Raw genomic sequence first — 57,671 nt, forward strand, 5'->3', positions numbered from 1 at the left:
TGCGGTCATGACTTCGGGACTTGTCAAGCTCGGTGAGGATATACTCGGCAACGAGACATGGCAATACAATGCAGTCTTGCAATCAAGAGAATACACCGCGGATGACCTGAGCAGGCTTAACGCTTCGGCATTCACCGAGACGTTCACCTTTTGGATAAGCCGACAGAACAGTTCGGGCAGCTTTCCCGAGCTGCCGGACGGTATGTATCCCGAAAGCATATCCGCCGACAACGGAATGCTCCTTGCACTCGATGAGGACGGCGACAGGGGCGTATATCAGATACAGATACATCTTACATTCAGACTGGAGGAATGATAAATGGGAACACAGAACACATACACCTCGGGTCCGCTCCGGAGAAGCCATCTGAGGCATCTTCTTGACAACACATTCGGACTGACGCTTGCAACAGCTTCATGGAGCACACTTGGCAAATACATAGACGATATGTCCATGAACCTGAATCCGACGATCTCAACGGTCAAGAACATACTTGATGAGACAGAGGTAATTGATGAGGGATATGAGCCTTCGATGGAAGCCGGCACGATCTATCTCGACCCGGGTGACAGTCTTTATCCTAAGATAAAGTCGATCATGATGGATCGCCAGATGGGTGATGAGTGCCGCACCTATCTTATGGAGATCCTCGTTGACAAAACTACGAGTCCTTATGATGCGTGGGTCGAGGAATGTATCGTCAAGGTGCAGAGCTACGGCGGCGGTCAGGGCGGCGTAAACGCACCGATAACCATTACTCCCTGCGGCAACAGGATCAAGGGTACGGCTGCTTATGCCGACGGCGTATGGACGTTCACAGCGGCTGCAAATGGTTGATAATTACACGAACAAGGGGGGCAGAAATGCCCCTTTTATTCTAATACATAGGAGTGAGTTTTATGGAAACTGTTAAGCTGCAATTCGCAGACGGATATAAAAGCATTGAGATCAACGGCGATCCGAGCCGCGTGATAAGAATAAATCCGACAGACGCTGCATTCATCAAGCGCATTTCCGGGCTCGGAGACAAAGCGCAGGAGATCATGCAGAAATACGGTGACATTGATTTTTCGAGCATTGAGAAACTCAAGGACATCGACCCAGAAGAACCGAACTTTATTCGTATGAATCGTTCCTGACGGCGAAGTTCTCGGCGGCGTTCAGAAGCAGATACGATATCTGGTGCGCGAACATAAGCCGTACACCGACGATCGCATACGGCATCCACCAGTACAGCTTCACGGGGCGCGTGAACGGCATCTCCGGCAACGTTGACCTCAACCGCACCGGCAAGAACTACCCGGTCATCATCAAGAACGCCGGGAAGAACGGCTTTAAGCCCACCGGGAACGTCCTCGATACAGACGGCTTCCACAAAGGCGACAAGGGGCTCGGGGTCTATTTTCTGAAACGCGGGCTGATAGCATCGGGGTACAAGCTCGACGACAACGACGTGTTCGGTGACGGAACCGAGAAGGCTGTGAATGATATTCTCGGCAAGTCAGGGTATGCCCGGAACGGTATCGCTGGTAAGGGCTTTGCGAGGAAGTTTATAAAGTAGGTGGTCAAATGAAAACGCTGCTTTCTTACAAGTGGATGCGCGTGAAGTCGCGGCTTAACTATCGCACAAGTTGCGAAATAACTCCTGCGACACTTGCGGGAGTGCTTGAAATAGGTGAAAAGGTTCGGATTGTTGACGATTTTGACTGCGTTGCCTGTGGGCACAAATGGGCTAAGGTCAAGATCGGACGGAAGCATTATTATGTGTGTGCGATGTGGTTAGAGCCCATTACTGACACAGATTAATAAAATCACATTTGAGCAAAGAGCGAAACGCTATTTTGACTGTATTTAAACACAAGCAAAAGTCTGTTTGAATACCTATAAAATAATAAAAGCGGCGAGATGTATCATTGTTTTGAAACATTTCGCCGCTTTTTTTGCGTTTTGCGTGTCAATTTTTTGGGTTTTGCGCGTCAGGCAACATTTATCCTTGTTGTACAGCACTCCGTTATATGATGAATAATTCTTATTGTTTTCCCCGACTGTAAATTTTTTCAGCGCACTGCAATTAATAAAAGCACCTGAGCCTATACTTTCAACGCTGTCGGGAATGGTTATACTTGTGAGGTTAAAGCAGCAGCCGGAAAACGCTCCGTCACCTATGCTTACAACGCTGTCTGGAATGGTAAAATCTTTGAGCCATGAGCAGTAAGCAAACGCTGAGTCACCAATACTTGTAACAGTGTCGGGAATAGTTATATCGGTAAGACTACATGAAAGAAATGCATCATCACCAATGCTTGTGACCTTCATCCCGTTAATATCCGAAGGGATAACTATGACCTTGTCACTTCCGGTATAATCAGTAATGCTAACGGTGTTATCTTCTTTGATTTCGTAAGTGAGATCCTCAAAGGTATCAGCACTTGCGGAAATAGCTGTCAGGTTCGTGACCGCCTGCGTTACCGGCTGAAAGGGAACGATCCCCGTCACCAGTGAAAGCGCCAGCACACCCGCCGCTAAGTGTTTCCATGTGTTCTTGGTTTTCATCATAATTCCTCCAAGCTAAAAGCATTAGCATTCCCAAAAGAATAGACATATCCCCCGAGACACGCTTGATTTTCAAAATCCCAAAAAATCCATCTTGTAAAAATATTATATCATATTTAAACATGGCTTGTCAATAATTTGCCGATATATTATTCTATATGAAAAGCGACATCGCCGATATTTGTGGCACTGTCGGGAAGTTCAATGCTTTTGAGTCCGGAGCAGCCGCTGAAAGCCTTACTTCCGATCTCTGTAACACCATCGGGAATAGTTACGCTTGTGATATTATCACAGTTGTAAAAAGCATTGCCGTTGATAACTGTGACCTTTCTTCCATTGACCTCAGAGGGAATGGTCACAGCTCCGCCCGAACCGTTGTATTTCATTATAATAGCAGTATTGTCTTTAAGGCTGAAACCGCACTCGAAATCACCAAAACCGACTGCGCTGCAAGTTCCGATATTATTTGATAACGACCCTGACCACCCTGTTCACAAGGTCTGTCGTATCAAGCTTTCCATTCACGTAAGCACCGACCACAAGGTAATAAGTCCCCTTAGGGGCGTTCTTATAGGTGAACAAGGTGGTTCCGGCACCTACAGTCTTTGCGGGCTTCCAGCTCTTGCCGTTGGTCGTGTAGCCGATCACATACTTCTGTGCGTTCGGGACAGCCGTCCAGCTGAGTCTGAACGCATTGCCCTGAACCTCGACGTTTGCTTCGGGATAAGTCAGCGCATTCGGGGTGACGATTATCGCGTTGGAAATGTCTTTGTTCCACTCGCCGTCTATTTTCGCGAGGACCGCCACCTTATACTGCTTACCGGGGCTCAATCCTTTCAGCACATAAGAGGTTTCGACGACCTCGGTGACTTTAGTCCACGAACCGCTGACAAAAGCCACGACCGCGTACTTTTCAGCGCCTTCGACCTCAGTCCAGTTGAGCCTGACTGCACCGTTGCCTTTTTCAAATGTAACAGTCGGGTTCTGTTTTTTGCCGTCAATAAGCTCATACTCAAAGCCGTTGTCAATCGCGTACTCTTCGCCGGATGTGCCGGGATAGCAGTATATCTTGAAGCCGTTAAGCCTGACAAGTTCTTCTATCGTTTCGTCATAAATCATGCCAAACGCATATTTGCCAATTTTAGTTACATTGCCTGGAATGGTAACTGATGTAAGTGCGGTGCAGTCACAGAATGAATGACTGCCTATCGAAGTCATACTATCCGGTATGGTTACAGATTTAAGTGAAGAGCAGTAAGTGAATGCGCCGCTGCCTATAGAAGTCACACTGTCTGAAATAGTAATAGAGGTAAGTGAGGTGCAGTTATAGAATGTATCTTCTTTTATAGAATCTATACTATCTGGTATGGTTACAGATGTAAGTGAGGAGCAGTAAGTGAATGCCCCCTTCTCTATCGAGGTCACACTCTCCGGTATGGTTACTGATGAAAGTAAAAAACAAGATGCAAATGCTTTTTGCCCTATCGTAGTCACACTGTCCGGAATGCTTACAGATTCAAGTGAGGTGCAGAAAGCAAATGCCCTTTGCCCTATCGAAGTCAATACATATCCACCGATCTCTGACGGAATCTCTACCACTTTATCACTGCCAGTATATTTGGTGATCTCAGCAGTGCCGTCATCAAGAACCTTATATTCATAATCACCGAATATTTTATCCGCACTCACCGTGACAGCCGTATCAGCCGCCACTCCGCCTACATAAGGCTGTGCCATCATCACACCTGCGGCACAGAGGACTGCGAGTACCCCTGAAACTGTGCGTTTTGTTATGTTTTTAGTCATAAGTTTTTCCTCCTCACAACAGATCGTTAATTGTTGAGTAATAATATTGTACACTTTCTTTTTCGTTTTTTCAATACCCGATTCTTATTTGGTAGGTTTCAGTTCTTATTTTGCATATCTGTTGTATGTTTACAACCGCCGCCGAATGTGATATAATGGAACATAGCAATATATCCCCATCCGAGGTGAGAAAATGATAAACATTGCTGTAACAGACGACGAGCCCGGGATGCTCGAACTGGTCTGCCGCAGAGTAAGCGAGGAATTTTCAAAGGTCGGTATGGAGTTCTCGGTCAGCCGATTTGATACGGGCAGAGGTTTTCTCGGTGCATTTGAAAACGGAGCAACATTTGATATACTGTTCCTCGACATAAAGCTGTCCGACTGCACGGGTATGGAACTTGCCCGAAAGCTCAGAGAGGCTGGTAGCCGCATACTCATCGTGTTCGTGACTTCGTTTGACAACTACGTTTTCGAGGCTTTTGATTACGAGGCTCAGGGCTATCTCAGAAAATCCGAGCTTGACGAACGGCTCGGCAGGACTGTCGAAAGACTCGTCAGAAAATACAATGAAGATCACAGAGAGATCGTGCTGCACAATCTGGATGGTCAGATAAAGGTCGCAGTCAATGATATCGCGTATTTCGAGTCTCACGCCCACACGATCACTATGTTCGGCTTTGACGGAGGGGAGTTTTTGTTCACCGGCTCGCTTTCAAAGCTCGAAAAGGAATACCGTGCCTTTGGATTTTTCAGGGTGCATTCGGGGTATCTCGTGAATATGTATCATGTGTATTCGATCGAGAAAAACGATGCTGTTATCAGGCTTGCGAACAAAGAAATTCGTATCCCCATAAGCCGGAGCAAGCTCAGAGGGTTCAGGGACGCTTATCAGCGAAATATCAGGGGTGTGTGAATGAGTACGCTTTATTTTCTGTCAGAAGCCGCCGCAACATATTTCGAGAGCGTGATCATCCTGCTGACGCTTTTCAGGATACTTGACTCGGGCTTTAGCAAAACGGTCAGAAGTATCACGATAGCCGTCGGCGGTCTGTTATTTTCGGCTGCGACAATGGGCGTCGAGATGATAAGCCCGATCTACGGTGATCTGCCCGACCTTATCATAATTGTGCTGTATATTTCGTTCAGCATGATAGTCTTCAAAAGCAGAAATATCATGAAGCTGCTTGTTCCCGTTGCACTTATGATAATGATACTTATAATAAATATCTCGGTTATAGCTATAATGTCAAGGATATGGGATATTTCGATCGAGAACTTCACTTCCGTGCAAAACGGTTTTCGCATCCTGTCCCTTTTTGTGACGAAAATACTGTTTATGGTCTCAGCCGGGATCCTGTCAAGAAAACTCAGCACCAATGAACCCGAGCTCTCGGCAGATGAGTGGATATGGCTGACAGCTATTTCTGTATTCTCATCGGTAATGCTGTTTATTGTGGCACAGATGCTGTTTTTTGGTCTTGATAAGGAAAAAAGCATACTGATGCTGTCCGCCGCGATGGCTTTCATCAATATCGGGATATATGTTTTTGCGGACAGACTTACCCGCAAGAACCGTGAGCTTTACGAGCTGAAAATGATGAACGTCCGTGCCGATGAACAGCTGAAAACGCTTCATTCCATCGAGGATATCTACAGTCAGATGCGCATACTTCGTCACGACATGAAAAACCAGTGGATAGTGGTGAACGATGCCCTCAAAAGCGGCGATACCGAGCGTGCAAGGCAGACGGCTGCGAAGGTTCTCGGCAGTATCGACAGCTATTCCGATATGGTCAGGCTTAATGCTCCTGCGATAAGTGCTGTGCTCAATTACAAGCTTTCGGCAGCAAAAGCCAAGAATATCCGAATAGTCACAAGCATACACGACTGCTTCGGTGGCATTGAGGAAAATGACATTGTCATGCTGCTGGCAAATCTTGTAGACAACGCCATTGAAGCAAGTAAAAAGGTCAGCGAGCCGCAGATAGAGCTTATCACCGAAATTAAGCGAGGATATCTGAACATCGTTGTATCAAATCGTATCGAGGGTTCTGTGCTTGATACAAACCCAAAGCTTATTACCTCGAAGCCTGACAAGCTTTCTCACGGTCTGGGCTTGCGTTCGGTGAGGCAGATATGTGAGAAGTACGGAGGCTCGGCGGAATACTACGAGGACGGGGGACGGTTCGTGGCGGATATACTGCTGAAAATTAAGAGGTGAACCTATGGAGACAGCACTTTATCTTATCTCAAACGCTGTGCATTTGTATGCGGTGTTTATGCTTTTTAAAGCAACTCTCGGAGAGAGCAGACTGCCGCCCTTTGCTGAAAGGCTTACATACATTCTGTATTATGCCGTCAACTGTTCGGTGTTTCTGTTCACGGAAAGTATGCTGCTGAACCTTATCAGCAACACTCTTCCTATGTTCCTGATAATGCTACAGTACCACCGATACTTACGGACATATTTCTTCATGACATTTGCACTTACTGCTGTGGGAATGTTCATCGACTGGATAGTTCACTGTATTGTTCCCGATTCCATATTTATAAGCTGCAATACGCTCCAGAGCATCATGTTTCTGGGACTTGCGTTCATATTCCGAAGAGTGCTTATCAGGGAGGACACGGACATAAGCAGCAATTTTGAGACATTTCTGCCTATACTCTGCTCGGCAGGAACTGTTATAATTGCTGTGCTTATGGGACCTGTTGCGAATCTTACAGGCATGAGTATTGCAGCGTTGCTGCTGATGATAAATTTTCTTACCTTTTACAGCTATGACAAGCTGCTGGAGAAAATGCGGCTCAAGCTTACTCTCAGCAGCATCGAGCGGATAAACAAGACCTACCATGAACAGCTTGAAATAATGCAGGGATCACAGAAGCAGATACGTCTGCTTCGCCACGATATGAAAAATCATCTGCTGGTGATAGAAAGTTTTATTGAGAGCGGCGAGACGGAAAAGGCTTGCACCTACATAAGCCGGCTGACCGACAGCATGAAAACAGATGCTTCATACATCTCGACAGGCAGTTCCGAACTTGACGGTCTGCTCAATTACAAACGTGCCGCTGCTTCTGAAAAGGGCATAGACTTCAAATGCGGCATGATCCTGCCTGCCGATACGGACATAGACAGTATTGACCTTACGGCACTGCTGGGAAATCTTATAGACAACGCCATTGAAGCAAGTGAAAAGGTCAGCGAGCCGCAGATAGAGCTTATCACCGAAATAAAGCGCGGCTATCTGAATATCGTTGTTTCAAACCGCATCGAGGGTTCTGTGCTTGGTTCAAACCCGAAGCTCGTCACCTCGAAGCCGGACAAGCTCTCGCACGGTCTCGGACTTCGTTCGGTGGGGCAGATTTGCGAGAAGTACGGCGGCTCGGCGGAATACTACGAGGACGGGGGACGGTTCGTGGCGGATATACTGCTGAAAATGAAGAGGTGAACTAATGGAGACTGCACTTTATCTTATTTCGAACGCAGTGCATCTGTATGCGGTTTTCATGGTATCAGGAAAATATACCGTCCTGAACAGCACTGAGAGAGGGGCTTCGATAGGCTGAAAGGAGCATAGCATAAAATGTATTTTGATAATTTTATAAAAAAATGCGATGACATGGGATATAAGCTGTACGGCATGAGTCATCAGGAGATAGCCGAACTGACAGACAAATATCAGCACCTTCCAAAAGCCTATACAGAGTTGATGGGGTTACTCGGTCACGGAACAACCGCTCCGTTCTGGAACGGACAGGACTTTTTCTGTTATTCAGTTTCGTCACTGCATGAGTACGCATTTGATACTTTAAAAGAAAACGAAGAAACAATAGCATTAAGAGATTCGGATTTTGTGTTCTGGATGTCTCAGGGCGTTTTGTTTGCTTTTTTTAACCTAAACGAAGGCGATGACCCACCGGTATATTTATATACAGAGGCTGTCCAGGGGAGATTTATAAGGGTTGCCGAAGCTTTATCCGATTTTATATGGAATTACTGTTTTGACCCGGGAAATGCATTTATTGAATCAAACCATACATAGCTGAAAATGCAAAATAAGAACTGAAACCTGCCAAATTTGAATTATATATTGAAATGATGAAAAAACTCCTGTATAATGTTATCAGCATTTTACAGGAGGTTTTTTATATGAAGGAAAGGTTCAGTCCCTCAACGCTCATTATCGTAGGTATCGTGCTTATCACGCTGGCGGCGTTTCTTATGACAAGTCAGAAAAGGAACACAGAAAAGTACAGTACACGCGGAATCGAGGTTCAGTGCGAAACTGTCGAGGTATTAACAGGCAGAAAGGGCAGGCAGACTGTCACGGGCGCTTACGTCAACAAGAGCGGTGAGACGGTTCTTGCTTCTGTGACGCGAAACGCATCGACCTACGTCGGCGAGAAATACACTGGCTACACGCTCCCCGAATCACCCGATACTGTCTATTGTATCCCCAGCGATTCAATGTTGAAGATCATGAAAATGGTAAACTTATGCGTTGGCGGGGCAGGCTGTGTGCTTCTGCTTGTGGGCATTATCGCAGTCGTTGTGAAAAAAGCGCGTGACGTGTATTGAGAGGGCTGCAATATGAAGGATTATGAAGCTATGGATATATAACAAACACGGCGCACCTTTCGCGGGTGCGCCGATAGTTTTAGGCAATACCGCACAACCATTGCGCGGTATTGCCTTTATATTTCAGCATCAAAAGCTGCCAATATCCCGGAATACAGACCGAGTTTGAGCATAAGCTGCCCGTCATCAAGCAATCCGAGCTGTTCCGGCGTGATGCCCTCGCAGGCTGCCGCCATTCTTGACGCGAAACCGTCGATGACCGTCTGCTGTTCGGGAGTATATCCCGAATCGGAGATCTCGTCCGAGTGCTCTGCAATCCATTGGTCGCGTTCGCGGGCTGTCTGCGAGAGATCTTCCGCAGCCGAACGCAGCGTATCATCCGGCAGCGGATATCTGCCGGTAAAGTCGCCTGCACACCAGTAGGTGTCGTTCTGAGCGTCGTAACTGAGGAAAAACAGCCATGTATCGCCTTTTTTCATCGGCGTGAGTTCGCTGAACGTCAGAAGCTCGCCGTCGGTTGAAATGCAGTACTTCTGCGATATTTTCACCGTTTCAGCAGCCTCGCCTTTGAGGACTTTTCTGACGTTGATGACATTGCTCGAAACTGCGTCAGCAGCAAAAGTGCCGGGAGCATCGCAATTCTGACAAGTATCCTCGCAAAACTCCCCGATAACGATGAGATCGGATGCCTCAGAAAGATCATTGATATCGTAATAGATCACTCTGTCCTCATCGACTTTCTTAACGGTCTTGTATTCTGTCGGGGCTGTTTTCGGATATTCAGTGCCTTCCTCAGAAGCCGTTTCAGCCGATGACAATTCGGGAGAAGAAGTAGCTTTCTCTGGATCTGTCACACCCGATGAAGAATTGCAGCCGGTAAGCAGCACAGCTATGGCAAGAATTACTGTTTTTTTCATGATACCGCCCCCCGTGATATGGTTTGTTTTTTATCATTATATCACACAATTCGGGGAAATGCAAGGCTCAGCGGTTTGAAGTCGGCATATATAAGACAGCTGCTTGAACTTGGAGGTGAGTTCGAGCAACGCAACTGAAAAGTATTGCATTATATTATTTTTTTCGCCGAACAACTCCTCAAAACCCCGTAATATCGGCATATTTAGCTGTTCGGCAAAATAAAAAGTAAATAGATCAGAACACGCTCAGTGTGTTCTCTATCCCCACAAATCCGTCTTACAGTGCATACAAACCACAAATAGCCCGCAATTACGCCGTTTGTGCGGTAATACATTCTGAAAAGTTCGTCATACAAGGTGCTTACAAATGCCGCTATGTAATACGCATTGTAGGTCGCAGTAATGCAGTTGTATTGCGGATAAATGTGCTTGAAATGCCCGAAAATACTTGCTTTTCAGCGTTTTGTAATGCGGTAATACGAAAATAAAAATATAGAGAGCTTATATTGCAATAATAATTTCAAGCTGTAATGACACAGACCATTAAGCGGTCTGCCGAACGCTTGCCGGCTCGGGGAGTACCCCGGATCCCTCACTAAGGTAAATTTAAGATAGATAAAGCAGCAGCACTCGCAGCAATGCGGGTGCTTTTTGTTGTGAAATCAACCAAATCAAATAAGACAAATCTATGCAAAACAGAGAATAATATTACAATTTCAAAAAAAGCGTTGAAAAATCAAGGACTTCTTCCCGTATACAAGTAGGAAAAATTATTTCTCACTTGGCAAAAGAGCATAAGCTTTGTCGTTGTGCAATACAGAGAACAGTTGTAAATATTCTGTAAAACAGGTTGTAAAAACCTCGACTTCTTCCCCTATACATATGAGAAAACTTACAAAACGACACTGCTATATATCAACCAAAAGGAGAGAATCATTGAAAGAACTCATCACAAAATCCTGCGAGGAGATCATGACAACGCTGTACAAGCCAACGGTGTTCACGGTCGAGGACTTGCTGGCACAGGGATTGTTCATTCTCGCCGGCTCGCCGAAGGTCGGGAAGTCGTGGCTCGCTCTTGAACTGTGCCTTGCAGTCGCAAAGGGAGAAAAGTTCCTCGACTGCACCACACAGCAAGGCTCGGCGTTGTACTTCTGCTTGGAGGACAGCTACCAACGAATCCAGTCAAGGCTGTACGAACTGACTGACGAACCCTCAGACAAGTTGTTCTTTGCACTGAAAGCAGACACCATCGGCAACGGCCTTGAAGAACAAATCACCAAGTTCAAATCGGAACATGACGACCTTCTGCTGGTTGTCATCGACACGCTACAGATGGTGCATAACGAATTGGATTCGAGCTACGGCAGTGATTATGCGGAACTGTTGCCGCTGAAATCTCTCGCTGAACAACTCAGCATCAGCATCGTCCTTGTCCACCACCTTCGCAAAGCAACGGACAGCGACCCGTTCAATATGATCTCCGGCAGCACAGGGCTGAACGGCTGTGTGGACGGGCTGTTCGTGCTGTTGAAGTCTAAGAGAGCTTCGGGGCAGGCGGTGCTTCACTGCACCGGTCGTGACATCGAGGACAGGGAACTGTCTCTCGTGCGTCAGGGTGCTCGGTGGTTGCTTGCTGACGATCATGAGGACAAGCCGCCGGACATTTTTGTGTTCGCCGTTCATGACCTCATGGTCGAGCAGCGGACGTTCAAAGGCTCGGCGACGGAGCTGTGCGGACTGTTGCAAAACAAGTTCGGCGGTGATTTTTCGCCAACAGACTGACCCGTGACCTCGTCCGTCATGCCTATGAACTTACGGCGCTTGGTGTGAAATTCGAGCACGCCCGAAGCAACGGCAAGCGACTGATTCGGCTCTCATACGACGCGTCGGGTGACGGCAGTGACGGTAAAAAATCTGATGCCCCGGGACACCAATTCTACTGACCCTGCTGTCACCGCAGGCGTGTCTTGCCGCTCGGAAACCGTTGAAAATGCGGCGTCAGCGTATGACGGTGACGGTAGAATCTGTACCAAATCTACTGACCCTGTGATTAGTTCTACCGACCCTATTGATGACTCTGCTGACCCTGAAAATCTTATCATCGACGGCAAGCAAATACCTGTCGCGAGAACGTCTCTCAAAGATATTCTGCACCGAAGCGACGCAAGGCTCCGGCAGATGCTTAACCAAAACGGCACTCTCCTGCCGGAGCACAAACTCGCAACGTGAGCCGATTTGTGCCCTCCGAACGATGAGGTCGGGTAGTTTAACAGCAGACCCAACAGAACGCCACAGAAGCGATGTGTCGGAATTTGTGGGCGAGGTACGGCGGAGTTACGAAGCATGAGATATGGTTATCTTCGGCGTGCCAACGAGCACGCCGAATTTTTCTTGACTGACCTATAAACTCATGGTATAATATTTCCCGAAAAATGTGACCAGACCGCTCTGTTTCCTGTCTGTATAAGTGAAAGGAGGTCATGCAATGCAGGACGAAGATATTATAAAGCTATACTTTGCGCGTTCGGAGCGTGCCATCACTGAGACGAGCGGCAAGTACGGCGGCTACTGCAATTCCATAGCGTTGAACATTCTTCACGACCGTGAAGATTCGGAGGAGGTCGTCAACGACAGCTATCTGAAGGTCTGGAACACTGTGCCGCCGACCCGACCGCAGAGTCTGAAAGCATATCTCGGCAGGATAGTGCGTAACCTTGCGCTCAACGCTTATGAAAAACTGAACTCGGCAAAGCGCGGCAGAAGCGAGGTTCGGCTGGTGCTTGACGAACTTGCGGAGGTGATACCGTCGGGAGACAGCACGGAACAGTATCTGGAGCGGAAGATCTTAGAGCAGCTGCTCGACTATTTTCTCGGGACACTGGACGACAGCACACGCAGGATTTTCGTGCGGCGGTACTGGTACATGAGCAGCATCAAAGAGATCGCACACAGCTATAAGCTCAGCGAAAGCGCTGTCAAAATGAAGCTCAAACGCACCCGGGGAAAGCTGCGGGAATATCTTATCAGGGAGGGATTTGGCGATGAATGAGATGGAATTATTGCGGTCGTTCGGGGGGATAAAAGACAAATATATCCTCGAAGCTGACGAGGTCAAAAGAAAGAAGATGAACAAACGGATAGTCGGGATACTTATTGCGGCGGCTCTGATTCTAATGTGTGCGATAGGTGCAGGAGCATATTTCGCGGACAGAACCGGGCTGCTGAACGGCTTGAAATGGTATTTTTCCGACACGGATGACCTGACCGACGGCGAGATAAGGGCTCTTGACGAGGTGACTTCCTACAAGGGCAAATTTAATGAGAACACGTTCACGGACGTTGACGTGACATTCGCGGGGGCTATGTATGCCGATAACGCCTACACGGCGGTGTTCACGCTGCGCAGGACTGACGGCACGCCCTTCACAGCGCCCAAAGGTTATGTTTGGCGAACCGGTTTTACCGACGTGGGGCTTGATCTGTTTTTTATTGACCGCACGCAGAAAAGCTATACGGTCACGCCGCAGTGCTTTATAAACGACGACGGCAGTCTTTCGGTGAGCGTGCATTCAAACGGCTTTTACCAGCCGCAGTTTAAGAAGTATATCGTGGGATTCACCGGTCTTTACTGCGTCCCGGAGGACTATGCCTGCGAGGAAAGCACAAAACGTCAGGAGCTTGCGGAGGCAGCGGTCAGCGCATATCAGTCGGCAGACAAAGAGCATAACAAGCTGTACGAGCAGAAGTGTGACGAGTATTTTGCATATTCAGAGGAAATTTCTTCCGACTATGTGACCGGAGAAATAAGATTCCTCATTGACCTGTCAGATCTTCCCGACAGCACTCTGCACCTTGAGACAGAGCTCAACGGGCAGACTGTGAGCGTCCGGCTGACACCGATAAGCATAGACCTTGAAACCGTCGGCACGGACGGCACACGCTATAAGGAGAATGATTCCCTGCCCGTAACGATCGTCTATAATGACGGCAGCAGCTTCGGTGCAAAGCGTACATATTTCATGTCGGATCCCGGCAGGTGGAGCATGGGCTTCTACCCCGACAGACCGATAGATATGGCACAGGTAGATCATATTATGCTCGGAGATACGGAAATGTACATAGAATAAATTTTCACCGGCGTGCCTACGGTTGCACCGATTTTTTGTTCATGAAATATTTACAACAAAAATGCTATAATTATCTCTGAAAGCGTCAGATTTTCCAGGAAAAATACGACTAACGTAAATGAATGCTTTCAACAATCGGAGGTAGAGGTGCGTAACGAAACAGTACCTTAGCCGCATCACTCTTACCTTTAACAAGCGTTAAGAGCATAAAATATAGGGTATTCCGACAGTCCATATTCAAGGCGATTTTCGAGAGATTTATGTAAAAGCCAGCATCGCATTCGGCTGTCCGCTTGGACGGTCTGCCGAACGCTTGCTGGCTCGGGGAGAACCCCGGACCCCCTTTCAATTTTGCAACGTAAGTAAGGAATATCACAAAGAATAATCAGAAGCACTCGCAGTAATGTGAGTGCTTTTGTTGTGAAATCAACCAATTCATACAAATCATGCTCAACCCAAACGGCACCCTACTGCCGGAGCACAAACTCGCAACGTGAGCCGATTTGTGCCCTCTAAGCACAGAGGTCGGGTAGTTCAACCACCAAGCCAACAGAACGCCACAGAAGCGATGTGTCGGCGTTTGTGAGCGAATATATGGCGAACAAAAAAGAATGGAGATGAACAAACATGAATCATTAAACGGCAGATAATTCACTGATTATTCAGTTTGCAGGTTAAATTGCGGCGTCATTTCGCCGCAAAAATCACAGCGGACGGCAAAGCCGACCGCATTTTACGGGGCTTTTGGGCTATCCGGAATTGGTGTCATTTTCTGAAAATGTTATTTTTGACGGTGTCAAAATTACAGAAACGTGCCTAAAACGGCGATATTTCAAGATTTTTTCATAGAGTCAGTGCTGAATTATCTCACAAAATCAATGAACAGAATAATAGCAACAATTGAAAGAAACAGGAGAGTGATTATAGAATGGCAGAAACAAAAATAACAATGCTGACGATCAAAGAAGCCGCAGCACTCGTGGACGGTCTAACCGAATACCGCATCCGTGAGCTGTGCAAGTCGGGTCAGCTTCCATGCTTCCGAGCAGGCAAGAAGTACCTCATCAACAAGGATATTTTATACAAATTCCTTAGCAACAATTTATCGGTTCAGTAGAAAAATGTGTTGCAAAACTTAACAATCCGCCTGCCGACTGGAATGCCCATACGTCTTGTGGTATTGTTGGGTTGCCGGCAGGTGAAAAAAAGGAGGAAACTAAATGGCTTACATTGAAAAACGCAAGAATAAGAAAGGCGAGGTCACAGCCTACAGAATTCGTGTTTACAGCGGCTACGATGTTCACGGCAAGCAAATAGTGCAGTTCAAAACGTGGGTGCCGCCGGAGGGGATGACTGCCAACCAGATCAAGAAAGAAGTCCAGCGACAGGCAGTCCTGTTCGAGGAAGAATGTGCGAACGGTCAGGTGACTGCGAACATAAAGTTTCAGAAGCTCGCCGAGCAGTGGTTTGAAGAATACGCAGAATTCAACCACCGCAGCACCACACTCGAACGTGAGAAGAAAATCACCGACCGTGTGTATCCGGCACTTGGACATCTCCGAATCGACAAAATATCGGCGAGGGATATTCAGAAATTCATCAACTCTCTTGCGAAACCCGGTGCTAATATGAGAAACGGCAAACCGTTGTCGCAAAAGACGATTCGTCACCACTTGTCATTCATATCGTCAATATTTGAATATGCGATACGGCTTGATATGCTGAGCACAAACCCTTGCAGCAAGGTGACAATACCAAAGCTCGATGCTGAGGGCAAAGTTTATACAAAACCCGAAAAGCAGATTTACACCAAAGAGCAGGCTCGTGACTTCATGAAAATGATCTCAGACGCACCCATGAAATATAAGGTGTTCTTCACGCTGGCGATATACACGGGTTGCAGGCGAGGAGAGCTGCTCGGCATCGAGTGGAAGAACGTTGACCTTGAAAATTCCACGCTCATGATAGACCACACCTCAAACTACACTGCTGAAAAGGGAATATACGCAGACGTGACAAAGACCGAGAAATCCACAAGACTTGTTGACCTGCCCCCTGCGGTATGCGAACTACTCAAAGCATACAAACACGATCAAGACTGCTATAAAATGAATCTCGGCAACAAGTGGCAGGAGCATGACCGCCTGTTCACGAAATGGGACGGTCAGCCCATGCACCCGAACACGCCTTACACCTGGCTCATGCGAGAGTGCAAACGGCGAGACTTCCCATTCTACGGAATACACACGTTCAGGCATTTCGTAGCATCTGCGGAAATCGAAGCCGGAGTTGACCCGACGACAGTTGCAGCGATGTTAGGGCACTCGACACCCGTAACGACTTTATCAACGTACTCGCATATCTTCGCAGAGAGCCGCCGCAAGGCAAGCACCGCAGTCGCCGACCTGCTCGAAAGCAAGGAAGATAAATCAACAGGATAAATAATACAGCCGACAGGAACAAACGCTGTCGGCTGTATATTTGCTTTTAGTTAGTAGTAATTTGATAAAGTCCACAATAAAGTCCAAAGGCGATTTTTAGGCACAAAAAAAGCTCGCAAACAACGTGTTTACGAGCTTTTTGATTGGTGCGGCAAATGGGACTTGAAATGAGATTTTTAATTATCACATCTTACCTCAATTTGCTAAAAAGCACGGTATTACGCGGTTTTATGTGATCTATCTTTGCGGAACATTTATTCTTTCCGCTAATTTTTCACATCAATAATGGACAGATAATGGACAGAAATGGACAAGACCTTTGGCATCTCTACAATAAGATTAGAATGATCATAATAGGAGCCGTTCTCGCAGGAGGGCGACTCTTGTTCTTTTAGGCATAAATATGTCTTGTGCATTTTTAGCATAGAAAAGTGGCTTATTTAACACATTGCAATTTTTTGAGCAATATTGAATATTATCTCATTAGGGAGAAGACTTTCACTTTTTCCTACATATTCCTCTAATAGTCCGTAGAGTATTGAATTATCTTTGCATAATTCTTGTCCCTTTTCAGGAGGTCCAAAAAATCCATCTGGGTCGTATTCTTTGTATCCATAATTTATGTTTAACCATTTTTTTAAGCTATCTTTTGATTCACTCCGTACCGCTGAAAAATTTTCACAGTAATATAACTTATTGGATGGGTTAATATGAATTGCAAGGTAAATAATATTGAAAACCAAATCACGATATCTGCAATACCTTATAAAAGTCAAATGATACATCTGCTTGATTATTTTTTCTTTATCTTTATCAGATGAGTTTTTAATTTGATCAATCAAGAAATTACAATTAGTAAAATACTCCTCTGTTTGTTTGACTATGTCTTCCAACATAGTTTTATAATCACCGTATTCCGGATTATCATTTTTTAGATTCAGTTTGTTCTTAAAATATTTCTTTTTAATTGCCTTTTCGGCTGTTTGTCCGTATACTTCTACGTTGTTATGAGAATAATAAGATCTCAAATCGTTTATAAGATAATAGTATTCGTTCATTTCCTTATATTTTGAAAATGGTATATTTTCTTTTTCTGCATAATCTATATAGCTTTTTATAAGCCAGCCGCAATCTACCAACATTCTGTATAGATTTGCAATAAAAAGCCAAAAACAGAAATCATCATTATCTGACGGAAGATAAAGAGGATTATAATTACAAAAAAGAAAAAGTTTGGGATCGAGATCTTTTTCAACTTGGTCGTTCAATTTCTTAACTTCGTCTTTAAGAAACGAAGTTAACTTTTCTGATTCTGAACTCATGATTTTACATCCTTTCTTTGGTTATCACGCCTCCTTTTAATACCCTCCTCTGTATAAACTCGACATCTGGTATTAGAGAGTCCGATTATCAGACCATTCATTTCTTGCCCTTCAATAATACTTTCTCCCTTGTTAGCAATATCATTAGCACTAAATGCAAAATAATTGTCAAAGTATGTAGCATTTGAAGCGCAACGATCAATAATACAATAACCAATTTTTCTCTCCGAATCGTAATAGCTGACTTTTCCGGAGAATTTCATATAATCAGATTCATCATCATTATTATTGATCTCACAAAGCAGATAAGGCACATACATTCTTTCATACAGTCTTGAACTGTCAAAATCATTCTCATGTATATATTTTTGCTGTATTTCTTTGCATTTAACGAAATTAAAGTCTGAGCAATACAGCGTTGAAAGTGCATACATATACGACATATAAGGTTTAGGACGTAATTTACCATCTGAATCAATAAACTCAATGTATTTTTTGCATACTTTATTAAGTTTAGACCATCCGTCTAAATCAATACATAGTTTCTTTCTCTCTGATGGAATTTCAAAAATATCCTTTCCGGTATACAAATTCATCAATACTCTATACAGCAATACCATTGCGCTTTTGCATTTGCTGCTTACAAGCATTTTAAATCTGTCTTTATCCATCATATATGAAACTATGCGTTTCATAGACTCCTTTTTTGACAGTTCATCAAGATTAAAGCTTTTCATTAATTCGCGGCTGCATATAGTTACTATCAATGTATCCTTATCATTTTTAAAATGCTTTTCGATGTCACGATAAATCTCTGTTTCATCTAATGCATCATCAAGAGTTAACTCACTGTCATCCGTCAGCGCCTCATAGAATTTCTGCTTTCTCTCGCCAAGTTCGTCCTTTTCTCCGTAGCCTCTGTTATTGATCCTGAGATCTTCCGATTCGGTCAATACCGAATAGATTACACCCAACAGTCGAAGGTACATATATTTTTTTGTAATCTTAAAGTTTATCGACCACTTTTCAAATACTTTTAGCAATGAAATATAATAATATCCATTACTGTTTTCATTACCAATGGCTTCCATTATCCATTTGACCAACGTTTCAAAATCGACCGGCATAAATTCATTCATGCATTTTTTTAATTCAGGATCATTTTTACAGGTCAAATTTTTAAGAATATCTTTTTTCTCACAATATGAATAGCAGCAGTTTGCCAACTCATTAATAAGTCTATACTTTACTCTATTGTCTTTATGTGAAATATCATTCTCACAAGCAACAATATTCGCCTGTGTTATTTCAGCAGTTTTACGCAAACCTTTAATAGCTTCGATCAGATTCTTCCCATATTCTTCATTATCGGTTGACAATGAGGAATCATTTTTGGCTTTATGATTGTAGTACTCCCTTTTGAAAATAATGGAAGTAATTAAGAAACTATCTCCAACATCAAGTTCAGATTTGATCAAGTCGTCTAATTTATTGAATATCTCATTAAGATTACTATATATATATTGATAATGAGGAAGATCAAATCCTTCTTTTTCCTTATATTGCGAATTTGGACCGATGCACTGTAACAGTCTGCACAAGCAATCTACGATATTTGTATCAGGTGATTCGTATTTACTGTAAAGATCCAGTAAATCAATCACAAAATCCAAGTACTCTTCTTTACCTTCATCACTGTCTTCGAACTTATTTTTTATATACAGTTGTGCCTCGCTGATATTACGAAAAACAAATTCAAAACCATCATCGTTGTCTTTTCTTAATATCCATGGTATAGAGCGCGAAGCAAAATCATATAGTTCGGAATCATTTCGTCCTGTACTATATACTATCGAATTATTGATCAAATCGTTATCTAGAATACCCATTGCAAGTACTGAAGGAACCTGAATATCATAAAATGAAAAAACTGCAATACATAACTGAAATTTTTTCAAAGCCTCCACAGCCCACGTATATTTGTCATTCTGCGCTATATTATCATAATTGTTGTCATCGAATCGTTCTTCTGTTTCAGAAAAGCCAAAAGCCGACTTAATATTGTCAAAGTCTCCTTTGTTTGTGTTCTTTAATAAAGTTGGGGAGCTATTTATTCTGTCCTCAAATATGCGCTCAAGTTCATCTTCCAAAGTTGTCTTGATTATTTCCTGTTCTTGGTTCAATCCCTGCTCCAGCTCTTTCTGAAGAGCATGAATCATATAGTAAAAATACTGGAATACGTCCCAACCTTGACTTTCAATATTTTCCCAATTAAGATCACTCCAATATTCACTAAATACTTTTCTAATTCTATCATTAAATAAAGCATCTCTCCTTGATGCACGAATATACCAGTTTTCTTCTTTTTCATTATAACAGATCAAAGATTCATAATTGTTATTCAATTTATTCCTTACGATCTTTACTGAATCGGAACCAATTTTTTTAAAGTCATAATACTTGATGTCTCTTGAAGATTTTTTCCAAGAATCATAAGAGCAACAAACCAACACAAATTTTCTGCCTCTGTGATTTAACATTTCTGCAAGTTTCTTGCACTCTTCAGTATCATGATTATCCCAAATGAGCAACACTTTTGTGTCAGAGATTTTGTTGATTTCCTCGATCATTTTATCTATTTGTGTGGCTCTTTGATCGTCAATTTCAGTATCAGCATTAACGACCATGACTGGATATTTCTTTTGATTAAATATCGTGTAGGCAAGGAATCCGAGCGAAACCGATTTACTTGATGCAGGAGGACCACTAAGCACTAAAAGATTATGTGGAACAAAACGACCATATTCATCCATATTTCCGGACAGAGCTTTCAATGTAAGTTCTACAAGCGTGTCAGAAAAATCTCTTTTAATATAGAAATTTGATCTTTCGGAATATCCATACCACTGTGTACAATCCCGGGAACTCAAATTAAGAAATCTTGAATATAATGATCGACGCATACTTTTGCTTGATAAATATACTTGTCCGATCTCTGTTTTTTCTTCACTTACCAAAGTTAGCCAAGAAAGCGTCATTGATTGATCAAGTCTATCAACAGGATAGCTCTTATTATTTATATAAAAAACGTCTCCTTCTATAATTTGGTTATCGTTTTGCTTAAGCGATGCAATTTCTTCTTCGGAAATACTATCATAAGGTTCATATTTATAAAAATTAAAGTCAAAATCTTTAATACGTTCTGAATCCATAAATTCTTTACATGACTCAACTGTATCATCCACACCAAAAAATAAAATTTTAGCATTTGGAAGTTTGATACTTTGCCGCACGTTTCTAAAAATAGCTCTAATAATTTTAGACTTTAAAATTTTAAAATCGGAACCTATTACACATATTTGATTGTCATATACCTTAATAAGTCTTGCCAACTCATCTTGAAGCTCACTATCGTCATCAGGACCAACCATGTATAATATCTTGTCTTTTCCTGTTTTGGCTATAGTATCAGAAGTTATAGACAGCTTTTTATATTCTCGAAACTTTTCAGATATAATGGAGTCTTCCAAAAGAGAAATAACTAAATGCCAATTTTGTTCACAGAACCATTTTGGCAATAATTCAGTATTGACTCTTTGATCTATTATTAAAATCATCTTATTCCTATTAAACATTTCTCTAAGATCATAAACAGAGAAATCTTCTTTATTTGAAAAATAAGCACACATAAACTATACTGCCTTTCTAATAAAAATACATAATAGATCTGTACGGTACCTATGCGCCGCACGATGATTAGCGGACAGGTTCAATGAACTTTATAAATTGAAGCTATATAAACTCAATCCAGACATGGTAAAAGTAACAATTTATATTATTATATCACAAATAATAATGTGATTTATTACCGAATTTTATATAAATTATCTATTATATGTAAATACTGACCCAGTCAAGTATTTCAAAGATATTCCTCTGATGTTTGCATTTTATTTACATTGTTAATGCGGTTTATCCTATCGTTTTCATTGACGCAGTTCATTTCTCCGTTCGTGATAACGGACAGATCCGGAAACTTGCAACGTATGTGATCCTTATGTTATTTGGTTCTTTATAGGTGTCTGGCATTTTTCATTACTCCTTTTGATTATAAAACCGGAGCTGTTGCAGCAACGCAACAGCCCCTTCTGCGTGTATAGTGATTATGCAGCTAAAATAACAGCCATATCCTTCCAGAAATCTGTCCGAATAGTATTGAACGCATTCCTATCGATTTCCGAGCCCTCGATCAGTTCATGCCATATACTATAACTATCTCCCAGACGATGTTCTTCCTGAGTAAGAATGGCAAGCGTTGAATCGTTCTTTTGTCCGATATGATGAAGCTCATACTTTACTCCGGTCGGATCAAAAGGAGCTTTTCCTTCAAGCATAAGCTGATAATTAGTCTTTCCACCTGCTTCTTTCGCTATAAAATCAAGATCAATATCCCTTATCAAAGCTGTTTTACCGTTAATCATTTTTGGTTTAAGACCAGCCTTTTGGCATATCTCAAATTGTTCCATACTGCTGAACTCCTTGATGACATCAAGAGGATACTTCGATTCTTTTTGGATAGCTGCCGCTTCGTTCATAGTAAGACCATTAAGTGTAGCACCTTTTAATGCGATCGCTTCACCAGCACCGCCTGCAACTGCACCTGCACAAGCACCCCACATAAAGCCTTCACTGCCTTTAAGAGCAGCCGCTTTAACAGCTTCGTCAAAATCATGTGTTTTAATTCCCTCGACCACTCCTGCTGAAACACCGCTTATTACTCCGGATGAAAGTGCAAATGTTGTGGCAGATTTTGCGGATGCGGCAAATATCATACTTACTGCCGGGGCTCCTACTCCGGCTGATACAACAGAAACAGTAACGCATATAAGTATAACTCCTGTTCCGACAGCAACATTACGAGCTACTTTTTCAAATGAATCATCGTATTCCTCATACGGCACTACAGCTGTCTGACCGGTTTCGTCGAGCGTGAAAATATATTTTTCTCCCTGAAACGCTTCATCAAGATCAGCAAGTGCATATCCGAAATATACATTCTTTTTAGAATTATATTCCACTTCTTCAAGATATTCCTTTGAAATATATACCGCTTCAACATTCTCGACAAAGTATTCATCGCTGTCAAGCTGATCCACAAGCTGAGAATAAACACTATCCTCAAAATATCTTTTCAGATCCTCGTCATCAAGCGAAGTAAATGCAAGATTCTCTACATATTCCTCAGAATAACAGTCTGCTGATAAACCAGGTATGCTCTCTTGTTTTTGCTCATTCATTTCTATCTGAGTGCTTTCTTTTGATGATTCTTCCGTTTTATTACCGGAAATTGAGCAGCCGGTAAGCAGCATAGCACTTGAAGTCAGTAATGCGATCAGCTTTTTCATAAGAATCACTCCTTATTATTCTTCCTTTTCTTTGAGGAGATAACAATTATCATAATAACAATAATCATTCCTCCGCCTGCTGCATAAGGAATATATCTCATTAAAGAAATCTGTTCAGAACCATCTTTATTCGGTTCACTCTTTACCGCTGGTTCAGCAGCAGATACTGCTTTTTCAGAAACAGATCTGCTCTCTGAACTTGAATCTTCAATGCTCTCCTCATGTACTGCCGGAATAACTATATCTCCATTGCTTTGTATCTCAGCGTGTTCCTCGTTGACAAGTCTGTTGAGTTCTTCAATCGAATATTCATATTCCTTTGTATTTTCATTATAGTGCTTTATATAGGCAGTCATTATAGAATTTGAACCTACATAGATCATTTTTTCTGTTTTAAGCTGATCGTTGAATCTGTTTACCGCTGTTACAGTATATATACCTTCATCAGAAAATTCCTCACCGTCAGTTGCTGATCTGTTAAAACGTGTGTCAGCAGTCATTCCCGTTGCACTGTCATTCAGCACTTCTTTCTTAATGGTGATCTTAGGATAGCTTGACATTGCCGTATCTATTCTGAAACCATTTTCGGTTATGTCCTTATTTTGCAGTTCATTACCTGAAACTGTATCAAATAAATAAACCATACAGTTACTATTTCTTATCCTGAAACTAAAAGCTGTTCTGTAATATGTGGTTGAATCAACAATCCCATCTTCGGTTATAGCGTAATCAAGATGTACCTCATAATCGCCCTCTTCAAAAAGCTGTATCGTGGTATCGGCAGACGGTGATGCCAGAGCTGCCAGATAATCCGAATACTGCATTATTGTAGATTTGTTTTCAGAATCTGTATGTTTGATAATAAGCTCTCCTCGCCCCATATTATGTGAAGTTATTTGAAAACCTTCATCAGAACCCTTTTCATCATTCTCAATTTTCAGATCTTTGTTTTTGTTCAGCTTCTCAATGTCATAATTTAGATAAAATGTCAGCTTGATCTTATCTCCAACAGATTTTAAGAATACATCATCACTGTCACCTATATCGGTATATCCACTCAGACAAAATTCACCAAGATCCCAGCCGTAATGAGGATCTTTGGCATCGACCTTTTCCGAACCGGAATAGTTATTCTTTTTGGTTTTACTTGTGTATTTCCCTTTTGGTCCGACTGCAAAATAATACTTTTCTCCCGTGACCTCATTATCGGTATCCTTGTAGCTTGCATAAAAACTATACACTTCTGCATATTTTTTATACTCGGTATCAGGCATCTTAGTACTTGTAATATCCGTTATATCAAATGACCCTTTATTTGCTTTTGCTGTCTTATATGCAACGATCACACGATAATAACAACCGTTTACAAGCTGAATATTGTTTATTGCCTTATTCTTTTTAAATGAATGATCTCCTGAAAGATCTGTTTTTACAAAAGCAGGATTCGTCACCCAACTTTTACCATCGAGAGATGTTTGAAGAAGAATAACGCCCTTACCTATTTTCTTATCGAGATCAATTTCCTTGTCATCAACAATTATTTTTTTACTGCTGTCTGATTCTAAATGCCATTTTGTATCAGCAGCATTAGCCAAATAATTATCGTACTTATAAGATAGCGAAAACAGACCTTCATCCTCTATCTCATAAGCTGTATATTTGTCTTTAGTATAAGTCTTGGAAATATCTCCGCTGATCGACAAAGATCCAAGCTCTGTAGCACCTTCAATTTTATTTGCTGGGATCTTAGTATCGATAGAATAGTCGCTCTTTTCACCGAATTCATAAAGATTTCCGTTAAGGTCATATATTATTTTCCCATCATCAGCCGCCAAAGGCATCGAAGGCACTATCATTGTAGCTATAATCGCAGCAACAAGAGTCATGCAAATGTGTTTTATTATTTTTTTCATAACATAGCTCCTTTTATAAAAAATTAGTAATTAATTATATTGTACCATGAATTTCACTTCTTGTCAACAATTTACAAAATAATATTGCCGATCGTTTTATTTTTATTATTATAGCACAAGAGATACCGCCGTTATAAAAATGGATTCCATTTCAGTATGCAAAGAAAATTACAATAATAAGTACTCTTCACATCAATTTGCATAATCAATGTGCTTAATCATCCCAAAAATAACTTTTTATTGTTTCCTGCATTTCTGTCTCACTCACCCCAATTCGCTCCATCATCATCCGAATTGCGTCATCTGGCGTTTCTATCTGCGCTGTTCCCGCCTTGACCATGTCAAGCACATCTATCATGTGTGCGGTCATATCGTTTGTATCTGAGATTATGGGCGGCACCTGCTCCTGCACCTTAGCATTATTATCAGCGTAAATATCACGCAAGATCTGATTGAAACGCTCTGTAATGCGATACCTCAAAAACTCGTCCTCATCGACCTTAGTTTCGTTGATGTAGTTCATAGCCTCACCGTAACCATCGGGTACACCTGCGCCCGTCGCATAATTCTCCACACCTCGCTGCACGACCGCGGTGAGGTTATTTATCGTATTGATCGACTTGGCTGCAAGCTGCTTGACGTAAATATCGATAGCATTTATGAGGTTGGTGAACTCGGCGTGCTCGATAAGCTGACTCAGAAGTTCGTTGTCCTGCCTTTTTGCGAGCAGGACTTCTATCGCTCTGTCGGACATCCCCAGCTCTTTCAGCTCTATGTTCTTCGTGATGCGGCTCTCAGTGAACCCAAGCAGATAGTCCGTCGGCACTTCAAAGAATTTGGCAAGGTCAACGATACGACTGTACCCGACATCACGTCCGAGATCGTTCTCCAGACCGTTCAGCACAGGCTCGGAAATGCCCGTTGCCTGCGCAAGCTGCTTTGTGGTCATGTGACGCTCAACACGCATATCCTTGATCTTCTCGCCCATAGTTAATTTCATCTGAACATCTCCTTTGTTAGCATTATTAAATCTATCTCTACTATAATTATATCACAAGTAATGTCCGCAATGTGGGACAATTAAAACTTTTCTTGATAGTATTATATCACATCAGTTATTCAGAATTTGCACAGCTGTTATTATCATCATTATTCCACATATGAAATTTCCAACTGCATTTCAAGAAAAAATTCGGATTTTGGAACATACCGCATGAGCCAATTTTATCTGCTATAATTAATAATGAAGGGTGGAGTAGCAATACTATCACACCTTATGAAGCAGTAAAACAGCCGCAGCCCTATCTTTCTTCGCTTTCCACTCAGCGTTAGGGTTCAGGGCTTGCAGCGCAAAAATGAAAGGGAGAGATGCAACATGGCAAAGGCAAACACGATCATCAGAGATGAACTGAAAGCAAGAGGTGTCCGTCACTGGGAACTGGCGCACGCGCTCAACGTATCGGAGCAGACACTCGTCCGCTGGCTGAGGTTTGAGCTTAACGAGGATAAGCAGCTCGATATGTTGGAGAAGATTGAGGAGATAGCAAAGCGAAGGGAGACCATTATTGACGATTAAACAAAAGAGAGAAATAATAGCGGCGGTGTCCGCATTGTTGGAAAAGATGATTTCAGTCGAGGATGATACCCCGACCATTACTGTGAGCAAGCCTGCGCTGCCGGAGATGCTGACCGTCAAAGAGTGCGCAGCGCTCGTAACGGGGCTGACGGAACACACTGTCCGAATGCTTGTCAAGCAAGGAAAGGTGAAATACATAAGGTGCGGGCAAGGTACTCGCGGGAAGATTCTCGTCAGCAAGGACAGTCTGCTGAAATATCTCGGCGCGGTGTGCGCATAAAATAATCGGGCAACGCCCGATACCGCAAGGGAGGGCGTAGCCCGACCAAAGGGGTGCAGAGGAACCGCTGCCGCAAAGGCTTTTGTCGCTCCCAAAAGGAGTGACAAAAGTATCTTTGCGTTAGTAGTGGCAGCCGATTTTCACAGAATCTTTGTCCCCCCCACGAAAGGAGAAATGATTATAAAAAGAAGTATCAGCGGACGTATCGACAAGGGCAGCATCGGGCACAACAACCGAGTGTTCATCACCTCGAATGTCGATAAGAGCCGCACACAAGAAAATATAACGCTGGTGCACGATGACATTCAAACGGTCTATCACGAATTATTTGACGAGGCTCTAAATAAGTACAATGCAAAGCAGAAGCGTAAAGACCGACGTATCAAAAACTACTACGAGCACATAAATCACAGCAAGCAAGAGAAGCCGTTCTATGAGCTGATATTCCAAATCGGCAACACGGAGGACACCCATTGCGGAACTCCCGAAGCTGTCCTCGCGACGAAAGCCCTGCGGCAGTTTGTCGAGGAATTTCAGGCGCGTAATCCGCATATCCGAGTGTTCAATGCCGTCATTCACTTGGACGAGGAAACGCCCCACGTCCACATAAACTTCATTCCGTTTGCCACAAATCAGACGAGGGGACTATCTACTCGAAACTCACTGTCGAAGGCTCTCGAACAGCAGGGCTTCAAAGGCGAGGGCAAGATGAATACTTGCACCAAGCAGTGGGTCGAGCATGAGAAGGAGATGCTTGCCGAGACCATGAAGGGATACGGTATCGAATGGGAACAGCTCGGGACACATGAGCAGCACCTTGATGTCCTTGATTACAAAAAGAAGATGAGAGCCCGTGAGATCGCGGTGCTTGAAAACAAAGTTGAGTGTACTCAGCATCAGCTGGAATCAACCGAGAGGGTTCTTCGTGATGCTGATAATGCTATTGATAGACTTGATAAGGAATTTGCGAGGAAGTCGGAAGCCGTCGAGCATCTAGATTCGGATATCAAGGATAAATCTGCGGAATTGGAGAACACCAACCAACAGCTTGCCGTCAATCAGCAGTTGTTGCTCGTGACCACAGAAAAAATCGCGCAAATCAACGACATTGACAGCATTAACATTAAACGCTCTATGCTCGGCGATAAGGTCACGCTTTCGGAGATGGACTACAACAGCATCGTTGAACTTGCAAAGAAAGAGTTGGCTGCCGAGCATGATTCGGCTGAAAAAGATGACGAGATATACCGACTGAACAAGATACTGCAAGCGCTGAATAAAGAAAAAGCCTTATGGACGGACGAGAGGTCGGCACTCCATAAGACGATTGACAAGCTAAGGGCGCAGGTGCGGGGGCTGACAGATCAGCTTTCTGCGCTCAAGGCGAAATATGATAGGGTCATGGAGTTTGTTGAGAAGTTCGACCTCAAGGAAAAGCTTGCCAACTTCTTGTACCCCATCAAAAACAGAAAGAAAACCCGATAGAACAAAGGCAGACCCCCATCAATACACAGAAATTTAACGCAATCACTGTATTGCTTTACCACGCGAAACGTGTTATAATGGAAGTGTAGAGATGTCAAAGGTCTGATTAAAGGAGGAATCAGACAATGGCAAACATTAGAAAAAGAGGAAATACATATCAGATTCGTGTCGGCTGCGGTTATAATGCGAAAGGCGAGCAGATCTCGCAGTCGATGACCTGGAGACCGCCTGCGGGCATGACCGAGAAACAGGCGGAGAAGGAAGTTCAGAAGCAGGCGATACTGTTCGAGGAAAAGTGCCTTCACGGTCAGGTGGTCACGAACGTCAAGTTCGAGGAATTCGCAGAACAGTGGTTCAAGGAATACGCGGAGCTCAACCTTCGCAGCACCTCGCTCGAAAGAATGAAGAACCTCACCAAGCGGGTGTATCCCGCAATCGGGCACATGAGGCTCGACAAGATCACGGCACGGCAGATCCAGCAGTTCATCAACGACCTCGCTGTGAACGGGAAGAATCTCCGAAGCGACAAGCCGCTGTCGCGCAAGACGGTCGTTCACCACCTCAGCTTCATCTCGGACGTGCTGGCGTATGCGGTCAAAATGGATATGCTCTCGGAGAACCCTTGCGCGAAGGTCAGCGTGCCAAAGGGTGAGAAAAAGGAGAAGGAGATCTACACGCTTGAGGAAGTCGAGCAGCTTTTCGTTCTCCTGGAAAAGGCTCCGATCAAGTACCGCACGTTCTTCACGCTTGCAATTTACAGCGGATTCCGCCGCGGTGAGCTGCTCGGCTTGGAGTGGAAGGACGTTGACTTTGATAATAACGTCATCAGCGTAAGGCGCACCAGCAATTACACGAAGGCTCGCGGCACCTATACCGACACTACGAAAACGAAGAAGTCGCAGAGGTCGCTCAAATTTCCACAGCTTGTGATGGACTTGCTCCGTGACTACAAGTCGGTGCAGGACAAGGAGCGCATCGCGATGGGGACGGCGTGGACGTACACCGACCGCCTGTTCGTGCAGGACTGTGGGCTGCCGATGAACAATAATACACCTTATATATGGTTCAAACGGTTTTGTGAGGCGAACGACTTCCGCTTCTGCGACATACACTCCCTGCGTCATTTTTATGCCAGCTCGCTCATCAACGAGGGCGTGGACGCGGCTGCGGTGTCGAGCGCGTTAGGACACAGCGTTATCGGAACGACGACTACCATTTATTGTCATACGTTCCAGCAGGCGCAGGCAAGAGCAGGTGACGCGATAGCGAACGTTCTCGACTTCTCCAAAAAGAAGAAGCCCGAACCCGACCCGACCGAACCGCCCAAGATTACAATGAAAAAGACGCAGGCAGGCTAAAAGCTGCACGAAGTTACAACAATGGACAAGTGATGGACAAACGCGGTTTCCGGGCAAAACAAAAAGCTCTGAAACAACGCTATAACGTCATTTCAGAGCCTTAATGTTTGGTGCGGCAAATGGGACTTGAACCCATACGTCAAAGACACACGCCCCTCAAACGTGCCTGTCTGCCTATTCCAGCACTGCCGCATATTCTGTTGTTGTCGTTCAGGTTTTTGTCTTGTCCCTTGCGACTTTAATATTATATCACTTTGAAAAGCGTTTGTCAATAGGTTTTTCGGGAAAAATTTATTGTTTACAAAATGTTTATATTTTACCCCAAAAGCCCTTCCGACGCGTGCCGCACAGTGTGTAAACTGTCGCAAAATACGCAAAAATCACAAAAAATTTGTTTATAAGGTTAAACTTTGCGGAATTGCTTGCAATTTTGGTCGGAGTGTGCTATAATACAAGTGTTCATGAACATAAAATCAAAAGCAGACGGTGCCTTCGGTCGCTCGTTCGGGCGGCGGAGAAGGGTAAAAGGGAATCGGGTGAAAGTCCCGAGCGATCTCGTCACCGTGAGCGCGGAGCTGTGCGCCGTTTCGCAGGGGAGACCCCGCGGAGTCACTGAGAAATCGGGAAGGCAGACGCATGGGCGTTGAAGCGTGAGTCGGGAAACCTGCCGTTGCTGCTGGTACAGAGCCGTTCGGCTCAGGTCACGAGGCATTGATCGTACCGTTATCAGACCCCTTGCCGAAAATCCGGCAGTGCTGAGGGGTTTGTTTGCGTTGCCTTCATTCCGTGAGAATGGGGGCTTTTTTGACGACCGTGCCTATCAGAAAGGATAGGTAATAAGAAATGAAAAAAGTTATCGCTATGTTCGCTGCACTCACCGTTGCAGCTATGGCATTCACATCATGCGGAAACAGCTCCGATTCCGACTCGGATTCGTCCGAAGCGACCACTACTACTGCCGCTTCCGCTGCTGACACCTCTTCCGAAGAGGAGAGCACAGAAGACACCGCATCGAGCGAGGCTGACGCTTCTTCCGCTGAGGAAAGCGCTGCCGAGAGCACGGCTGAGTCTGAGGCTGACGATGAGGAAAATTACAACACAGGCGACGCATCCCTTGATAATGTCCGCAATCAGGACGAGATCGGCGAGTCCGAACTGCTGGTCATCAGCTTCGGTACCAGCTTCAATGACAGCCGCCGTATGACTATCGGCGCTATCGAGGACGCCCTCGAAGCTGCATTCCCCGACTACTCGGTACGCCGCGGATTCACCGCAAATATCGTTATCGACCACGTTAACAAGCGCGACGGCGTCCTCATCGACGACGTTAAGGCAGCCCTCGACAGAGCTGTTTCCAACGGCGTAAAGACCCTCGTGGTTCAGCCGACTCACCTTATGAACGGTCTTGAGTACAACGACGTTGTCAGCGAGATCGCACAGTATGCCGACGCTTTCGATAAGATCGCTATCGGTCAGCCGCTCCTGACTTCCGATGAGGACTTCAAGGCTGTCGAGAAGGCTATCACCGACTGGACTTCCGAGTATGACGACGGCAAGACCGCTATCGTGTTCATGGGTCACGGCACCGAGGCTGAGTCCAACGGCGTTTACGCTAAGATGCAGGAACTCCTGACCGCTGACGGCTTCAAGAATTACTTCGTAGGTACTGTTGAGGCTACTCCTTCGCTCGAAGATGTAGTTGCGGCTGTTAAGGCAGGCGGCTATGAGCGCGTAGTGCTCGAACCTCTGATGGTGGTTGCAGGCGACCACGCTAACAACGATATGGCCGGCGACGAGGACGACTCCTGGAAGAAGACTTTCGAGGCTGAGGGCTTCAAGGTAGAGTGCCTGCTCCGCGGTCTCGGCGAGAACGAGGATATCCGCAAGCTCTACGTGGCTCACGCTCAGGCAGCTATCGACTCGCTGAAATAATGAATATAAACTAACTTCTCTATTCTGTTTGTATGGCGGAGGATCACTCCTCCGCCTTTACAAATATCACCTCCCGATATGTATTGCTGTAAAAGATAATTTATCCTACAGAGTGCAGAACTCACTGGGGAAAACCTTTCTGAAGAAAGGTTCTTCCCCAGACCCCTTTCCAAAGACTTTTAATATTTTTTGGCAGGGTGTATCTTTCTACGAAAAACAGCACAAAACATTAAGTTTTGCAGTTCTTTCAAAAAGAGATACCCCCTGCCAAAAAAATCAGAAGTTTTAGTGAGGGGGTTTGGGGGAAGACCCTTTTTCAAAAGGGTCTCCCCCAATAAGCTCCGCACTCTGTAGAATAAATCATCTATTGCGGCAGTACACAGCGGGGCGGGTGATATTGGTGCACCATATTTGATGAAAAGGAAGGTCTGTTATGAAAAAGAGAAATGCTGTTATTGCGCTTCTGGCGCTTCTGATGCTCGCGGGATGCGGCTCGGGGAATGAGAGCTCCTCTGCTGAGACTACCACCACAACAACTACCACCACTGCCGCCGCTTCGGCTGACGAGTCAGTGGAGTCGGAGGACGCTTCATCCGAGGACGCTTCCTCGGATGACACTTCATCCGAGGAAAAAGTCCTTGCTCCTCAGGAAGAGGTCGGCTACGAGGGCATGACCCCCGTCACCGCTGACCAGCTCAAGGACGGCGTTTACCACATCGCCGTTGACTCCAGCTCCTCCATGTTCAAGATAAACGACTGCGAGCTCACCGTTGCCGACGGCAAGATGACCGCTAAGCTCTACATGAACGGCACGGGCTACGAGTACCTCTTCATGGGTACCGAGGAAGAGGCGCAGGCTTCCGCCGAGGCTGACCGCATCCCCTACGTCGAGGAAGGCGAAGTCCACACCTTCACCGTGCCCGTTGAGGCTCTCGACAAGGAGATAAACTGCGCCGCATTCAGCAAGCGCAAGGAGACATGGTACGGCAGAGTGCTTGTTTTCCGCGCTGATTCCCTCTCCGCCGATTCCTTCGCGGAAGGCGCGAGCAGCGTCATCACCCCCGAAGCCGCAGGCCTTAAAGAGGGCGAGTATGAGATCAACGTCACCCTTGAAGGCGGCTCGGGCAAGGCGACCGTCGCTTCCCCCTGCAAGGTGACCGTAGGCGCTGACGGCTCCATTACCGCTCACATCGTCTGGTCGAGCGACAAGTACGACTACATGATCGTTGACGGCGAAAAGTATCTCCCCGTCACCACCGAAGGCGGCTCGACATTCGACATCCCCGTCCTCGGCTTCAACTACAAGATGCCTGTCAAGGCTGATACCACCGCCATGAGCACCGCCCACGAGATCGACTATACCCTTTTCTTTGAACTTGATGTATGATAACTCATAAAGCCCTCTCTCTGCTGACAGCCGTCAGCATACTGCTCTTCACCGCCTGCGCACAGCCTGCGAAAAACGCAAAGACTGCCCCAAGCTCTGAGACATCCGTTCCCGAACCGCCCCCGACCCTTACGGTCACGGGCGAGATGGAGCTTTCCTACGCGAAGATGTTCTCGGTCAGGCACTGCGACGGCGGTTACGAACTCATAAACATCGGCGATGACAGCTACCTGCTCGTCCCCGAAAACGCCGACACCCCTCCCGATTCCTCCGAATATACCGTCATCCGTCAGCCGCTCGACAACATCTACCTTGCGGCGTCCTCCGCGATGGATCTGTTCATCGCCATCGACGGGCTCGGCAGTATCGGCATGACCTCCACCGAAGTGGACGACTGGTCGCTGCCGAAGGTGGTCAACGCCATCGCCGACGAGGACATCTGCTACGTCGGCAAATACAGCGCCCCCGACTACGAGTTCCTGACTTCGGAACGGTGCCCCCTCGCCATCGAATCGACGATGATATACCACACCCCCGAAGTCCGCGAACAGCTCGAAGCGCTGGGCATCCCCGTGATGGTGGAGCGTTCGAGCTACGAGACGCATCCGCTGGGGCGCATGGAGTGGATAAAGCTGTACGGTCTGCTGACGGGAAAGTACGCGGCGGCGGAGCAGTTTTTCAACGAGAAGGCTGAGATCTTCAACAGCATGGAGCTGACCGACCTGCCGCAAGAGGAACGTCAGACTGCGGCGTTTTTCTACGTCAGTCCGAACGGCTATGTGAACATCCGCAAGCCGGGGGACTACATCTCGCAGATGATCGAGCTGGCAGGGGGTAAGTATCTTTTCACCGCCGCCGATCTGGAAGTCAGCGAAAACGCGCTTTCGACGATGAATATCCAGCTTGAGGTGTTTTACGAGAAGGCGAAGGATGCGGATGTGCTGATCTACAACAGCACGACGACGGGCGAGCTGGAGACGCTTGATGAGTTAAAGGCGTTAAGTCCTGTTTTTGCCGAGATGAAGGCAGTGAAGAACGGGAATGTCTGGTGTACGAACAAGAATATGTTCCAGCAGACGACCTGTGCCGCTGAGATGACGAAAGATCTGAATCTGATATTCACAGGCAAAACGGAAGAGACCACCCCCACCTACCTGCATAAACTGAAATAAGAGCCGCGATGCGGCTCTTTTTTTGCCCAAAACCCACACAACACAAAAAACCGCACAGCCTAAACAAAAGACTGTGCGGTATTGTTCGCTATTCTATTGTACTATTATAATACAAGAGCTGCGAGATCATACTAACGAGAACGGATCGCTGACACTGTTAGCCGAGTGAGTCTCATTCTTGATAACCTCGACACTGTTGTAAACGTCCATACCTGTACCCGCAGGGATCAGCTTACCGATAATAACGTTCTCTTTAAGACCAACGAGGTGGTCGGTCTTGCCCTTGATAGCCGCGTCGGTAAGAGCCTTTGTGGTCTCCTGGAAGGATGCAGCCGACAGGAAGGAGTCGGAGTAGCTGGAAGCCTTTGTGATACCCTGGATAACAGGAACAGTGGTGATGAGACGAGCGTTGATGTCGCCTGCGTCGATCTGCTTCTGGATCTCCTCGTTGATGGTGTTGATCTCGGTCTTTTCTACGAGACTGCCCGGGAGCAGATAGCTCGAACCGCTGTCGTCGATCTTGACCTTCTTCATCATCTGACGAACGATAACTTCGATGTGCTTGTCGTTGATATCAACACCCTGCGAACGGTAAACCTTCTGAACTTCGGTGATGATGTAGTTCTGAACATCCTCAACACCGTTAACAGCAAGGATATCCGACGGGTTGATGGAACCCTCGGTAAGAGGCTGACCCTTCAGGACGAAAGCACCCTCAACAACGTTGGGCTTGAGCTTGTAGCCGTAGGGGATAGGATAGCTCTCCTGAGCAGGATTGTCGAGGTCTTCGCTGGTCACGATAACGTGGCGCATCTTCTTCTCCTCGGTGATGCGGACAGTACCGTCGATGCGGGTAATGATAGCCGCACCCTTCGGACGTCTGCTCTCGAAAAGTTCCTCGACACGGGGAAGACCCTGTGTGATATCTTCTGCCGATGCGATACCGCCCGTATGGAAGGTACGCATGGTAAGCTGTGTACCGGGCTCACCGATGGACTGCGCGGAGATAACGCCGACAGCCTCACCGACTCTTACGACCTTGCCGTTAGCAAGGTTAGCGCCGTAGCACTTAGCACAAACACCGTTCTTTGCGTTGCAGGCAAGTACCGAACGGATCTTTATCTTCTCTCTGCCCGTAGCATTCATGATGGAGACAACTCTCTCCGCCTCGTGCTCGGTCATGAGTCTGTTTCTCGAAACAGCGACCTCGCCGCTCTTGGGATCCTTCAGATCCTCAACAAGGTATCTGCCCACAAGTCTCTCGGTCAGAGGCTCGATCATTTCCTTGTCAGCCCTGATCTCGAATACGTCGATACCGTTGGTGGTGCCGCAGTCTTCCTGACGGATGATAACATCCTGCGATACGTCAACGAGTCGTCTGGTCAGGTAACCCGAGTCAGCGGTACGAAGAGCGGTATCAGCCAGACCCTTACGTGCGCCTCGCGAGGAGATGAAGTACTCCAGAATGGTAAGACCTTCACGGTAGTTAGCTCTGATAGGAAGCTCGATAGTGGAACCCGAGGTGTTCGCGATAAGTCCGCGCATACCTGCCAGCTGTCTGATCTGGTTGATAGAACCACGAGCTCCCGAGTCCGCCATCATGTTGATGGGGTTGTAGGGGTCGAGACCGCGCTTCAGGGCGTCGGTAACTTCGTTTGTAGCCTTGTTCCAGATCGCGATGAACTGCTTCGACCTCTCCTCACGGGAGATCATACCGCGCTTGAACCATACGTCCACCTTGGCGATCTCGGAATCTGCGTGAGCAAGGATATCCTTCTTCTCCTCAGGGATGGTAGCGTCGCAGACCGCAACGGTGATAGCAGCCTTGGTGGAGTACTTGTAGCCGAGAGCCTTGATGTTATCAAGAACTTCGGAGGTGTGAGTAGTACCGTGCTGCTGGATGCAGCGCTCAACGATGGTCGAGAGCTGACCCTTCTTAACAAGGAAGCTGATCTCAAGATCGAACTGCTTGTCGGAGTTGGTCCTGTCAACAAAGCCGAGATCCTGAGGGATGATGCTGTTGAAAATGAGCCTGCCGACAGTAGCGTCCACGATCTTGGATACCTGTCTGTCGCCCAGCTGCTTGGTGATGCGGACCTTGATAGCTGCGTGCAGCGAAACGTCGCCGTTGTTGTAAGCCATCAGAGCCTCGTTCACATCGCGGAACACCTTGCCCTCGCCGAGCTCGCCGTCCTTCTGGAGGGTGAGGTAGTAGGAACCCAGTACCATATCCTGAGTAGGAACAGCAACAGGGCGTCCGTCGGAAGGTTTGAGCAGGTTGTTGGCTGCGAGCATGAGGAAGCGAGCCTCAGCCTGAGCCTCGGGCGAGATAGGCAGATGCACCGCCATCTGGTCGCCGTCGAAGTCCGCGTTATAAGCCGTACATACCAGAGGATGCAGCTTGATAGCTCTGCCCTCTACGAGTATCGGCTCGAATGCCTGGATACCGAGTCTGTGAAGTGTAGGCGCACGGTTGAGCAGTACGGGGTGTCCCTGAATTACGTTTTCGAGGGCGTCCCATACGATAGGTTCAACTCTTTCGATAGCGTTCTTTGCGCCGTTGATGTTGAGCTGCTGACCGTTGCCGCCGTTCTTTGTGATATCAACGAGTCTCTTGATAACGAAGGGCTTGAACAGCTCAAGAGCCATTTCCTTCGGCAGACCGCACTGATACATTTTCAGCTCAGGGCCGACAACGATAACCGAACGTCCCGAGTAGTCAACACGCTTACCGAGAAGGTTCTGACGGAAACGTCCCTGCTTACCTTTGAGCATATCCGACAGGGACTTGAACGCTCTGTTGTTCGGGCCCGTAACAGGTCTGCCGTGTCTGCCGTTGTCGATAAGAGCGTCAACAGCTTCCTGGAGCATTCTCTTCTCGTTGCGGATGATGATCTCGGGAGCTTCAAGCTCGAGCATCCTTTTAAGTCTGTTGTTTCTGTTGATAACGCGTCTGTAGAGATCGTTCAGATCGGAAGTCGCGTATCTGCCGCCGTCCAGCATGACCATAGGTCTCAGGTCGGGCGGGATAACAGGCAGCGCTTCGAGTATCATCCACGAAGGCTCCTGATTCGATTTGATGAACGCCTCAACTACTTCAAGTCTCTTGAGCAGCTTGATGCGCTTCTGACCGGGAGCGAGTCCGTCCAGTTCTTCCTTCAGCTCTCTGGAGAGTCTGTAAAGGTTAAATTCCTTAGTCTCGTCAAGGCTTGCGTATCTTTCGAGGAGTGCCTTGATAGCCTCGGCACCCATACCTACCTCGAAGTCGCTTGCCTCGTACTTAACGAGCAGCTCCTGATACTGGGATTCGCTCAGCAGCTCCTTAGCCTCAAGGCTGGTGTTGCCGCCGTCGATAACGATATACTTGGTGAAGTACAGGACTTCTTCAAGTCTCTTCTGGCTTATGTCAAGTATCTGACCAATTCTCGAAGGTGTGCCCTTGAAGTACCAGATATGCGAAACGGGAGCAGCAAGCTCGATGTGTCCCATTCTCTCACGTCTTACGTCCTTCTTTGCGATAACAACGCCGCAGCGCTCGCAGACCTTGCCCTTCTGGTACTTCTGCTGCTTGTACTTTCCGCAGTGGCAGGTCCAGTCCTTGGTCGGTCCGAAGATACGCTCGCAGTAAAGGCCGTCTCTTTCGGGCTTCTGCGTGCGGTAGTTTATGGTCTCGGGGCGGGTGACCTCGCCGAAAGACCATTCTCTGATCTTATCAGGTGAAGCAAGCGAGATCTTTATAGATTCAAAAACGTTAGATTCCAAATTCGTACCCTCTTCCTCTGTTGTTTCTGTATTGAAGTGAGGTCAGTACGGAGCCTGTATGCTCCGCACCCAGATCTCACGGCGTCGGTCAATAGTCCTCGTTGTCAAAGTCACTCGGACCGCCTGTGTACTCATCGTTGATGAGGTTCTCGTCATCCTCGGTGCTGTAAACGACCTCGGTCTCCTCATCGGGAGAGCCTACCTCGTGCAGACCGAGGGAATCCATCTCATCCTCGTCGAACGAATTGAATACGTCGGGGTTCATATCGGGACCTCTGTATTCCTGCTCGTCGCTCATGCTGGTCTGCATCAGTTCGAGGGTCCTGCCCTCGCTGTCGGATATCTCAAGGTCGAGACCCAGCGACTGGAGCTCCTTGACAAGTACCTTGAATGCCTCGGGGATACCGGGCTTCGGGATATTCTGACCATCGCTGATAGCGTGGTAGGTCTTGTCTCTTCCGTCCTTATCATCCGACTTGACGGTGAGTATTTCCTGAAGGGTGTAAGCAGCACCGTAAGCCTCCAGTGCCCAAACCTCCATCTCACCGAAACGCTGTCCGCCGAACTGTGCCTTACCGCCGAGAGGCTGCTGAGTTACCAGTGCATACGGACCTGTCGATCTTGCGTGTATCTTATCGTCAACGAGGTGGTGGAGCTTGAGGTAGTACATATAGCCGACCGTTACCTTGTTGTCGAACTTTTCACCTGTTCTGCCGTCGTACAGAGTGAACTTGCCGTCCTCGTGCATACTGATGGCATTCGGGTTGATGACGTCGCTCATGGGGTGGATCTCGAACTTATCGGTATTGCCTCTGTTTTCGAGGTAGTTCTCCTGAGCGGCTCTGAAGCAGGCTCTGATGTCCTCTTCGTGTGCGCCGTCGAATACGGGGGTCATGATCTTCCAGCCAAGTGCCTTTGCAGCCATACCAAGATGTACTTCGAGCACCTGACCGATATTCATACGCGAAGGAACGCCGAGGGGGTTCAGCACGATGTCAAGGGGAGTACCATCCTCAAGGAACGGCATATCTTCGGGAGGAAGTATTCTCGAAACAACACCCTTGTTACCGTGACGGCCCGCCATCTTATCGCCGACCGAGATCTTTCTCTTCTGAGCGATGTAGCAGCGCACCAGCATATTGACTCCGGGCGACAGCTCTTCGCAGTTTTCCTTAGTGAACACCTTAACGTCGATGATCGTACCCGACTCACCGTGAGGAACCTTCAGGGAGTTGTCGCGGACATCTCTTTCCTTGTCGCCGAAGATAGCTCTGAGCAGTCTCTGTTCGGGGCAAACCTCGGTCTCGCCCTTAGGCGTTACCTTACCTACAAGGATATCGCCGGGTCTTACGTCCGCACCGATGCGGATGATACCGTTCTCGTCAAGGTTTGCAAGATACTCGTCCTTGACCTGGGGGATATCTCTTGTGATCTCCTCGGGTCCGAGCTTGGTGTCTCTTGCTTCTATCTCGTACTCCTCGATGTGGATAGAGGTGTACTTGTCCTGTCTTACGAGGTTTTCGTTAAGAAGTACAGCGTCCTCGTAGTTGTAGCCTTCCCAGGTCATGAAGCCGATGAGGGCGTTCTTACCCAGCGAGAGCTCGCCGTTGGAGGTCGCAGGACCGTCACCGATGATCTGGTGAGCCTCGATGCGCTCGCCCTTGTCAACGATAGGTCTCTGGTTGGTGCAGGTACCCGCATTGGAGCGCTTGAACTTGATGAGCTCATAGGTACGCAGATTGCCGTCATCCTCACGAACGACTATCTTGTCTGCGTCAACGCTCTCTACGACGCCTGCCTTTTCGGAAACGACTGCAACGCCCGAGTCGAGGCAGGTCTTGTATTCCATACCTGTACCTACGATAGGCGATTCGGTCTTGAGCAGCGGCACAGCCTGCCTCTGCATGTTCGCGCCCATGAGAGCACGGTTCGCGTCATCGTTCTCAAGGAAGGGGATGCACGCGGTAGCGACGGAAACGACCATCTTAGGCGAGATATCCATGAAGTCGATATGCTCGTTGTCTATCTCAAGGATCTGGTCTCTGTATCTGCCGTTAACTTTCTTTCTTGCAAACTTGTTGTCCTCGGTAAGGGGCTCGTTCGCCTGAGCGATCATGTAGTTATCCTCAACGTCGGCAGTCATGTAAACTACCTCGTCGGTAACTACGCCCGTCTCCTTGTCAACTCTTCTGTAGGGAGCCTCGATGAAGCCGTACTCATTTATTCTTGCGAAGGATGCGAGGTACGAGATAAGTCCGATGTTAGGACCTTCAGGAGTCTCGATAGGGCACATTCTTCCGTAGTGTGTATAGTGAACGTCGCGGACCTCGAATCCTGCGCGGTCTCTCGAAAGACCTCCGGGTCCCAGTGCGGAGAGTCTTCTCTTGTGAGTAAGCTCAGCGAGGGGGTTGTTCTGGTCCATGAACTGCGACAGAGGAGAACTTCCGAAGAACTCCTTGATAGCCGCAGAGATAGGTCTGATATTGATAAGATCTCTCGGGGTGAGTATCTCCGCATCCTGAGACTGAACGTTCATTCTCTCGCGGATAACTCTCTCCATTCTGGTGAAGCCGATGCGGAACTGGTTCTGGAGCAGCTCACCCACCGAGCGGATACGTCTGTTGCCGAGGTGGTCGATATCGTCAACGGTACCAACGCCCTCGCAGAGGTTGAGGAAGTAGGAGATAGTAGCGATGATATCGTCGAGGATGATGTGCTTGGGAACGAGTTCGTTCATGCGTGCCTGCACCTGCTCGATGACCTCATCCTCGGTCTCGCAGGAGTCGAGGATCTCCTTGAGGATCGGGAAGTACACCTTCTCGCTGACGCCGATGCTCTTGGGATCCCTGGTGATATATTCGGAGATATCCACCATACCGCTGCCGATGATCTTTACCTCGCGCTCGACCATTCTGGAGTTGGTCTCGCCCGTCTCTTCGGAAACGTAGTATTCCTTAGCCTCGGTAGTAACGAAGGCTTCCATAACGCCCGCGTTCTCGATATTGTAAGCCTGTTCGTAGCGAAGTGTCTGACCCGGTTCAGCCAGCAGCTCACCTGTTACGGGGCTGATGATCGGTCTCGAAACGGTGTGACCCGCAAGTCTCGAAGCGATACCGAGTTTCTTGTTGTACTTATAGCGTCCGAAACGGCAGAGGTCATATCTCTTGTCGTCGAAGAACAGATTATGCAGCAGGGTCTGAGCGCTCTCAACTGTAGGCGGCTCACCGGGGCGGAGCTTTCTGTACACTTCAAGAAGAGCCTCTTCCTTGTTAGCGGTGGGGTCTTTCTGGAGTATAGTCTGATTCAGTCTCTCGTCAACGCCGAATCTGTCGGTGATCTCTTCATTGGTACCGATACCGAGCGCACGGATGAAGGTAGTGATCGGTATCTTTCTGTTCTTATCGATGCGGACATAGACAACGTCATTGGAGTCCATCTCATACTCAAGCCAAGCACCTCTGTTCGGGATGATGGTAGAGTTGAACAGGTCCTTACCTGTCTTATCCTTATCGAAGTTGAAATAAACGCCGGGCGAACGAACGAGCTGTGATACTATTACACGCTCCGCGCCGTTGATAACGAAAGTACCGCTCTCGGTCATCTTCGGCAGGTCGCCCATGTATACCTCTGACTCCTTCACTTCGCCCGTCTCGTTATTTCTGAGGCGTGCCTTTACGTGAAGTCTCGAGGAATAAGTAGCGTCGCGCTCCTTGCATTCCGCGATGGTATATTTCGGGGTGGGGTCGATTCGGTAATCGACGAATGAAAGTTCAAGGTTGCCGTTGTAGTCGGTAATCGCTGCTACCTCCTCAAAGACCTCCTTCAGACCCTCCTCGATAAACCACTTGTACGAGTTTTTCTGCACCTCGATGAGGTTAGGCATTTCCTGTACCTCACGGATCTTGGCAAAGCTCTTTCGGGTATTCTTACCCAGTCTGACGTCTTTTACATTGACATTCACCATGTGCGCTGATCACTCCTTAGTAAGATGTAGATACATTATTTTTTCCTCGAAATCCGAGCCGTTTCTGCGGTACAAAAGGGCAGGGGATTCGATTATGATACATTATATAATTATATAACAGTATCGTGCTTTTGTCAACCTTCTGTACAAAAAAATTCTCATAAGAAGCTATTTTCTGTGACTTGCACAATAATTGCGCTTTTACGGGCTTGATTTTCTATCTTTGCGAATGTGTTATCAGACTGTAAATTTTTCTTAAACATCAAAAATCGCCGAAAAACTGCGGTATTGCGCGGTTTTTGCGGCTTGGGTTTTGACTGCTCTTGACTTTCGGGGCTGTTTGTGTTAATATTGAACTTGTATGACGGCTTTTTTATTTTTTTATTTTATATTGTGAGGTGCTTTCTCGCACCTTCGGTGCGACAGGGGGTTTCGCTCGAATCGCTTGCGCTCTCTCACGAAAATAAAATCGGCAAATCTGTTGTTCTTTATAATTTGATTAGGTTTTTTCATGTTGAGCCTTTATTGACGGTTTGTTGGGATTTGCCGATTTTATGTTGGTGGGGACGTTTGTCCGCTTACGGGTCGGTGCGACCTCTCGGGTACGGGGACTCTGTCCCCGTGCCCCTGCTGGGGGACCCTTTGAAAAGGGTCACCCCAGACCCCTCCTAAACTTTTTGAGACTCTGGCGAACACGGTTATTTTGTTTGATGAGTCGCGGAGCTTTCTTCCCGATTGCTCAAACATGATTTGGCGTAGCCAAATCACCGCGAATTTGGTGCAGGGGTCACTGCCCCTGCTTTCATATTTTTCTTATAAAGGAGCAGAATATGCGTATAGATAAATTTATCTCGTCTCAGCGGACCGATCTCTCTCGCTCGGATGTTAAAAAACTTATAAAAGATGGCAGGGTCTCCGCCGACGGTCTTACCGTCCGTACCCCCGACTATAAGGTCTCCGAAAACTCCTCCGTTACCGTTGACGGCTCCCCGATAACGTTTAAAAGGTTCCTATATATCATGCTCAATAAACCGCAGGGCTACGTCTGCTCTACTAAAGAAGGAAAATCCCCCACCGTCCTCGAACTCGTCCCCCCCGAACTCCGCCGCAAAGACCTTTTCCCGGCAGGCAGGCTCGATAAGGACACCGAAGGCTTCGTCCTCATCACCGATGACGGTCAGCTCGCTCACGATATGCTCGCCCCATCAAAACACGTCCCCAAGACCTATTTCGTCCGCCTCCGCGACCCCTACGACCCCTCCTACGAAATCGTTTTTACGAAAGGCGTCACCATCGACGGCGGCGAACTCTGCCTCCCCGCCGAACTTACCCCCGATGATTCCGACCCCTTCGCCTGCACTCTCATCATCCGCGAGGGCAAATTCCATCAGGTCAAAAGGATGTTTGAATCCGTTGGAAATAAGGTGGTTTATCTCAAACGAGTACGGATAGGCGGACTCGATCTCGACCCCGAATTGCCCCTCGGAAGCTGTTTGGAGATTATGCACAAAGATGTTGAAAAGATAATACCCCATTAAAGTCAATTTTTCATTTTCGCTTGATACACCGCGAAATTTTCGTCATTATTTATAAAGCAGCTGTAAAAAGTTTAGTCAAAAAAACTCTTGTAAGTATATGAAAAATTTGCTATGATATTACTATAGCAAAACGGCAATGGGATAGTGTGGCTTTTTATATCCCTTCCGCTATGTACCAAATGAAATAAATTCAGGGAGGTCCTATTTGAATGGCAAGTGTATCATTAAGAGAGATCTATAAGAAGTATCCGGGCGGCGTTATCGCTGTTTCGGACTTCAATATTGAGATCAAGGATAAGGAGTTTATAATCCTCGTTGGTCCTTCGGGCTGCGGTAAGTCCACTACCCTGCGTATGATCGCAGGTCTGGAGGAGATCTCCGAGGGTGAGCTGTATATCGGCGACCGTCTCGTTAACGACATCGCTCCTAAGGACAGAGATATCGCAATGGTTTTCCAGAACTACGCTCTATATCCTCATATGACTGTTTTCGAGAACATGGCTTTCGGTCTGAAGCTCCGCAAGGTTCCTAAGGACGAGATCGCTAAGAAGGTTGAAGAAGCTGCTAAGGCTCTTGACATCGCTCATCTGCTCGACAGAAAGCCGAAGGCTCTTTCCGGTGGTCAGAGACAGCGTGTTGCTCTCGGCCGTGCTATCGTTCGTGAGCCTAAGGTATTCCTTCTCGACGAGCCTCTTTCCAACCTCGACGCTAAGCTCCGTGCTCAGATGAGAACCGAGATCTCCAAGCTCCACAAGAGACTGGGTACCACATTTATCTACGTTACTCATGACCAGACTGAGGCTATGACGATGGGTGACCGTATCGTTGTTATGAAGGACGGTTACATCCAGCAGATCGACACTCCTCAGAACCTTTACAACTATCCTGTTAACCAGTTCGTTGCAGGCTTCATCGGATCTCCCCAGATGAACTTCATCGACGCTAAGCTCCTCAAGGATGGCGGCAAGTACCTCGTTGAGTTCGGCTCCGAGGACACCAAGACCTCCAGAGGCGTTAAGTTCACCGTTCAGGTTCCCGAGTCCAAGGCTGATCCCGAGGCTCTTGAGCCCCTGGTTAACCACGAGATCGTTCTCGGTATCCGTCCTGAGTGCATCCATGACGAAGAGATGTTCATCTCCAACGCTACCACAGGTGTTGTCAACGCTACCGTTGAAGTTACCGAGCTTATGGGTGCTGAGACCTACCTGTACCTCACTTGCGAGGGCATCCCGCTGACTGCAAGAGTATCGCCCAGATCTACTGCAAGACCTCAGGATGTTATCCAGGTTGCTTTCGATCCTAACAGGATCCACATCTTCGACAAGGAGACCGAGAAGAGCGTTGTAAACTGATCTCTGATCTCTCGTTCGGTTTCTTATAAAACTTGATTTTTCGGATCGCTTCCTTTTTGAGGGAGCGATCTTTTTTTGTCTTTGTTTGTGTGTTTGGGTGGGGTGGGGGAGAGAATCGCTGGCGCTCTCTCGCGAAAATAAAATCGGCAAATCTGATTGTTCTTGATGGGTTTGGTTCTTGGATTTCATTTTGCGCCTTTATTGGTGGTTGGCTGGGATTTGCCGATTTTATGTGGTGGGGATGGTTGGCTCTCTTTCGGGACGAAGCCATCTCTCGGGTTCGGGGACTCTGTCCCCGAGCCCCTGCTGGGAGGGACCCTTTGAAAAGGGTCTCCCCCAGACCCCCTCCTAAACTTTTTAGTTCCCTGGCGTAACCTGCTCATTTGGCGTTTGCATAAAAAAAGTCGGTTCATCTGAACCGACCTCTTTTATAGTCTCTTTACATCCTGTATCAGCTTCATCAATACCACAAAGATGATATTGTATACAAATATTACCGTCGGGTTTATTTGCGCAAATGAACCCATCAGCATCAATATCACACTTATCAGTATTCCCAGTATCACCGAACCGTACTGCACCGCAACACCTAAATTCGCGGCGTATTTTACCCTCTTCGCCGCAACTATCAGCATCGCAAACGCCCCCGCATTCTCCTCACAGAACATCGAAGCCGATACGCTCTCCGCAGGCTCGGATATGATGTCGAACTCGTCTCCGCAGCTCTCGGGAAGCATCGTGATACTGCTCGTCTTGATGTCGAACATATGCGCCAGACTTTCCTGCTTCAGAAATGCGTCACAGCTCCTGATGTTGATGCTCACACGCTCGTATTCCAGTGCCTGCATCTGCCTTCTCATCAGCCTGTCCGCGTTCAGCTCGGCAGAGAATATCATCACGGCTTCACCCGCCACCGCAAGGTATACCGCTCCTCTTCTCTTCCCGAAACGCTCTTCCGCCGCCGCCGTCAGCAGTCCCCTGACGTGATATTTTTCGAGCATCTCCCGTCCGCCGAGCATCACTCTCTTGCTGTCTATCCAGCCCGACACGCCCATCGAAGGCTCCGCCACGCAGACGTTCACCGTCCTCAGCCGCGCACCTGTCCCGAGCCTGTCGTACAGCGCGTCCGCCGTCACGCTTCCGCCTGCCTTCGCAAGACTCGCCGCGAGAAGGAGCGCCTGCTCTTCGCTGAACCGCGATGAAAGCATTTTCAGCCCCATTATCTCCACCGAACCCTCGGGGAACAGCTGATGTGCGCTTATCACCACAGTGTCCGTGTCCGCGTGCTCTTCCACCGACGAGTAGCCCAGCAGCACCGCCGAACAGCCCAGCAGTTTCTTGCAGGCGTTGGTCAGCGGTCGGTTGGCTATCATCACCAGCGAGAACGCCGAACATATCGAGATAGTCCCCGAGATCGCCGCCAGCAGAACGAACATCTTTTCCTGATTGTTGGTGCCGTGCTTGTCGAACTTCCACGACAGCGCCCCGACCAGTATCGAAGCGATCAGTATCACGGGCACGGTCTTTTCCGCGAACAGGTCTGCCAGATCGGAAGAATAGCTGTTCTTCATGAAGTCCCTGACGATGTCGGTCTTTCTCATGAAGGCGATGTCCCTGCGTTTTCTCGTCCGCAGACTGCTCAGCTCGTCGCCGTCCGCCTGCTGAACAGCCGCCAGCCCGTCGCTCTCGGTCATGAAGTCGAAGCTCCTGAGCGTTCTTCTCACGATGCTGAGTTTGCCGAGGGTGCTGACCAGCAGAAGCGTTATCGCCGCCGAGGTGTAGATGTGGAAATACCCGTATTTCAGCGATTCGGGCTCAAACAGCGTCACCAGACCCGAAATGAGAGCCGCGATAAGGTTCAGCGAGACCAGCGTATCGCTGTCGGGGGACAGTCTGAACAGGTTCTTGAAGCCGTTCACCACCACCGAGTAGGAGAACCCGACGGCGATTATCCCGAGTATAGTGTTGGTAAAAATATAAGCCGAGGGGTTGATAGTCCTGTCGAAGACCGCCGCCATAGGCTGTTCGAGGTCGTTGGCGATGCTGATGAACAGGCTGAACACCGAAGCCACGAGAAGCACGGCGCTCCTGACCATCAGATGCGACCTCATCCTGAGGATGCTTTCCCTGACGATGTCCCTGTCCGCCTCCGAGGTGTATTCGGTCTGACGGCTCCTTATCTTTTTCGGGTCGTGGTCGTCGGAAGTCCTCATAGTGAACGCCGCGCCCCTGTTGCCGTTTCTTCTGACGTACTCAACGGGTTCGGTCTCGTCGTCCGTATATTCGTCGGGCAGTTCCGCGAACTCCTCCGCCGCGTATTCCTCCGCGATAACGGGGGGAACATCCTCCCGCGCCGCGAAATCTGCGCCGTCGTTCATATCGGCGATGTCGTTGTCGTGAACATCCGCAAACAACTTTTCCTGCGGCTCACGGGATCCCGCCTGCGGTTTCTCCGCGTAAGCCCCGATAACAGCCCCCACATCCGAAAAGACCTCTTCGGGCGGCTCAGGCTCAGCCGTTCGCCTGCGGACGGGTTCACGTCTCACGTTCTCACGGTGATGCACATGATGTTCGTGATGTTCACGGTGTTCGTGATGTTCCTGCTCATGCTCACGATGTTCATGATGAACGTGATGTTCGCCCGAATGCCGATGATGTGTCTCACGCACGGGCTCGTCGTCCTCATCACCGCCGAACTCGGTGAACCATTTCTCACCTATGGCGGGGATGATATCATCCGCGGTCGGTCTGTTGTTTCCTATATTCTTGTTGTTATAGTTCTTGTTCTCGTTTTCTTCCATACACACACCACACGATCTCAGAAAGAGTGATACTCATCATTTTCTTCTCTGTCTCACGGCCTCATACATACAGATACCTGCCGCCACCGAAGCGTTGAGCGAGTTCACCTGTCCGTACATCGGCAGGCTCACAAGGAAGTCGCAGTTTTCGCGCATCAGTCTGCTCATGCCGAACCCTTCCGACCCGATAACGAACGCCGCCGCCCCTGTGAGGTCGGTCTTATAGATATCATCGCCCGACATATCGGTGCCGTAGATCCACACGCCTGCCGCCTTGAGCTCCTTGACCGCCGCCGCGAGGTTCGGCACTCTTGCGGTCTTTATCCAGCTTGCCGCGCCTGCCGAAGTCTTATGCACGGTATAATTGAGCGTCGCGCTCCTGCGTTTCGGAATGATTATCCCGTGAGCGCCTGCCGCCTCAGCCGTTCTGATGATAGCGCCGAGGTTATGGGGGTCTTCTATCTCATCGCAGATGATGATGAGCGGATCCTCGCCCTTCTGACGTGCGTCTTCGAGTATTTCCTCGATGGTGTAATACTCCGCGCACCCGAGCATTGCCGCGCATCCCTGATGTACAGCCCCTGCGCACATATGGTCGAGCTTTTTGTCATCGACCTGTTTCACTATGATGTCTCTTTCCTTCGCCAGCGCACAGATTCGGCTTATCGAACCGCCTGCGTTCCTGTTCACATAAAGAGTATCTATGTTCCGTCCCGACTTTATTGCCTCGGTCACGGCGTTTCGTCCGCAGATGAGCGTCTGCTGCTGCTCATCGGTTTTCTCGGGTGTTTTCTTCATTTCGGGTTCCTTTCATGGCTTTCTTGGATTTCTTGGGTTTCTTGGGTTGATTGTTTTTTTTTGGGGGATGTCGTTTTATTGACGCTTTGCGTCAATCGGGGGGGTTCACTCGAATCGCTTCGCTCTCTCGCGAAAATAAAATCGGCAAATCTCTTGTTCTTGGTAGGTTGGCTCTCTTTCGGGTCGAAGCTGCCTCTCGGGGGCGGGGACTCTGTCCCCGAGCCCCTGCTGGGAGGGAGCCTTTGTAGCCGTGCGAAGCTAAGGCGGGGGTCTCCCTCCCCTCCTAAACTTTTTGATTCTCTGGCGAAACCGTGTAATTTTGTTTGATGGGGCGCGGAGCTTTCTTCCCGATCGCTCTAACAAGATTTGGCGTAGCCAAATCACCGCGAATTTGGTGCAGGGGTCACTGCCCCTGCCTGGCGAATTCGGGTCATTGGTTGGATCATCTATGTTTGAGTGCCTCTATTTCGCCGTACTTGATGGCTCTTACAAAGTCCTCTATCGTCACTATCTTATTTTTAGTGTACACACCAAAATAATTCTCACTATCTTTCTCGGTCGCATGATGACAGTCGCTTCCCGCAGTCTTCACAAATCCGTACTGCTCCGCATACCAGTCCGCTCTCTCGTTCCACTTTTCCATGCGGTTCCCCGCATTGTAGACCTCGACCGCATCCGTGTATAACGGCAGAAACTTCATCTCCCTGATGTAATTCGCCTCACGGAACGGATGCGCATGGACGATGACTCCGTCCGCAATATGCACCCTGTCGCAAAACTCCTGCACATCCATGTTCAAACAGTTCGGATTGTCCAGCAGCCACTTCTTGTCCACTCCGTACACCAGCAGATCGCACCCGCTCCACGCATACTCCAGCCCGAACAGCACGTTCAGACCTATCTCGTCGCCGCGCTTCTTCGCGTTCTCATACCCGACACAGAAATTCTCCACCTGCTGCTCCCACGGCAGCGACCTGTCAACAGTCGTATTCCCGTTGAGAAAATGGTCGGTGATGATGATGGTGTCGTACCCTGCCGCCTTGTACTGCTCCGCCTGAAACGCCCCGCTCGCAGAAGCACACGCCGAAACTTCCGCCGTGTGCATATGTGTTTCCGTCAAAAACATTACAGCTCAACGCCTCTTTTCAGCATTTCAAGGCACATTCTGCCGTTGTGATAGGGGCACTTCCACGGGCCCGTTTCTTCCTTGAAGTCGTGGGGCTTGCCCTCGAAGCTGACTTCCGAATACCACTCGCCGCCCTCGCGCTTGTCCACGATGTCCGACTTGATGTACTCCCAGATGCTTCTCGCCGCTTCGAGATATTTCTTGTCGCCGCTGTGCTGATAGGCGTTCACGAAGCCGACAACGCCCTCAGCCTGCACCCACCATACGCGCTTGCGGTCGATCTTGTCGTTCTCACGCTCGTTGTTGAGTGCTCCGTTTTCTATACCAATGTTGTATATATTCTCCGCAAGCCTGAGGTCGAGAGCGTTGAACTTCCCGATAAGCTCCTTGTCCCCAAGCGTTTCGACTGCAAGGTCGGTCAGCCAGCTTGCTTCGATGTCGTGTCCGTAAGAGTGGATGTCCCCGATGAGCTCGAATTTCTCGTCGAAGAATACCCTCAGCGCGTTCCTGTCGTAGTCGAAGATCTTGTTCTCCACGATGGAAAGCTGCTTTTTCAGCGCTTCCGCTACCCTCTCAGACTTGTTAGCCTTGTAAAGCTCGGTGTAAGCCTCGATGAGGTGCAGAACGCTGTTCATCGTCTTTTCCGCGTGCAGACCGTTCTCCGAAAGCGCCTCGTTGTCCGCGAGCTTCCAGTCGCGTGTGAACGCCTCGCGGCATCCGTACTCGTCGGGAGTCTTCGTCTCGATGTCGTCGAACAGTCTCTCCGCCAGCGCCAGCGCTTCCCTGACGCCTGTGGCATTGTAGTAACAGCTCAGCGCATACACCGCGAACGCGATGTTGTAGGTGTGCTTCATGTCGTCCGAAGGCTTCCCGTCAAAGGTCGTCATCCAGTACACTCCGCCCATCTCGTAGTCTATGCAGTTCTTCTTCACATACTCGAAAGCATGGTCGGCAAGCTCCCTGCACTCCCGATCTTTCAACACCTCGTAACAAGCCGAGAAAAACCACAGTATCCTCGAATGCAGAATGACTCCCTTGTCCGCTTTCTTGTCAAGCACAAGGTCAAACCCCCTGTACCCGTAGAATCCGCCGAACTCATCGTCCCGAAGCGCCGCCCAGTAAGGCAGAATGTGCCCCACCAGCTCGCCCTTTACCTCGTCTAAAAACATAATTACCTCTCCTTGTATTGCTTTTCTTGTCCATATAAAGTGCAGATCTAACTGGGGGAAACCTTTCTGAAGAAAGGTTCTCCCCCAGACCCCCTTCCAAAGACTTTTAATATGTCGTTTGTTGGGTGTGGTCGGAAAGATAGACTATCACCGTTTCAAGAGTGACCATCTGGAATAATCCTGCAAATGAGGCGTAAACCTCCCTTGAACGTCTTTTTGGCAAAGTCCAAGCCATTAAAAAAAGAATCACAAACCTGCCGACCGATACTATCTATAATAGCATAACACCCCTTGCCAAAAAGTATTAAAAATTTTAGGAAAGGGGTCTGGGGGAGAACCCTTTTTTAAAAGGGTTTCCCCCAGTAAAACGTCCCGTCAACGCACAATCACCGATATTCGCGCACGAGTTCTACGGGGTTCCAGACCTTGTAGAGTTCGAGGTGGTCTACGGTGAGTTCGAGGGGAAAGAATTCAGATTTTTTAAGTTTTTTGTACATCCTGTGTATTCTGCCGTGGTCTTTGCTGACGGCGAGAGTTATGTGGGGATGTTCACCGACCTTGTGGCCGAGCGTATCTTTGAGCCCGTCTGTCAGCGAGTAGAAGCCGTCGGCTGGGCGGATTTTCAGGCAGAGCATAACGCTGTCCTCATGTCCGTGCAGAAGGATAGGCTTTTCGGCGAAAACAGTGCAGGCGCTGCGGAACTGATATCCGCAGAGCCGACCCAGCATCGTCCCGTCCTTTTCCTTCGCCCAGTTGAACAGTGAGATATGATAACCGAACACACTGTCAGCCTGTTCCCTGTCGCATCCGCGACCGTAAGGTATCTTATTCGCAGAATCCGAAGTAGCCTTTTTCATCAGGAATTTCAGTTCGGTCAGACTTTCCTGTGAAAACCCCGCAGCAATAACGTGCCCCATAATAAATCAATCCTCAGTTATTTTTCTTGCCTCAACGTAATATCTCTTATCTCTTGCATGACCCATGCTGAATGTCTTTCTCGGCAGAGCGCCGTCGGCGATGACCGTCGGGAAAAGCTCCTGCTTCGACATATCGGGCAGTACGAAACCTACCGCGCCATCTGCCGCCGCAAGTCTCTCCACAACATCCGTTCCGTGGATGTAGTCGATCTCCGCGCCGTTGTCCTTTACCCACTTGTCGAGGAAATTCTGCACGGTCCCCACCGTCAGTTTGCTCGACTCGTTTGCGATAGTATACCACTTTGTCTCGCCGTTATTCACGATGGCGAAGGACTGCTTTCCGTCGGTCTTGCCCTCGCTGAGACCCAGCGCTTCGGTGATGTCGGCGATGAGCTTGCCCTCGTCAACACCCGTCACGATGCGGTGGATAGCCTCGAAATTCAGCGCAGGCGAGTGCAGGTTCACGATCTCCGCCAGCGCGTATCTCGCAGGATGACGGCTCATGTCCTTGTCGGGGTTTTCAGCCTTCAACTGCTCGTAGAACGCCTTTGCAGTCGCCAGCGAATGGTTTCCGTCGCCCATCGCGTATACCAGCGGCTCGGCGTCGGTCAGACCGTACCTGCGGTTGAAAGCGTTCCTGTCCGCCAGCTTGTCAAGCTCGCCGAACACCGCTTCCTGCGCAAGACTGTCCAGCAGCCACGCGTCGATGCGGCCGCCGCCCTGCATCAGGTCGAAACCGTACAGCTTTTTCAGGCTGTCCTTCATGCCCGCTATCGGCTCGATGACCTGCTTCTTCTCGTCGTCGATGAGTATCATGATGTGCGGAAGCTCCACAGGCGCGGACTTCCTTACCTTCACTCTCGGAGGGATGCGCTCGACAACAGTCGCTTCGGTAGCCCTTACCTGCGAGGTCGAACCCTTCGTGTAGTCGTACTGCTCAAGGTCGATCGCACCTACAATGCCTGCTCTTACTATACCGTCGGTCTGCACCCTCTCGATATAGATGAGCGCGTCCTTGTACTCCTCGAAAACTTCCGTGTCAAGATACCCGAACATATTCGCGTGTATCTTCGCGATGCGCTCGTCAACATCCTTCTCGTTTAGGTACACCTCGGGCAGAATAAGGTCGAGCGCCGTGACAGCACCCTCGGTTATCTGCTTTGTCTCCGCCCAGTACTCAGGCTCGGCTGTGAACTGGTCGCAGGCAATGACCGCCCATTTTTCCATATCTACGTCCTTAGGCAGAAGAATATCCGCCGCGTGAAATGCAGTTAACATACACAATTTCCTTTCCGAAAAAAGCCGACAGCACCCGCCATCGGCTTTCATTATCTCTTGTTTGTGGTTCTACGCTTCGTTCTTTCCGGGGGGAAACCTTTCTGAAGAAAGGTTCTCCCCCCAGACCCCCTTTCCAAAGACTTTTAATACTTTTTGGCTTTTGGGTGGTTCTTCCTGATTTTGTGCAGGTCGGAAAGTTCGTAGTTCTCCTTTAATATAGCGAGCCCTTGCAAAAAAGACGTTCAAGGGTGCATAACGCATCATTCAAAACACATCCAACAAACGACAATATTAAAAGTTTTAGGAATGGGATTTCACCAAAGAAAAACCAACGTTCAGGCTCCAACCATCAGTCGTCCGAATCGTCGCCTGCGCTGTTTGCGTTGGCAGCCGAAGCGCCGCAGCACTTCTTGTACTTCTTGCCGCTTCCGCAGGGGCAGGGATCGTTGGGGCCGATCTTCTTGCGTCTGTGGCGAGCGGTGTAGCCCTTGTTGGAAGTAGTCTCGGAGCCTGCCACCTGACGCTTCGGAACCTGCTGGCGGATCTGGATAGTGAACAGCATTCTGACGGTATCTTCGCGGATGGAGTCAACCATTGCGTCGAACATCTCGAAGCCTTCCATACGGTATTCAACAACGGGGTTTTTCTGACCGTAGGAGCGCAGAGTGATACCTCTCTTGAGCTGATCCATATCGTCGATGTGATCCATCCACTTCTGGTCAACGATCTTGAGCAGAACATATCTCTCGACCTCGCGGAGTCTCTCGGTACCGAGTTCCTGCTCACGCTTTTCGTAGATCTTGTCAGCTCTCTCCTGCAACTGCTTGATGATATCCGCCTTAGATACCGCTTCAAGCTCTTCGGGAGTGTAGTTGAAGTCCGACTCGGTAGTGATGAGGTTCATCAGGTGTTCTTTAAGACCCTCAAGGTTCCAGTCGTCGTGTATCTCGTCGTCGAGCAGGTACATATTAACGCTGCCCTCAACGAACTGATTTATCATGTTCACGATGCTCTCGTGGATATCCTCACCGTCGAGAACCTGCTGTCTCTGACCGTAGATGATCTCACGCTGAGTATTCATAACATCGTCGTAGTTCAGAACGTTCTTTCTGATGTTGAAGTTTCTGCCTTCGAGCTTCTTCTGCGAGGACTCGATGATGCCCGTGAGCATTCTCGACTGTATCGGCATATCCTCGTCAACCTTGAGGGTATCCATCATGGAAGTTACCTTGTCGCCGCCGAAGAGTCTCATCAGGTCGTCTTCGAGGGAGAGGAAGAACTGGCTCTCACCGGGGTCGCCCTGACGTCCCGCACGTCCGCGGAGCTGGTTGTCGATACGTCTGGACTCGTGACGCTCGGTACCGATTATGTACAGACCGCCTGCCTCGCGCACCTTGTCCGCCTTGTCCGCAACTTCCTTATCGAACTTATCCTTGAATTCTCTGTACTTCTTTCTTGCGTCAAGGATCTCCTGATCGTCGGTCTCGGAGAAACCTGTAGCCTCAACGATGATCTCTTCGGGAATGTCGAGCTTTCTGAGCTCCTCGGTAGCGAGGTACTCGGAGTTACCGCCCAGCAGGATATCGGTACCACGGCCCGCCATGTTGGTCGCGATGGTAACAGCGCCGTACTTACCTGCCTGAGCTACGATCTTAGCTTCCTTCTCGTGGTACTTGGCGTTCAGCACCTGATGCTTAACGCCCTTGTTTTTCAGCAGTCTGGAGAGGTACTCCGACTTCTCGACCGAAACGGTACCTACGAGGACAGGCTGACCCTTCTTGTTGCACTCGATTATCTGTTCGATAACGGCGTTGTACTTAGCCTTCTCGGTCTTGTAGATAACGTCCGAGTGATCCTTTCTTGCGATAGGCTTGTTGGTAGGTATCTCGATAACGTCGAGCTTGTAGATCTCTCTGAACTCGTCCTCTTCGGTGAGCGCAGTACCTGTCATACCCGACAGCTTCTTGTAAAGTCTGAAATAGTTCTGGAATGTGATGGTAGCGATGGTCTTGCTCTCGCGTGCTACCTTAACGCCTTCCTTAGCCTCGATAGCCTGATGCAGACCGTCGTTGTAGCGTCTGCCCACCATGATACGTCCCGTGAACTCGTCAACGATGAGGACTTCGCCGTCCTTTACAACGTAGTCGGTATCTCTCTTCATGGTACCGTTAGCCTTGATAGCCTGATTTATGTGGTGGAGAAGGGTAAGGTTGTCCGCGTCCATAAGGTTGATGACACCGAACGCCTTTTCTGCCTTCTTAACGCCGCTCTTGGTAAGGGTAGCGGTCTTAGCCTTTTCGTCGATGATGTAGTCGCCGTCGAGAAGGTCGTTATCAGCCTTGTCGTCCATTTCAACAACGGTAACGGGCTTTAAGGTCTTAGCGAATCTGTCAGCCGCCTGATAAAGCTCGCTGGACTCCTCGCCCTGACCCGAGATGATAAGCGGAGTTCTCGCCTCATCTATGAGTATCGAGTCCACCTCGTCCACGATAGCGAAGGCGTGAGGTCTCTGTACCTGAGCCGACTTTTCAACTTCTCTGTTGTCACGCAGATAGTCGAAACCGAACTCATTGTTGGTACCGTAAGTGATATCCGCGTTGTAAGCGATGTGCTTTTCTTCCTTGCTCATGCCCTGAAGAACACAGCCGATGGTGAGGCCGAGGAATCTGAATACCTTACCCATCTCTTCCGACTGGAACTTTGCCAGGTAGTCGTTAACGGTAACAACGTGAACGCCCTTGCCGTTCAGCGCGTTTGAATAAGCCGCAAGACACGCAACGAGCGTCTTACCTTCACCTGTTCTCATCTCGGCGATTCTGCCCTGATGCAGAACGATAGCACCGATTATCTGTACGGGGTATGCCTTCTTTCCGAGCACTCTCCATGCGCCCTCACGGCATACAGCCAGCGCATCGGGAAGAGTATCGTCGAGAGTTGTTACTCCGTCAGCCAGCTTCTCTTTCAGGATCCTGGTCTGATCTCTCAGTTCATGATCGCTCATTTTCTGATACTTCGATTCAAGCTCCAGAACCTTGTCCTTGATAGGCTCTATTCTTTTAAGCTCCTTCTTGGAGTAGTTTCCAAACAGTGCGTCCATTAAACCCATGTCAATAATTCACCTCATCGTTTATTTGCTTTTCTTCAAAAGCGAGGATATAAAGATACATTATATATTATAACAAATATTCATCCCTCTGTCAAGTACAAAATTTCATACAGCTCTGACAAAATGCCCAAAGAGATCTCAAAACCATTGTGAATGATAACGAAAAAGATAACAAATTAGTAATTGTTATTGAAAAATTTTCTGTTTTATGTTATAATTTAGATATAGTTAACAAAAGAAACCAACAAAATTACCAAAAGGAGAGAACAAACATTGGAAAAAAACACAGTAAAAAAGATAAAAAAGACCGTGATATCGCTGTTTGCCGCCGCCGCGCTCGCCGCTTCACAGTTCGCCTGCGCAGTATCCGCGGCTGACGCCGAGTACATCTACCTGTCGGGCAAAAAGATAGCCCGCGTCAAGGAAAACGGCTCGGTCGTCCTCATAAATCAGAAAGACCCGCACCTTAACGGCAGGGCGATAAATTATCTGCTCAATAACGACAAAAGGCTGACCCTCGTCTTTCCGCCCGAACGCATCGAGACCGACCGCGGCATGACCCTTGGCAGCAACAAGACCATCCTCGCAACGGGCGCGACTATCTATCAGGTCAACCCCCAGAAACAGATAATCAACAACAACTGCACGAAACTCAACTACCGCTCCATCGAGAATATCTCCATCACGGGCGGCAGATGGGAGATCGCCGATAACGCAAGGATGCTCCGCGATACTTCGACCATCAGATTCAATCACGGTCAGAACATAAAGCTCAGCAATATGACCGTCATGACCAACTACCGCAGTCACGGTGTCGAGATAATCGCCTGCCGAAATATGACGCTCTCGGGATGCAAGGTCATCGCAGAAGGTACGCCTTCCGCTACCTGCCTCGAAGAAGCCGTTCAGATCGACCTCGCGTCAAAGGCGACCGCTCCCACCGTCGCACAGTTCGGCGAACAGTACGTTCAGGGTCAGACCTGCTACAATATCACCGTCCAGAACTGCACGATAAAAGGCGGAAGAGGTCTCTGCTGCAACAAGACCGCTACCGAAAATAAAAGGTTCTATAACTGCTATCACAAAAATATCGTGGTCACAGGCTGCGACATCACAGGCGTTACTTCCGAAGCCCTGTGTATGCACAACACCTACGGCGTGACAGTCAAGAATAATGTTATCAGATCACTCGGAACCCGTCTGGACAAGACTTACTCCATAGGTCTGAACGTGGCGTCCTTCGGAAACGTCAACTGCACATCCATGCCGAATAACATCATCGGAAACACCGTCTACGGCGGTCTGTACGGCATCTGCGTCAGGGCTCAGGAGGGAAGCACCGTCTTCGGCACCACCAACGTCAAAAACAACACCATCTACTGCAAAAAAGGCACCAAAAACTGCAAGTACGTAAAAAACTGCCGCTCCTACACCGCGTCCGGCAACAAAGTCTACAAATGGAACTAACCATGAACGAGAAGATCGCGAGATCTCCTCGTTTTTTTCTTGGGGGAGAACCCACGCCTTAGCTACGCACGTCCGCCTTAGCTTCGCACGGCTAAAAAAAGAGTTCTCCCCCAAACCCCCTTCCTAA

Annotated in this window: 44 protein-coding genes, 1 tRNA gene and 1 riboswitch (1 of these 46 only partly in view); of the genes, 25 read left to right on the forward strand and 20 right to left on the reverse strand. The window is 47.8% G+C overall.

The genetic code is table 11. The annotated features are described in order from the left end of the window. From BT142_RS08480 to BT142_RS08490, 3 genes are all read left to right on the forward strand, one after another. Positions 1 to 316, forward strand: partial view of a hypothetical protein gene (locus BT142_RS08480; RefSeq protein ID WP_072417767.1) — the 3' portion only. Its footprint begins 83 nt before the window's first position; only the last 316 of its 399 coding nucleotides appear in the window; the start codon falls outside the window, past its left edge; it ends in the stop codon at positions 314 to 316. Positions 317 to 319: 3 nt separating this feature from the next. After that, the gene (locus tag BT142_RS08485) at positions 320 to 838 is read left to right on the forward strand and encodes a hypothetical protein (RefSeq protein ID WP_072417768.1); all 519 of its coding nucleotides are present in this window, start codon (positions 320 to 322) and stop codon (positions 836 to 838) included. A 62-nt stretch (positions 839 to 900) separates the two neighbouring features. Beyond that, positions 901 to 1,140 (forward strand): hypothetical protein, encoded by a 240-nt coding sequence (locus BT142_RS08490; RefSeq protein ID WP_072417769.1) that lies wholly within the window; start codon positions 901 to 903, stop codon positions 1,138 to 1,140. Here BT142_RS08490 and BT142_RS19395 read toward each other — a convergent pair. Then, on the reverse strand, positions 1,118 to 1,261 hold the full coding sequence (locus BT142_RS19395; RefSeq protein WP_175444918.1) for a hypothetical protein: 144 nt from the start codon (positions 1,259 to 1,261) through the stop codon (positions 1,118 to 1,120). The genes BT142_RS08490 and BT142_RS19395 overlap by 23 nt on opposite strands. On the opposite strand from BT142_RS19395, the gene BT142_RS08495 reads away from it, so the two are divergent. Further along, the gene (locus BT142_RS08495) at positions 1,251 to 1,562 is read left to right on the forward strand and encodes a hypothetical protein (protein ID WP_072417770.1); all 312 of its coding nucleotides are present in this window, start codon (positions 1,251 to 1,253) and stop codon (positions 1,560 to 1,562) included. The genes BT142_RS19395 and BT142_RS08495 overlap by 11 nt on opposite strands. A 320-nt stretch (positions 1,563 to 1,882) precedes the next feature. Here the strand turns inward: BT142_RS08495 and BT142_RS08505 are convergent, their stop codons facing one another. The 3 genes from BT142_RS08505 to BT142_RS08515 form a co-directional block, all read right to left on the reverse strand. After that, on the reverse strand, positions 1,883 to 2,554 hold the full coding sequence (locus tag BT142_RS08505) for a leucine-rich repeat domain-containing protein (RefSeq protein WP_072417772.1): 672 nt from the start codon (positions 2,552 to 2,554) through the stop codon (positions 1,883 to 1,885). 149 nt (positions 2,555 to 2,703) lie between these two features. Continuing rightward, entirely contained in the window at positions 2,704 to 2,940 is a 237-nt protein-coding gene (locus BT142_RS08510; RefSeq protein ID WP_072417773.1) for a leucine-rich repeat domain-containing protein, read from the reverse strand. A 76-nt stretch (positions 2,941 to 3,016) separates the two neighbouring features. After that, positions 3,017 to 4,360: a fibronectin type III domain-containing protein gene (locus BT142_RS08515; protein WP_072417774.1), complete on the reverse strand. Its 1,344-nt coding sequence runs from the start codon at positions 4,358 to 4,360 to the stop codon at positions 3,017 to 3,019. 193 nt (positions 4,361 to 4,553) lie between these two features. On the opposite strand from BT142_RS08515, the gene BT142_RS08520 reads away from it, so the two are divergent. The 5 genes from BT142_RS08520 to BT142_RS08540 all read left to right on the forward strand — a co-directional run bounded on the left by BT142_RS08520 (position 4,554) and on the right by BT142_RS08540 (position 8,948). Beyond that, positions 4,554 to 5,276, forward strand: coding sequence for a LytR/AlgR family response regulator transcription factor (locus tag BT142_RS08520; protein ID WP_072417775.1), 723 nt, complete (start codon positions 4,554 to 4,556; stop codon positions 5,274 to 5,276). Beyond that, positions 5,277 to 6,584, forward strand: coding sequence for a sensor histidine kinase (locus BT142_RS08525; RefSeq protein WP_072417776.1), 1,308 nt, complete (start codon positions 5,277 to 5,279; stop codon positions 6,582 to 6,584). It begins immediately after the preceding gene. Between the two features lie 4 nt (positions 6,585 to 6,588). Continuing rightward, positions 6,589 to 7,818 (forward strand): sensor histidine kinase, encoded by a 1,230-nt coding sequence (locus BT142_RS08530; protein WP_072417777.1) that lies wholly within the window; start codon positions 6,589 to 6,591, stop codon positions 7,816 to 7,818. A 135-nt stretch (positions 7,819 to 7,953) separates the two neighbouring features. After that, positions 7,954 to 8,412 (forward strand): SMI1/KNR4 family protein, encoded by a 459-nt coding sequence (locus BT142_RS08535; RefSeq protein ID WP_072417778.1) that lies wholly within the window; start codon positions 7,954 to 7,956, stop codon positions 8,410 to 8,412. A gap of 107 nt (positions 8,413 to 8,519) precedes the next feature. Continuing rightward, positions 8,520 to 8,948: a hypothetical protein gene (locus tag BT142_RS08540; RefSeq protein ID WP_072417779.1), complete on the forward strand. Its 429-nt coding sequence runs from the start codon at positions 8,520 to 8,522 to the stop codon at positions 8,946 to 8,948. A 116-nt stretch (positions 8,949 to 9,064) separates the two neighbouring features. Here BT142_RS08540 and BT142_RS08545 read toward each other — a convergent pair whose 3' ends face one another. Continuing rightward, entirely contained in the window at positions 9,065 to 9,865 is an 801-nt protein-coding gene (locus tag BT142_RS08545) for a hypothetical protein (RefSeq protein WP_072417780.1), read from the reverse strand. 936 nt (positions 9,866 to 10,801) lie between these two features. On the opposite strand from BT142_RS08545, the gene BT142_RS08550 reads away from it, so the two are divergent. The 6 genes from BT142_RS08550 to BT142_RS08575 all read left to right on the forward strand — a co-directional run bounded on the left by BT142_RS08550 (position 10,802) and on the right by BT142_RS08575 (position 16,436). Further along, positions 10,802 to 11,650 carry an AAA family ATPase gene (locus BT142_RS08550; RefSeq protein WP_242871949.1) on the forward strand — a complete coding sequence of 283 codons (849 nt, stop codon included), beginning with the start codon at positions 10,802 to 10,804 and terminating at the stop codon, positions 11,648 to 11,650. A 135-nt stretch (positions 11,651 to 11,785) separates the two neighbouring features. Continuing rightward, positions 11,786 to 12,097, forward strand: coding sequence for a hypothetical protein (locus BT142_RS08555; protein ID WP_072417781.1), 312 nt, complete (start codon positions 11,786 to 11,788; stop codon positions 12,095 to 12,097). Between the two features lie 256 nt (positions 12,098 to 12,353). Next, positions 12,354 to 12,917, forward strand: a complete 564-nt coding sequence (locus BT142_RS08560) for an RNA polymerase sigma factor (protein ID WP_072417782.1) — start codon at positions 12,354 to 12,356, stop codon at positions 12,915 to 12,917. Further along, positions 12,910 to 13,995: a hypothetical protein gene (locus BT142_RS08565; protein ID WP_072417783.1), complete on the forward strand. Its 1,086-nt coding sequence runs from the start codon at positions 12,910 to 12,912 to the stop codon at positions 13,993 to 13,995. The genes BT142_RS08560 and BT142_RS08565 overlap by 8 nt, the downstream gene beginning before the upstream one ends. Positions 13,996 to 14,923: 928 nt before the next feature. Continuing rightward, positions 14,924 to 15,112, forward strand: a complete 189-nt coding sequence (locus BT142_RS08570) for a helix-turn-helix domain-containing protein (RefSeq protein ID WP_072417784.1) — start codon at positions 14,924 to 14,926, stop codon at positions 15,110 to 15,112. Between the two features lie 103 nt (positions 15,113 to 15,215). Next, positions 15,216 to 16,436, forward strand: coding sequence for a tyrosine-type recombinase/integrase (locus tag BT142_RS08575; protein ID WP_072417785.1), 1,221 nt, complete (start codon positions 15,216 to 15,218; stop codon positions 16,434 to 16,436). Between the two features lie 440 nt (positions 16,437 to 16,876). On the opposite strand, the gene BT142_RS08580 is transcribed toward BT142_RS08575, so the two are convergent. From BT142_RS08580 to BT142_RS08600, 5 genes are all read right to left on the reverse strand, one after another. Continuing rightward, positions 16,877 to 17,758, reverse strand: a complete 882-nt coding sequence (locus tag BT142_RS08580; RefSeq protein WP_072417786.1) for a hypothetical protein — start codon at positions 17,756 to 17,758, stop codon at positions 16,877 to 16,879. Then, entirely contained in the window at positions 17,755 to 21,447 is a 3,693-nt protein-coding gene (locus tag BT142_RS08585) for a hypothetical protein (protein ID WP_072417787.1), read from the reverse strand. The genes BT142_RS08580 and BT142_RS08585 overlap by 4 nt, the downstream gene beginning before the upstream one ends. Positions 21,448 to 21,921: 474 nt before the next feature. Further along, entirely contained in the window at positions 21,922 to 23,163 is a 1,242-nt protein-coding gene (locus tag BT142_RS08590) for an HNH/ENDO VII family nuclease (protein WP_072417788.1), read from the reverse strand. A 5-nt stretch (positions 23,164 to 23,168) separates the two neighbouring features. After that, complete coding sequence (locus BT142_RS08595) at positions 23,169 to 25,076, reverse strand: hypothetical protein (RefSeq protein ID WP_072417789.1); 1,908 nt, start codon at positions 25,074 to 25,076, stop codon at positions 23,169 to 23,171. 214 nt (positions 25,077 to 25,290) lie between these two features. After that, positions 25,291 to 26,076 (reverse strand): helix-turn-helix domain-containing protein, encoded by a 786-nt coding sequence (locus BT142_RS08600; RefSeq protein WP_072417790.1) that lies wholly within the window; start codon positions 26,074 to 26,076, stop codon positions 25,291 to 25,293. A 375-nt stretch (positions 26,077 to 26,451) separates the two neighbouring features. On the opposite strand from BT142_RS08600, the gene BT142_RS08605 reads away from it, so the two are divergent. The 4 genes from BT142_RS08605 (at position 26,452) to BT142_RS08620 (ending at position 29,775) form a co-directional block, all read left to right on the forward strand. Next, a complete protein-coding gene (locus BT142_RS08605) occupies positions 26,452 to 26,652 on the forward strand; it encodes a hypothetical protein (RefSeq protein WP_072417791.1) in 201 nt (66 codons plus the stop codon). Positions 26,653 to 26,698: 46 nt separating this feature from the next. Further along, positions 26,699 to 26,932, forward strand: a complete 234-nt coding sequence (locus tag BT142_RS18695; protein WP_242871954.1) for a helix-turn-helix domain-containing protein — start codon at positions 26,699 to 26,701, stop codon at positions 26,930 to 26,932. 174 nt (positions 26,933 to 27,106) lie between these two features. After that, positions 27,107 to 28,417, forward strand: a complete 1,311-nt coding sequence (locus BT142_RS08615) for a plasmid recombination protein (RefSeq protein WP_072417793.1) — start codon at positions 27,107 to 27,109, stop codon at positions 28,415 to 28,417. A gap of 125 nt (positions 28,418 to 28,542) precedes the next feature. Continuing rightward, a complete protein-coding gene (locus BT142_RS08620) occupies positions 28,543 to 29,775 on the forward strand; it encodes a tyrosine-type recombinase/integrase (RefSeq protein ID WP_072417794.1) in 1,233 nt (410 codons plus the stop codon). 108 nt (positions 29,776 to 29,883) lie between these two features. Here BT142_RS08620 and BT142_RS08625 read toward each other — a convergent pair. Then, positions 29,884 to 29,967: transfer RNA gene (locus BT142_RS08625), tRNA-Leu, on the reverse strand. 275 nt (positions 29,968 to 30,242) lie between these two features. Continuing rightward, positions 30,243 to 30,462: riboswitch (cobalamin riboswitch) on the forward strand. A gap of 156 nt (positions 30,463 to 30,618) precedes the next feature. Between BT142_RS08625 and BT142_RS08630 the strand changes: the two genes are divergently transcribed. The 3 genes from BT142_RS08630 (at position 30,619) to BT142_RS08640 (ending at position 34,266) form a co-directional block, all read left to right on the forward strand. Then, positions 30,619 to 31,707, forward strand: a complete 1,089-nt coding sequence (locus BT142_RS08630; protein ID WP_072417795.1) for a sirohydrochlorin cobaltochelatase — start codon at positions 30,619 to 30,621, stop codon at positions 31,705 to 31,707. 433 nt (positions 31,708 to 32,140) lie between these two features. Then, entirely contained in the window at positions 32,141 to 33,094 is a 954-nt protein-coding gene (locus BT142_RS08635) for a hypothetical protein (RefSeq protein ID WP_072417796.1), read from the forward strand. Further along, the gene (locus BT142_RS08640) at positions 33,091 to 34,266 is read left to right on the forward strand and encodes an ABC transporter substrate-binding protein (protein ID WP_072417797.1); all 1,176 of its coding nucleotides are present in this window, start codon (positions 33,091 to 33,093) and stop codon (positions 34,264 to 34,266) included. Before BT142_RS08635 ends, BT142_RS08640 begins: the two co-directional genes overlap by 4 nt. 126 nt (positions 34,267 to 34,392) lie before the next feature. On the opposite strand, the gene rpoC is transcribed toward BT142_RS08640, so the two are convergent. After that, positions 34,393 to 38,028, reverse strand: coding sequence for a DNA-directed RNA polymerase subunit beta' (gene rpoC, locus BT142_RS08645; RefSeq protein WP_072417798.1), 3,636 nt, complete (start codon positions 38,026 to 38,028; stop codon positions 34,393 to 34,395). 88 nt (positions 38,029 to 38,116) lie between these two features. Then, on the reverse strand, positions 38,117 to 41,992 hold the full coding sequence (gene rpoB, locus BT142_RS08650) for a DNA-directed RNA polymerase subunit beta (RefSeq protein ID WP_072417799.1): 3,876 nt from the start codon (positions 41,990 to 41,992) through the stop codon (positions 38,117 to 38,119). A gap of 830 nt (positions 41,993 to 42,822) precedes the next feature. Between rpoB and BT142_RS08655 the strand changes: the two genes are divergently transcribed. Both BT142_RS08655 and ugpC read left to right on the forward strand, forming a co-directional pair. Next, positions 42,823 to 43,530 carry a pseudouridine synthase gene (locus tag BT142_RS08655; protein ID WP_072417800.1) on the forward strand — a complete coding sequence of 236 codons (708 nt, stop codon included), beginning with the start codon at positions 42,823 to 42,825 and terminating at the stop codon, positions 43,528 to 43,530. A gap of 209 nt (positions 43,531 to 43,739) precedes the next feature. Further along, positions 43,740 to 44,882, forward strand: coding sequence for an ABC transporter ATP-binding protein (gene ugpC, locus BT142_RS08660; protein WP_072417801.1), 1,143 nt, complete (start codon positions 43,740 to 43,742; stop codon positions 44,880 to 44,882). Positions 44,883 to 45,310: 428 nt separating this feature from the next. Here ugpC and BT142_RS08665 read toward each other — a convergent pair whose 3' ends face one another. From BT142_RS08665 to secA, 7 genes are all read right to left on the reverse strand, one after another. After that, positions 45,311 to 47,683 carry a hypothetical protein gene (locus tag BT142_RS08665; RefSeq protein ID WP_072417802.1) on the reverse strand — a complete coding sequence of 791 codons (2,373 nt, stop codon included), beginning with the start codon at positions 47,681 to 47,683 and terminating at the stop codon, positions 45,311 to 45,313. A gap of 36 nt (positions 47,684 to 47,719) precedes the next feature. After that, positions 47,720 to 48,481: a 23S rRNA (guanosine(2251)-2'-O)-methyltransferase RlmB gene (gene rlmB, locus BT142_RS08670; protein ID WP_072417803.1), complete on the reverse strand. Its 762-nt coding sequence runs from the start codon at positions 48,479 to 48,481 to the stop codon at positions 47,720 to 47,722. A gap of 442 nt (positions 48,482 to 48,923) precedes the next feature. Continuing rightward, positions 48,924 to 49,607, reverse strand: coding sequence for a PHP domain-containing protein (locus BT142_RS08675; RefSeq protein WP_072417804.1), 684 nt, complete (start codon positions 49,605 to 49,607; stop codon positions 48,924 to 48,926). Continuing rightward, positions 49,607 to 50,776: an AGE family epimerase/isomerase gene (locus tag BT142_RS08680; RefSeq protein ID WP_072417805.1), complete on the reverse strand. Its 1,170-nt coding sequence runs from the start codon at positions 50,774 to 50,776 to the stop codon at positions 49,607 to 49,609. Before BT142_RS08680 ends, BT142_RS08675 begins: the two co-directional genes overlap by 1 nt. A 386-nt stretch (positions 50,777 to 51,162) precedes the next feature. Then, positions 51,163 to 51,693, reverse strand: a complete 531-nt coding sequence (locus BT142_RS08685; RefSeq protein ID WP_072417806.1) for a 2'-5' RNA ligase family protein — start codon at positions 51,691 to 51,693, stop codon at positions 51,163 to 51,165. A 6-nt stretch (positions 51,694 to 51,699) separates the two neighbouring features. Beyond that, positions 51,700 to 52,971 carry a DUF1015 domain-containing protein gene (locus BT142_RS08690; RefSeq protein WP_072417807.1) on the reverse strand — a complete coding sequence of 424 codons (1,272 nt, stop codon included), beginning with the start codon at positions 52,969 to 52,971 and terminating at the stop codon, positions 51,700 to 51,702. Between the two features lie 349 nt (positions 52,972 to 53,320). Then, a complete protein-coding gene (secA, locus tag BT142_RS08695) occupies positions 53,321 to 56,077 on the reverse strand; it encodes a preprotein translocase subunit SecA (protein WP_072417808.1) in 2,757 nt (918 codons plus the stop codon). Positions 56,078 to 56,350: 273 nt separating this feature from the next. Here secA and BT142_RS08700 point away from each other — a divergent pair, with 273 nt between their 5' ends. Next, positions 56,351 to 57,544 (forward strand): hypothetical protein, encoded by a 1,194-nt coding sequence (locus BT142_RS08700; RefSeq protein ID WP_072417809.1) that lies wholly within the window; start codon positions 56,351 to 56,353, stop codon positions 57,542 to 57,544. Positions 57,545 to 57,671: the final 127 nt, after the last annotated feature.

This window comes from Ruminococcus sp. YE71 (assembly GCF_900119155.1).
In the GTDB taxonomy this organism is placed as follows: Bacteria; Bacillota; Clostridia; order Oscillospirales; family Ruminococcaceae; genus YE71.

Excerpts from the sequence above, each read along its gene's own strand:
- BT142_RS08530 (WP_072417777.1), top strand. The coding sequence starts at position 6,589 with ATGGAGACAGCACTTTATCTTATCTCAAACGCTGTGCATTTGTATGCG.
- ugpC (WP_072417801.1), top strand. The coding sequence starts at position 43,740 with ATGGCAAGTGTATCATTAAGAGAGATCTATAAGAAGTATCCGGGCGGC.
- BT142_RS08570 (WP_072417784.1), top strand. The coding sequence starts at position 14,924 with ATGGCAGAAACAAAAATAACAATGCTGACGATCAAAGAAGCCGCAGCA.
- BT142_RS08585 (WP_072417787.1), bottom strand. The coding sequence starts at position 21,447 with ATGTGTGCTTATTTTTCAAATAAAGAAGATTTCTCTGTTTATGATCTT.
- rlmB (WP_072417803.1), bottom strand. The coding sequence starts at position 48,481 with ATGAAGAAAACACCCGAGAAAACCGATGAGCAGCAGCAGACGCTCATC.
- BT142_RS08580 (WP_072417786.1), bottom strand. The coding sequence starts at position 17,758 with ATGAGTTCAGAATCAGAAAAGTTAACTTCGTTTCTTAAAGACGAAGTT.
- rpoB (WP_072417799.1), bottom strand. The coding sequence starts at position 41,992 with ATGGTGAATGTCAATGTAAAAGACGTCAGACTGGGTAAGAATACCCGA.
- BT142_RS08665 (WP_072417802.1), bottom strand. The coding sequence starts at position 47,683 with ATGGAAGAAAACGAGAACAAGAACTATAACAACAAGAATATAGGAAAC.
- BT142_RS08605 (WP_072417791.1), top strand. The coding sequence starts at position 26,452 with ATGGCAAAGGCAAACACGATCATCAGAGATGAACTGAAAGCAAGAGGT.
- BT142_RS08525 (WP_072417776.1), top strand. The coding sequence starts at position 5,277 with ATGAGTACGCTTTATTTTCTGTCAGAAGCCGCCGCAACATATTTCGAG.
- BT142_RS08675 (WP_072417804.1), bottom strand. The coding sequence starts at position 49,607 with ATGTTTTTGACGGAAACACATATGCACACGGCGGAAGTTTCGGCGTGT.
- BT142_RS08615 (WP_072417793.1), top strand. The coding sequence starts at position 27,107 with ATGATTATAAAAAGAAGTATCAGCGGACGTATCGACAAGGGCAGCATC.
- BT142_RS08595 (WP_072417789.1), bottom strand. The coding sequence starts at position 25,076 with ATGAAAAAAATAATAAAACACATTTGCATGACTCTTGTTGCTGCGATT.
- BT142_RS08620 (WP_072417794.1), top strand. The coding sequence starts at position 28,543 with ATGGCAAACATTAGAAAAAGAGGAAATACATATCAGATTCGTGTCGGC.
- BT142_RS08540 (WP_072417779.1), top strand. The coding sequence starts at position 8,520 with ATGAAGGAAAGGTTCAGTCCCTCAACGCTCATTATCGTAGGTATCGTG.
- BT142_RS08655 (WP_072417800.1), top strand. The coding sequence starts at position 42,823 with ATGCGTATAGATAAATTTATCTCGTCTCAGCGGACCGATCTCTCTCGC.
- BT142_RS08635 (WP_072417796.1), top strand. The coding sequence starts at position 32,141 with ATGAAAAAGAGAAATGCTGTTATTGCGCTTCTGGCGCTTCTGATGCTC.
- BT142_RS08485 (WP_072417768.1), top strand. The coding sequence starts at position 320 with ATGGGAACACAGAACACATACACCTCGGGTCCGCTCCGGAGAAGCCAT.
- BT142_RS08590 (WP_072417788.1), bottom strand. The coding sequence starts at position 23,163 with ATGAAAAAGCTGATCGCATTACTGACTTCAAGTGCTATGCTGCTTACC.
- BT142_RS08690 (WP_072417807.1), bottom strand. The coding sequence starts at position 52,971 with ATGTTAACTGCATTTCACGCGGCGGATATTCTTCTGCCTAAGGACGTA.
- BT142_RS08535 (WP_072417778.1), top strand. The coding sequence starts at position 7,954 with ATGTATTTTGATAATTTTATAAAAAAATGCGATGACATGGGATATAAG.
- BT142_RS08520 (WP_072417775.1), top strand. The coding sequence starts at position 4,554 with ATGATAAACATTGCTGTAACAGACGACGAGCCCGGGATGCTCGAACTG.
- BT142_RS19395 (WP_175444918.1), bottom strand. The coding sequence starts at position 1,261 with ATGCCGTTCACGCGCCCCGTGAAGCTGTACTGGTGGATGCCGTATGCG.
- BT142_RS08600 (WP_072417790.1), bottom strand. The coding sequence starts at position 26,076 with ATGAAATTAACTATGGGCGAGAAGATCAAGGATATGCGTGTTGAGCGT.
- BT142_RS08505 (WP_072417772.1), bottom strand. The coding sequence starts at position 2,554 with ATGAAAACCAAGAACACATGGAAACACTTAGCGGCGGGTGTGCTGGCG.
- BT142_RS08490 (WP_072417769.1), top strand. The coding sequence starts at position 901 with ATGGAAACTGTTAAGCTGCAATTCGCAGACGGATATAAAAGCATTGAG.
- BT142_RS08515 (WP_072417774.1), bottom strand. The coding sequence starts at position 4,360 with ATGACTAAAAACATAACAAAACGCACAGTTTCAGGGGTACTCGCAGTC.
- secA (WP_072417808.1), bottom strand. The coding sequence starts at position 56,077 with ATGGGTTTAATGGACGCACTGTTTGGAAACTACTCCAAGAAGGAGCTT.
- BT142_RS08560 (WP_072417782.1), top strand. The coding sequence starts at position 12,354 with ATGCAGGACGAAGATATTATAAAGCTATACTTTGCGCGTTCGGAGCGT.
- BT142_RS08565 (WP_072417783.1), top strand. The coding sequence starts at position 12,910 with ATGAATGAGATGGAATTATTGCGGTCGTTCGGGGGGATAAAAGACAAA.
- BT142_RS08680 (WP_072417805.1), bottom strand. The coding sequence starts at position 50,776 with ATGTTTTTAGACGAGGTAAAGGGCGAGCTGGTGGGGCACATTCTGCCT.
- BT142_RS08575 (WP_072417785.1), top strand. The coding sequence starts at position 15,216 with ATGGCTTACATTGAAAAACGCAAGAATAAGAAAGGCGAGGTCACAGCC.
- BT142_RS18695 (WP_242871954.1), top strand. The coding sequence starts at position 26,699 with ATGATTTCAGTCGAGGATGATACCCCGACCATTACTGTGAGCAAGCCT.
- BT142_RS08555 (WP_072417781.1), top strand. The coding sequence starts at position 11,786 with ATGCCCCGGGACACCAATTCTACTGACCCTGCTGTCACCGCAGGCGTG.
- BT142_RS08545 (WP_072417780.1), bottom strand. The coding sequence starts at position 9,865 with ATGAAAAAAACAGTAATTCTTGCCATAGCTGTGCTGCTTACCGGCTGC.
- BT142_RS08685 (WP_072417806.1), bottom strand. The coding sequence starts at position 51,693 with ATGGGGCACGTTATTGCTGCGGGGTTTTCACAGGAAAGTCTGACCGAA.
- BT142_RS08630 (WP_072417795.1), top strand. The coding sequence starts at position 30,619 with ATGAAAAAAGTTATCGCTATGTTCGCTGCACTCACCGTTGCAGCTATG.
- BT142_RS08640 (WP_072417797.1), top strand. The coding sequence starts at position 33,091 with ATGATAACTCATAAAGCCCTCTCTCTGCTGACAGCCGTCAGCATACTG.
- BT142_RS08510 (WP_072417773.1), bottom strand. The coding sequence starts at position 2,940 with ATGAAATACAACGGTTCGGGCGGAGCTGTGACCATTCCCTCTGAGGTC.